Source organism: Streptosporangium canum, assembly GCF_900113865.1.
In the GTDB taxonomy this organism is placed as follows: Bacteria; Actinomycetota; Actinomycetes; order Streptosporangiales; family Streptosporangiaceae; genus Streptosporangium; species Streptosporangium canum.
In genome coordinates, this window is the sequence record NZ_FOQY01000016.1 from 57,672 (window position 1) to 114,577 (window position 56,906).

The 56,906-nt window shown below is 71.3% G+C and carries 51 protein-coding genes (2 of these 51 cut by a window edge); 26 read left to right on the forward strand and 25 right to left on the reverse strand.

Going from position 1 to position 56,906, the window contains the following annotated elements:
- From fbaA to BM085_RS23180, 4 genes are all read left to right on the forward strand, one after another.
- Positions 1-778 carry the 3' portion of a class II fructose-bisphosphate aldolase gene (fbaA, locus tag BM085_RS23165; RefSeq protein ID WP_093889033.1) on the forward strand. Its footprint begins 245 nt before the window's first position, so 778 of the gene's 1,023 nt are visible here — the last part of the coding sequence; its start codon lies off the left edge, out of view; its stop codon occupies positions 776-778.
- A 247-nt stretch (positions 779-1,025) separates the two neighbouring features.
- Entirely contained in the window at positions 1,026-1,448 is a 423-nt protein-coding gene (locus BM085_RS23170) for a DUF3151 domain-containing protein (RefSeq protein ID WP_093889034.1), read from the forward strand.
- A 126-nt stretch (positions 1,449-1,574) separates the two neighbouring features.
- Positions 1,575-2,858: an adenylosuccinate synthase gene (locus BM085_RS23175; RefSeq protein ID WP_093889035.1), complete on the forward strand. Its 1,284-nt coding sequence runs from the start codon at positions 1,575-1,577 to the stop codon at positions 2,856-2,858.
- 87 nt (positions 2,859-2,945) lie between these two features.
- Complete coding sequence (locus BM085_RS23180; RefSeq protein ID WP_093889036.1) at positions 2,946-3,872, forward strand: glycerophosphodiester phosphodiesterase family protein; 927 nt, start codon at positions 2,946-2,948, stop codon at positions 3,870-3,872.
- Between the two features lie 91 nt (positions 3,873-3,963).
- On the opposite strand, the gene corA is transcribed toward BM085_RS23180, so the two are convergent.
- Positions 3,964-4,995: a magnesium/cobalt transporter CorA gene (gene corA, locus BM085_RS23185; protein WP_245789593.1), complete on the reverse strand. Its 1,032-nt coding sequence runs from the start codon at positions 4,993-4,995 to the stop codon at positions 3,964-3,966.
- Positions 4,996-5,536: 541 nt separating this feature from the next.
- Between corA and purD the strand changes: the two genes are divergently transcribed.
- The 5 genes from purD (at position 5,537) to BM085_RS23210 (ending at position 12,169) form a co-directional block, all read left to right on the forward strand.
- Positions 5,537-6,769 (forward strand): phosphoribosylamine--glycine ligase, encoded by a 1,233-nt coding sequence (purD, locus tag BM085_RS23190; protein WP_093889038.1) that lies wholly within the window; start codon positions 5,537-5,539, stop codon positions 6,767-6,769.
- Positions 6,770-6,871: 102 nt separating this feature from the next.
- Positions 6,872-7,909, forward strand: coding sequence for a hypothetical protein (locus tag BM085_RS23195; protein ID WP_093889039.1), 1,038 nt, complete (start codon positions 6,872-6,874; stop codon positions 7,907-7,909).
- 400 nt (positions 7,910-8,309) lie between these two features.
- Entirely contained in the window at positions 8,310-9,578 is a 1,269-nt protein-coding gene (gene murA / locus BM085_RS23200; protein ID WP_031163763.1) for a UDP-N-acetylglucosamine 1-carboxyvinyltransferase, read from the forward strand.
- A gap of 225 nt (positions 9,579-9,803) precedes the next feature.
- Positions 9,804-11,093: a GTP cyclohydrolase IIa gene (locus tag BM085_RS23205; RefSeq protein WP_093889040.1), complete on the forward strand. Its 1,290-nt coding sequence runs from the start codon at positions 9,804-9,806 to the stop codon at positions 11,091-11,093.
- A 137-nt stretch (positions 11,094-11,230) separates the two neighbouring features.
- Positions 11,231-12,169 (forward strand): EamA family transporter, encoded by a 939-nt coding sequence (locus BM085_RS23210; RefSeq protein WP_093889041.1) that lies wholly within the window; start codon positions 11,231-11,233, stop codon positions 12,167-12,169.
- A gap of 75 nt (positions 12,170-12,244) precedes the next feature.
- Here BM085_RS23210 and hisC read toward each other — a convergent pair whose 3' ends face one another.
- The gene (hisC, locus tag BM085_RS23215) at positions 12,245-13,306 is read right to left on the reverse strand and encodes a histidinol-phosphate transaminase (RefSeq protein WP_177245227.1); all 1,062 of its coding nucleotides are present in this window, start codon (positions 13,304-13,306) and stop codon (positions 12,245-12,247) included.
- Positions 13,307-13,428: 122 nt separating this feature from the next.
- On the opposite strand from hisC, the gene BM085_RS23220 reads away from it, so the two are divergent.
- On the forward strand, positions 13,429-14,043 hold the full coding sequence (locus tag BM085_RS23220; protein ID WP_093889129.1) for a Uma2 family endonuclease: 615 nt from the start codon (positions 13,429-13,431) through the stop codon (positions 14,041-14,043).
- A 7-nt stretch (positions 14,044-14,050) separates the two neighbouring features.
- Here BM085_RS23220 and BM085_RS23225 read toward each other — a convergent pair whose 3' ends face one another.
- The 5 genes from BM085_RS23225 to BM085_RS23245 all read right to left on the reverse strand — a co-directional run bounded on the left by BM085_RS23225 (position 14,051) and on the right by BM085_RS23245 (position 20,877).
- Complete coding sequence (locus tag BM085_RS23225) at positions 14,051-14,716, reverse strand: NUDIX hydrolase (RefSeq protein WP_093889042.1); 666 nt, start codon at positions 14,714-14,716, stop codon at positions 14,051-14,053.
- A 19-nt stretch (positions 14,717-14,735) separates the two neighbouring features.
- Positions 14,736-16,580: a DUF4434 domain-containing protein gene (locus BM085_RS23230; protein ID WP_093889043.1), complete on the reverse strand. Its 1,845-nt coding sequence runs from the start codon at positions 16,578-16,580 to the stop codon at positions 14,736-14,738.
- 60 nt (positions 16,581-16,640) lie between these two features.
- Positions 16,641-17,729, reverse strand: a complete 1,089-nt coding sequence (locus tag BM085_RS23235) for a glycosyltransferase (protein ID WP_086574235.1) — start codon at positions 17,727-17,729, stop codon at positions 16,641-16,643.
- A gap of 19 nt (positions 17,730-17,748) precedes the next feature.
- On the reverse strand, positions 17,749-19,011 hold the full coding sequence (locus BM085_RS23240; RefSeq protein ID WP_093889044.1) for a nucleotide sugar dehydrogenase: 1,263 nt from the start codon (positions 19,009-19,011) through the stop codon (positions 17,749-17,751).
- A gap of 198 nt (positions 19,012-19,209) precedes the next feature.
- Positions 19,210-20,877, reverse strand: coding sequence for a glycosyltransferase family 4 protein (locus tag BM085_RS23245; RefSeq protein ID WP_245789595.1), 1,668 nt, complete (start codon positions 20,875-20,877; stop codon positions 19,210-19,212).
- 56 nt (positions 20,878-20,933) lie between these two features.
- Between BM085_RS23245 and wecB the strand changes: the two genes are divergently transcribed.
- The 3 genes from wecB to BM085_RS23260 all read left to right on the forward strand — a co-directional run bounded on the left by wecB (position 20,934) and on the right by BM085_RS23260 (position 26,357).
- On the forward strand, positions 20,934-22,103 hold the full coding sequence (gene wecB / locus BM085_RS23250; RefSeq protein WP_093889046.1) for a non-hydrolyzing UDP-N-acetylglucosamine 2-epimerase: 1,170 nt from the start codon (positions 20,934-20,936) through the stop codon (positions 22,101-22,103).
- Positions 22,104-22,177: 74 nt separating this feature from the next.
- A complete protein-coding gene (locus tag BM085_RS23255; RefSeq protein ID WP_093889047.1) occupies positions 22,178-24,235 on the forward strand; it encodes a glycosyltransferase family protein in 2,058 nt (685 codons plus the stop codon).
- A 436-nt stretch (positions 24,236-24,671) separates the two neighbouring features.
- Positions 24,672-26,357 carry a DEAD/DEAH box helicase gene (locus BM085_RS23260; RefSeq protein WP_093889048.1) on the forward strand — a complete coding sequence of 562 codons (1,686 nt, stop codon included), beginning with the start codon at positions 24,672-24,674 and terminating at the stop codon, positions 26,355-26,357.
- A 36-nt stretch (positions 26,358-26,393) separates the two neighbouring features.
- Here BM085_RS23260 and BM085_RS23265 read toward each other — a convergent pair whose 3' ends face one another.
- Positions 26,394-27,893, reverse strand: a complete 1,500-nt coding sequence (locus BM085_RS23265; RefSeq protein ID WP_093889049.1) for an SPFH domain-containing protein — start codon at positions 27,891-27,893, stop codon at positions 26,394-26,396.
- 48 nt (positions 27,894-27,941) lie between these two features.
- A complete protein-coding gene (locus tag BM085_RS23270) occupies positions 27,942-28,142 on the reverse strand; it encodes a hypothetical protein (RefSeq protein ID WP_093889050.1) in 201 nt (66 codons plus the stop codon).
- A 476-nt stretch (positions 28,143-28,618) separates the two neighbouring features.
- On the opposite strand from BM085_RS23270, the gene BM085_RS23275 reads away from it, so the two are divergent.
- Positions 28,619-30,601 (forward strand): NAD(P)-binding protein, encoded by a 1,983-nt coding sequence (locus tag BM085_RS23275; RefSeq protein WP_245789597.1) that lies wholly within the window; start codon positions 28,619-28,621, stop codon positions 30,599-30,601.
- 78 nt (positions 30,602-30,679) lie between these two features.
- On the opposite strand, the gene BM085_RS23280 is transcribed toward BM085_RS23275, so the two are convergent.
- The 3 genes from BM085_RS23280 to BM085_RS23290 all read right to left on the reverse strand — a co-directional run bounded on the left by BM085_RS23280 (position 30,680) and on the right by BM085_RS23290 (position 33,885).
- On the reverse strand, positions 30,680-31,708 hold the full coding sequence (locus BM085_RS23280; protein ID WP_093889051.1) for an acyltransferase family protein: 1,029 nt from the start codon (positions 31,706-31,708) through the stop codon (positions 30,680-30,682).
- A 179-nt stretch (positions 31,709-31,887) separates the two neighbouring features.
- Positions 31,888-32,844 (reverse strand): phosphotransferase family protein, encoded by a 957-nt coding sequence (locus BM085_RS23285; protein ID WP_093889052.1) that lies wholly within the window; start codon positions 32,842-32,844, stop codon positions 31,888-31,890.
- A gap of 219 nt (positions 32,845-33,063) precedes the next feature.
- Positions 33,064-33,885: an SDR family NAD(P)-dependent oxidoreductase gene (locus tag BM085_RS23290; protein ID WP_093889131.1), complete on the reverse strand. Its 822-nt coding sequence runs from the start codon at positions 33,883-33,885 to the stop codon at positions 33,064-33,066.
- A 117-nt stretch (positions 33,886-34,002) separates the two neighbouring features.
- Here BM085_RS23290 and BM085_RS23295 point away from each other — a divergent pair, with 117 nt between their 5' ends.
- From BM085_RS23295 to BM085_RS23310, 4 genes are all read left to right on the forward strand, one after another.
- Complete coding sequence (locus BM085_RS23295) at positions 34,003-36,408, forward strand: sensor histidine kinase (RefSeq protein ID WP_143121034.1); 2,406 nt, start codon at positions 34,003-34,005, stop codon at positions 36,406-36,408.
- The gene (locus BM085_RS23300) at positions 36,408-36,815 is read left to right on the forward strand and encodes a roadblock/LC7 domain-containing protein (RefSeq protein WP_012887139.1); all 408 of its coding nucleotides are present in this window, start codon (positions 36,408-36,410) and stop codon (positions 36,813-36,815) included. The genes BM085_RS23295 and BM085_RS23300 overlap by 1 nt, the downstream gene beginning before the upstream one ends.
- A 64-nt stretch (positions 36,816-36,879) precedes the next feature.
- Positions 36,880-37,227, forward strand: a complete 348-nt coding sequence (locus tag BM085_RS23305) for a DUF742 domain-containing protein (protein ID WP_031163731.1) — start codon at positions 36,880-36,882, stop codon at positions 37,225-37,227.
- Positions 37,208-37,783, forward strand: coding sequence for a GTP-binding protein (locus tag BM085_RS23310; RefSeq protein ID WP_031163729.1), 576 nt, complete (start codon positions 37,208-37,210; stop codon positions 37,781-37,783). Before BM085_RS23305 ends, BM085_RS23310 begins: the two co-directional genes overlap by 20 nt.
- 72 nt (positions 37,784-37,855) lie before the next feature.
- Here the strand turns inward: BM085_RS23310 and BM085_RS23315 are convergent, their stop codons facing one another.
- The 6 genes from BM085_RS23315 to xylA form a co-directional block, all read right to left on the reverse strand.
- Positions 37,856-38,227: a DUF742 domain-containing protein gene (locus BM085_RS23315; RefSeq protein WP_031163727.1), complete on the reverse strand. Its 372-nt coding sequence runs from the start codon at positions 38,225-38,227 to the stop codon at positions 37,856-37,858.
- Complete coding sequence (locus BM085_RS23320; protein ID WP_012887135.1) at positions 38,224-38,613, reverse strand: roadblock/LC7 domain-containing protein; 390 nt, start codon at positions 38,611-38,613, stop codon at positions 38,224-38,226. The genes BM085_RS23315 and BM085_RS23320 overlap by 4 nt, the downstream gene beginning before the upstream one ends.
- Before the next feature lie 100 nt (positions 38,614-38,713).
- Complete coding sequence (locus tag BM085_RS23325) at positions 38,714-40,900, reverse strand: sensor histidine kinase (protein WP_093889054.1); 2,187 nt, start codon at positions 40,898-40,900, stop codon at positions 38,714-38,716.
- A gap of 143 nt (positions 40,901-41,043) precedes the next feature.
- On the reverse strand, positions 41,044-41,694 hold the full coding sequence (locus BM085_RS23330) for a DUF998 domain-containing protein (RefSeq protein WP_093889055.1): 651 nt from the start codon (positions 41,692-41,694) through the stop codon (positions 41,044-41,046).
- A 212-nt stretch (positions 41,695-41,906) separates the two neighbouring features.
- A complete protein-coding gene (gene xylB / locus BM085_RS23335) occupies positions 41,907-43,286 on the reverse strand; it encodes a xylulokinase (protein WP_093889056.1) in 1,380 nt (459 codons plus the stop codon).
- Positions 43,283-44,434 carry a xylose isomerase gene (xylA, locus tag BM085_RS23340; RefSeq protein ID WP_093889057.1) on the reverse strand — a complete coding sequence of 384 codons (1,152 nt, stop codon included), beginning with the start codon at positions 44,432-44,434 and terminating at the stop codon, positions 43,283-43,285. Before xylA ends, xylB begins: the two co-directional genes overlap by 4 nt.
- A 78-nt stretch (positions 44,435-44,512) precedes the next feature.
- Here xylA and BM085_RS23345 point away from each other — a divergent pair, with 78 nt between their 5' ends.
- Positions 44,513-45,688: an ROK family transcriptional regulator gene (locus BM085_RS23345; protein WP_093889058.1), complete on the forward strand. Its 1,176-nt coding sequence runs from the start codon at positions 44,513-44,515 to the stop codon at positions 45,686-45,688.
- 17 nt (positions 45,689-45,705) lie between these two features.
- Here the strand turns inward: BM085_RS23345 and BM085_RS23350 are convergent, their stop codons facing one another.
- Together BM085_RS23350 and BM085_RS23355 are read right to left on the reverse strand one after the other, a co-directional pair.
- Positions 45,706-45,927 (reverse strand): hypothetical protein, encoded by a 222-nt coding sequence (locus tag BM085_RS23350; protein WP_093889059.1) that lies wholly within the window; start codon positions 45,925-45,927, stop codon positions 45,706-45,708.
- A 77-nt stretch (positions 45,928-46,004) separates the two neighbouring features.
- Entirely contained in the window at positions 46,005-46,454 is a 450-nt protein-coding gene (locus tag BM085_RS23355) for a MarR family winged helix-turn-helix transcriptional regulator (RefSeq protein WP_093889132.1), read from the reverse strand.
- Between the two features lie 73 nt (positions 46,455-46,527).
- Here BM085_RS23355 and BM085_RS23360 point away from each other — a divergent pair, with 73 nt between their 5' ends.
- On the forward strand, positions 46,528-47,037 hold the full coding sequence (locus tag BM085_RS23360) for a VOC family protein (protein WP_093889060.1): 510 nt from the start codon (positions 46,528-46,530) through the stop codon (positions 47,035-47,037).
- Positions 47,038-47,088: 51 nt separating this feature from the next.
- Here the strand turns inward: BM085_RS23360 and BM085_RS23365 are convergent, their stop codons facing one another.
- Genes BM085_RS23365 through BM085_RS23370 form a run of 3 tightly spaced genes read right to left on the reverse strand, consistent with a single transcriptional unit; the run spans position 47,089 to position 48,463 of the window.
- On the reverse strand, positions 47,089-47,370 hold the full coding sequence (locus BM085_RS23365) for a hypothetical protein (protein WP_425443276.1): 282 nt from the start codon (positions 47,368-47,370) through the stop codon (positions 47,089-47,091).
- Positions 47,334-47,486, reverse strand: a complete 153-nt coding sequence (locus tag BM085_RS43305; protein ID WP_218158804.1) for a cyclodeaminase/cyclohydrolase family protein — start codon at positions 47,484-47,486, stop codon at positions 47,334-47,336. Before BM085_RS43305 ends, BM085_RS23365 begins: the two co-directional genes overlap by 37 nt.
- A gap of 53 nt (positions 47,487-47,539) precedes the next feature.
- Positions 47,540-48,463, reverse strand: a complete 924-nt coding sequence (locus tag BM085_RS23370) for a DMT family transporter (protein WP_177245228.1) — start codon at positions 48,461-48,463, stop codon at positions 47,540-47,542.
- A gap of 232 nt (positions 48,464-48,695) precedes the next feature.
- Here BM085_RS23370 and BM085_RS23375 point away from each other — a divergent pair, with 232 nt between their 5' ends.
- Positions 48,696-49,703, forward strand: coding sequence for a YihY/virulence factor BrkB family protein (locus BM085_RS23375; RefSeq protein ID WP_093889061.1), 1,008 nt, complete (start codon positions 48,696-48,698; stop codon positions 49,701-49,703).
- 41 nt (positions 49,704-49,744) lie between these two features.
- Here the strand turns inward: BM085_RS23375 and BM085_RS23380 are convergent, their stop codons facing one another.
- Complete coding sequence (locus BM085_RS23380) at positions 49,745-50,590, reverse strand: NAD(P)H-binding protein (protein ID WP_093889062.1); 846 nt, start codon at positions 50,588-50,590, stop codon at positions 49,745-49,747.
- A gap of 296 nt (positions 50,591-50,886) precedes the next feature.
- Between BM085_RS23380 and BM085_RS23385 the strand changes: the two genes are divergently transcribed.
- Positions 50,887-51,216, forward strand: coding sequence for a DUF3140 domain-containing protein (locus BM085_RS23385; RefSeq protein WP_093889063.1), 330 nt, complete (start codon positions 50,887-50,889; stop codon positions 51,214-51,216).
- 131 nt (positions 51,217-51,347) lie between these two features.
- Here the strand turns inward: BM085_RS23385 and BM085_RS23390 are convergent, their stop codons facing one another.
- A complete protein-coding gene (locus tag BM085_RS23390) occupies positions 51,348-52,490 on the reverse strand; it encodes a sensor histidine kinase (RefSeq protein WP_177245229.1) in 1,143 nt (380 codons plus the stop codon).
- Positions 52,491-52,674: 184 nt separating this feature from the next.
- Here BM085_RS23390 and BM085_RS23395 point away from each other — a divergent pair, with 184 nt between their 5' ends.
- From BM085_RS23395 to BM085_RS23410, 4 genes are all read left to right on the forward strand, one after another.
- On the forward strand, positions 52,675-53,391 hold the full coding sequence (locus BM085_RS23395) for a response regulator (protein ID WP_093889065.1): 717 nt from the start codon (positions 52,675-52,677) through the stop codon (positions 53,389-53,391).
- Between the two features lie 108 nt (positions 53,392-53,499).
- The gene (locus BM085_RS23400; RefSeq protein WP_093889066.1) at positions 53,500-54,528 is read left to right on the forward strand and encodes a glycerophosphodiester phosphodiesterase family protein; all 1,029 of its coding nucleotides are present in this window, start codon (positions 53,500-53,502) and stop codon (positions 54,526-54,528) included.
- 401 nt (positions 54,529-54,929) lie between these two features.
- Positions 54,930-56,399 carry an MFS transporter gene (locus tag BM085_RS23405; protein WP_093889067.1) on the forward strand — a complete coding sequence of 490 codons (1,470 nt, stop codon included), beginning with the start codon at positions 54,930-54,932 and terminating at the stop codon, positions 56,397-56,399.
- 316 nt (positions 56,400-56,715) lie between these two features.
- On the forward strand, positions 56,716-56,906 hold the beginning of the coding sequence (locus BM085_RS23410) for an RNA polymerase sigma factor (RefSeq protein ID WP_037934604.1). It continues 460 nt past the right edge of the window; 191 of the gene's 651 nt are visible here — the first part of the coding sequence; the start codon lies at positions 56,716-56,718; its stop codon lies off the right edge, out of view.

The following is a 56,906-nucleotide window of genomic DNA, read 5'->3' on the forward strand; positions in this document are numbered from 1 at the left end:
CGCGGCGAAATACCCCGTGACGATCGCGCTGCACACCGACCACTGTCCGAAGGACAAGCTGGACACCTTCGTCCGCCCCCTGATCGACATCTCCCTTGAGCGGGTGGCGCGCGGCCAGGACCCGCTGTTCCAGTCGCACATGTGGGACGGCTCCGCCGTACCGCTGGAGGAGAACCTGGAGATCGCCCAGGAGCTCCTGGAGAAGACCGCCCGCGCGAAGATCATCCTGGAGGCGGAGATCGGGGTGGTCGGCGGCGAGGAGGACGGCGTCGTCGGCGAGATGAACGAGAAGCTCTACACCACCGCCGAGGACGCCCTCGCGACCGCCGAGGCGCTGGGCCTCGGGGAGCGGGGCCGCTACCTGCTCGCCGCGACCTTCGGCAACGTGCACGGCGTCTACAAGCCGGGCCACGTCAAGCTCCGCCCGAGCGTGCTGAAGGAGATCCAGGAGGCCGTCGGCGCCAAGTACGGCAAGGAGAAGCCCTTCGACCTGGTCTTCCATGGCGGCTCCGGCTCGCTGCTGGAGGAGATCCACGAGGCCATCTCCTACGGCGTGGTCAAGATGAACATCGACACCGACACGCAGTACGCCTTCACCCGCCCGATCGCCGACCACATGTTCAAGAACTACGACGGCGTGCTCAAGGTGGACGGGGACGTCGGCAACAAGAAGGCCTACGACCCCCGCTCGTACGGCAAGGCCGCCGAGACGTCGATGGCGGCCCGCGTGGCCGAGGCGTGCCGGCACCTGAAGTCCGCCGGCACCAGGCTCTCCTGAGGTACCGGATCCCGCTGAGGTCCGGCCGTCGCCTCCGGACGGCCGTCCGGAGGCGACGGCGGCCGGACCGGAGGCGGCAGCCGGCCGGGAGGGCGGCCGTCGTGGATCTTCCGTTCGCCGAGGAGATCCGAGGAGAGCGGTCTCTCGCCGGCTCCGGCGAGGGCGGGGACGGCCGTTTCGAAGAGCGGGACAATAACAGGGAAGCGACTCCCCCGCCGGGCAAAGGCAGCAAGTACTCTCGCTAGGCATGACGGAATCGCACGAGAATCTTCTCGCCGGGCCGCCGCCCACCCGGCTGCCGGACCTGCCCGAGGCCCGAGAGGCGCTGGAATCCGGCGCCCAAGCATCAGACGTCGCCGCGCGTTTCCCCGCCTACCCGGGTGCCTGGGCCGCGCTCGCGGACGAGTATTTCGCGGGTGGGCACGCCGTGACGTCGTACGCCTTCGCCCGTACCGGCTATCACCGCGGCCTCGACCAGCTGCGCCGGGCAGGCTGGAAGGGGCACGGCCCGATCCCCTGGGAGCACGGGCCCAACCGCGGTTTCCTGCGCTGTCTGCACGCCCTGGCCCGCGCGGCCCAGGCCATCGGCGAGAAGGAGGAGGCCGAGCGCTGCTTCCAGTTCCTGAAGGACTCCAGCTCCCAGGCCGCTGAGGAACTGACCGGCCGCTGAGGTCCCGGATCTCCCGCCGGAGGGTGGGAGATCCCCCAAATGCGACTCGGTCGGGTATTCTCTCCACGCAAGAGCCCCTGTCGCGATTGCGTCAGGGGTTTTCGTTTTTGTGGTAGGAGATTAGCGATGCCGGCTGTCGTTCTCGTGGGCGCCCAGTGGGGCGATGAGGGCAAGGGGAAGGCGACCGACCTGCTCGGCGACAAGGTCGATTACGTCGTCAGATACCAGGGCGGAAACAACGCGGGGCACACGGTCGTCATCGGCGACCAGAAGTACGCCCTGCATCTGCTGCCCACGGGAGTGCTCTCCCCGAACGTCATCCCGGTGATCGGCAACGGCGTCGTCATCGACCCGGGCGTGCTGCTGAGCGAGATCGACGGGCTGGAGGCCCGCGGGGTCTCCTCCGAGCGGCTGCTGATCTCGGCCAACGCGCACCTGATCATGCCCCACCACAAGGCCCTCGACAAGGTCACCGAGCGCTACCTGGGCAAGGCGAAGATCGGCACCACCGGCCGGGGCATCGGCCCCGCCTACGGCGACAAGATCTACCGGATGGGCGTGCGGGTCCAGGACCTGCTCGACCCGGGCATCCTGCAGAAGAAGATCGAGGTCGCCCTCGGCGAGAAGAACCAGATCCTCACCAAGATCTACAACCGCCGGGCGATCGACGCCACCAAGGTCCTGGAGGAGTACCTCGGCTACGCCGAGCGCCTCAAGCCCCACATCGCCGACACCTCGCTGATCCTGAACAAGGCCCTGGACGAGGACAAGGTCGTGCTGCTGGAGGGCGGCCAGGGCAACCTGCTCGACATCGACCACGGCACCTACCCGTTCGTCACCTCCTCCTCCCCGACGAGCGGCGGCGCCTGCTCCGGCTCCGGCATCCCGCCGACCCGGCTCACCCGCGTGATCGGCATCCTCAAGGCCTACACCACCCGCGTCGGCTCCGGCCCGTTCCCGACCGAGCTGGAAGACGAGATGGGCGAGTGGCTGCGCACCACCGGCGGCGAGTACGGCGTGACCACCGGCCGTAACCGCCGCTGCGGCTGGTTCGACGCGGTGATCGCGCGCTATGCCAGCCGGATCAACGGCGTCACCGACTTCTTCCTCACCAAGCTCGACGTGCTGTCCGGCCTGGAGAGGATCCCGGTCTGCGTCGCCTACGAGGTGGACGGCGTCCGCTACGACGAGATCCCGATGACCCAGACCGACTTCCACCACGCCAAGCCGGTGTACGAGGAGTTCCCGGGCTGGCAGGAGGACATCACCGGCGCCAAGTCCTTCGAGGACCTGCCGGCCAACGCGCAGGCCTACGTCAAGGCCCTGGAGCGGATGAGCGGCGCCCGGATCTCCGCCGTCGGCGTCGGTCCGGGCCGCACCGAGACGATCCAGATCCACTCGTTGGTCTAGTCTCCTCCGGGTAAGGTTCGCGCCTGGCGACCGCCAGGCGCGAGCCATATCGAGAGAACGGCGCACGAGGTCGGTAGGGTCCCCTCTGTGCATGCCGAGATTCATGGTCACCGCGGAGCCCGCGGACTCCGCCCGGAGAACACGCTGCCCGGGTTCGCCTGCGCCCTGGAGCTGGGCGTCGACGCGCTGGAGCTCGATGTCGCGCTGACGGCCGACCGGCGACTGGTGCTCACCCACGACCTCACCGTGTCGGCGGTGACCAGTGCCGACACCCGGCCGGCCTGCTACGGCGACCCGCTCTTCCCGTACGTGGGCAGACCCGTCGGGGAGCTCACGCTGGCGCAGCTGCGCACCCTCGACTGCGGGGTACGGCTGCCGCGCCACCCCGAGGACCGTTTCGTCCGGACCCAGGCGCCGGTGCCGGACACCCGGATGCCGACGCTCGGGGCCGTGCTGGGGCTGGTGGACGCCTACGGCGCCGACGGCGTGCGGCTGCACGTGGAGCTCAAGTCCGATCCGACGAGACCGGAGCTGAGCGCCGATCCCCGCGAGTTCACCGAGATGGTGGTCGCCGAGCTCGACCGGCACCACCGGCTCGACGGGGCGGCGATCCTCAGCTTCGACTGGCGGATCCTGGAGATCGCCCGCTCACTGGCCCCCGCGACCCGGCGGTACGCCCTGATCGAGCGCGCCACCATGGACAGCGTCTGGCTCAACGGCCTGCGGCTTGAGGACTTCGACGGCGACATCCCGGCCGCCGCCGTGGCGGCCGGAGGCACCACGCTGTCTCCCGAGCACGTGCTGGTCGACCAGGAGCTGGCGCGTCTGGCCGAGAAGGCCGAGCTGCCGCTGGTGCCCTGGACCGTCAACGAGCCCGGCCGGGCCGCCGAGCTGCTCGACCTCGGGGCGGCCGGGCTGGTCACCGACTACCCGGACCGGATGCGCGCCCTGTGGGCCGACCGGGGCATGCCCGTCCCCGCGCCCGTCACCCCCGTGCGCCGCGCGGACAGGTAGGGAGCGCGCCCGGACCGCCGCCGGTCCGCGCCCGCGCGGACGCGTGGGGCCGGGAACGCCGCCCTCCCCGCTCCCGCGCGGGCGCGGAGAGTCACATCCAGCCGTTGCGCCGGAAACCCCGGTAGAGCAGCGAGCAGGCGACCACCATCACGCCGATCACGATCGGATAGCCGAAGACGGACTTGAGCTCGGGCATGTGCTCGAAGTTCATGCCGTAGATCCCGGCGATCATCGTGGGCACGGCCATTATGGCGACCCACGAGGAGATCTTCCGCATGTCCTCGTTGGCGAGCGCGTTGGAGCGGGCGAGCGCCGCCTGCAGGATGGAGTTGCACAGCTCGTTGGACGACTCGACCTGCTCGCACACACGGGCCAGGTGGTCGACGACGTCACGGAAGTATTCGCGCATCTCCGAGGGGATCATCCGACGCTGCGCCAGCGTCGACATGGGCGACTGAAGCGGGGTGACGGAGCGCTTCATCTCGATCATCTCGCGCTTGAGGTTGTAGATCCGGCCGATGTCGCGGGCGCTGACGTCGGCGAAGACCATGGCCTCGACGTCCTCCAGCTCGGCCTGCATCAGGTCGGCCACGCTGAGGTACTTGTCCACGACGTGGTCGGCGATCGCGTGCAGCACGCCGGTCGGGCCGCGGTTGAGGAGCTTGGGCTTGTCCTCCAGGCGCTCGCGGACCTCCGACAGCGGGCAGTGCTTGCCGTGCCGTACGGTCACCACGAAGTCGGGCCCGACGAACACCATGATCTCGCCGGTGCCGATGATCTCGCTGGTGGCGGTCAGCACGTCGTGGTCGAGGTAGGCGACGGTCTTGAGGACCACGAACAGCGAGTCGCCGTAGCGCTCGACCTTGGGGCGCTGATGAGCCTTGACGGCGTCCTCGACGGCGAGCGGGTGCAGGGCGAAGACCTCCGCCAGCCACTCGACCTCGGGGGCGTCGGGTTCATGCAGGCCGACCCAGACGAAGGCGTTGCCCTTCTCCTCGGCCGCGTTGTGCGTGCGGACGAGCTCCAGGGCGTCCGGGATTCCCAGGGCGTCGATCTTCTTGCCGCCGATGTAGGCGGCGTATTCGACGAGGGAGTCGCTCGGCGGGACGCAGAGGCCGTTCATCCGGTTACGGACCGGGACGGCGGGTGCGTGCGGGGCGCGGACGGCGCGTGCGTGCTTGATACGGGGAAAAAGGAGCGAGGAACGCATGGCATGCCTTTCCCGCCCGATCTGGCACCGTTCCACGCGCGACGCGATGTCACCTCAGTTCGAACGGGAATGCGCGCGGAAGCCAGTCGGGCACTGATGCGGAGTGGTGGGAGGGTGCGCACAGAAGGCGTGCGCGGCACGTACTGCTGGGATCGCCAGAGGACATCCCCAACCACCTCCAATCACCAATAGACAGACAAAGCCGCCCAAATTTAGCACAGATCTGGGCACGCCCTCCAAGCGTACTCCCGGCCGCAACAAGCGATCATCCATAGGCCGGCGAAATTCCCGCATGATTTACGGCGCATTCACCATGTCGCCCCGGCCCTCTCGCGCGAGACTTCTGTCGCCGCCCCGGCCGGGAGAGATCGGCATGAGCCCCGCGCCTCCCGCACGGACCTCTGTCCACAGCCTGTGGACGGCCGGCGGCCCGGGGGCCGATAGGCTCTCGCGAGTGCGCGTTCTTGTGATTGGATCCGGCGGGCGTGAGCATGCCCTGTGCCGGTCGCTGGCAGCAGATCCCCAGGTCACCGAGGTCCACTGTGCTCCCGGCAACGCGGGTGTCGCACAGGTCGCGACCCTGCATCCGGTGACCCCGACCGACCCCGCGGCGGTCACCCGGCTCGCCTCGGAGCTCGGGGCAGACCTGGTCGTGGTCGGCCCCGAGGCCCCGCTGGTCGCCGGGGTCGCGGACGCGGTCAGGGAGGCGGGCATCCCCTGCTTCGGACCGTCCCGGGAGGCCGCCCGGATCGAGGGCTCCAAGGCGTTCGCCAAGGACGTCATGGTCGCGGCGGGCGTGCCCACCGCGCGCTCCCGCACGTGCGTCACGCCCGAGGAGGCCGCCGCGGCGCTGGACGAGTTCGGCACGCCGTACGTGGTCAAGGACGACGGCCTCGCGGCCGGCAAGGGCGTGGTGGTCACCGACGACCGGGACGAGGCGCTCAGGCACGCCGCGGCGTGCGGGCGGGTCGTCATCGAGGAGTTCCTCGACGGTCCCGAGGTGTCGCTGTTCGCGCTCTGCGACGGTTCCACGGCCGTGCCGCTCCAGCCCGCCCAGGACCACAAGCGCGCCTACGACGGGGACAAGGGCCCCAACACCGGCGGCATGGGCGCCTACACGCCGCTGCCGTGGGCGCCCGGCGACCTCACCGACCGGGTGATGGCCGAGACCGTCATCCCGACCGTGACCGAGCTGGCCAGGCGCGGCACACCGTACACCGGGGTGCTCTTCGTGGGGCTGGCCCTCACGGCGGAGGGGCCGAAGGTGATCGAGTTCAACGCGCGGTTCGGCGACCCGGAGACCCAGGTCGTGCTGGACCGGCTGGAGACGCCGCTCGCCGGCCTCCTGCTGGCCTGCGCGGACGGGACGCTCGGCGGGTTCGGGCCGCTGTCCTACCGCGACGGCGCCGCGGTGACCGTGGTGATCGCGGCGGAGGACTACCCGGCCGACCCCGTCAAGGGCGACGTCATCGAGGGGCTGTCCGACACCGTCGAGAACGCCTACGTGCTGCACTCCGGGACCGCGCTCGACGGCGACCGGGTCGTCTCCAACGGCGGGCGGGTGCTCAGCGTGGTCGGCACCGGCCCCGACGTGGCCGCCGCGCGCGCGGCCGCCTACGAGGCGGTCGGCCGCATCCGGATGCGCGGCTCGCACCACCGCACGGACATCGCCGGACACAGTGCGTGATCAGGACATCACTCCGGCCGTGACGTAGCGCTCGGCAGGCATGCCGCGATAAGCCAGGGGCAGTCTCTGCCCGTCCCCGGCCGCTCCGCCCACGGAGGAACGATGGCGCTCGACCAGGCAGCATCCCCGGAACGGATCGGCGACACCGGCGTCCTGCGCTGGCCGGGCACCTGGCGGGTCTACGTCGCCACGCGGAGCGAGGAGATCCGGGCCGACGCCGAGCGCGCCCTGACCATACGCGACGGGGCGGGCCAGCTGGTGTCGGTGGGCGAGGGCATCGGCAGGCACCTGGAGCGCGGGGAGTCCTACGCGCGCTCCAAGCACGGCCTGCGGCGCTGGCTGACCGGTCAGGCCATCGAGGGCGCCTGGTCCAACGTCAACAGCGCGACCGTGCTGCTGTACGGCGTGCTGCCGACGGTGGAGCTGTGCGGCCGGGCCCCCGAGGTGGTGGCGATCGGCCGGGCCTACCTGCCCGGCGACGATCCCCGGCTGACGCACCTGCAGGCCCGGCTGGCCGCCGGAGACCTGGGAGAGGACGACAGGCCGCTGATGCAGTCGGTGCTGCGGGCCGCCTACACCGCGCAGGCGATGGAGACCGGCCGGGTCCGCAGCTTCCGCAACCTCCTGCTCGGCGGGGTGGTCATGCTGAGCCTGATCGTGCTGAGCGTGGTGGCCATCGGCGCGATCTGGCCGGACGCCGTCCCGATGTGCGGCAACCAGTCGGTGGTGCAGGCCCAGGGGCTCATGCCCGCGCAGATCTGCCCCACCGGCTCCCTGCGGCCCAGCCGGGGCGACGTCCCCCTGGTGGCCCTGATCGGGATGCTGGGCGCGGCGCTGGCCACGGCGGCCTCGCTCTCCACCCGCTCGGAGCTGTCCACGCGCTACTCGCTGGCGGTGGTCCAGAACATGCTCAAGGCCCCCGCCGGAGTGGCCACCTCCGTGCTGGGCCTGCTGATCCTGAACTCCGGCTTCGTCCCCGGCTTCGCGGGACTCGGCTCCCAGCCCGCCATCCTGGTCTGGGCCATGGCGTTCGGGTACGGCCAGCAGGTCGTCACCCGCTTCGTCGACCAGCGAGCCGACAACCTTCTCATGGCCGCCTCGCCGCTCACCCCGGCGGGCAAGGGGACCCGGGTCGCGTGACCACCCCGGAGACCGGGGACGCCTGAGCACGCCGCCGGACGCCCGGCCGTGCGAACACCGGAGGACGCCCGGCCGCGCGAACACCGGAGGACGCCCGAGCACTCCGGACGGGCGCGAACACGTCGGGCGGTCGCCGGGACGCCCGGCGCGGGGGAATTTCCTGGGGGTCCGATCGCCTGGAACCCCGCTGTCGCGGGCGGATCCGCCGTGTGGATGCGGGACCATTGCGTGGAGACACACGAGCGATCGAGTGATCAGAGGCTCGACGGGTAGTTGCCATCCGAAGTGGCCGGTTCAGGGGTACCCAGCGGCTACTGTTGGCCGATAACCCCCGGCTGCCGCCACTCGTTCTCGCATCATCCCCAATCCCCAGCTTCCCCTTCCCCAAGGAGCATGACGTATGGTCCGTTACCGCGTGCGCGGTGGCAACCCCCTCCGTGGAACCGCCTTCATCCAGGGCGCCAAGAACGCCGTGCTGCCCATGATCGGTGCGGCGCTCCTGGCTGCCAAGGGCCGTACGGTGCTGCGCAACGTCCCCATCATCGAGGACGTGCGCCGGGCGGTCGAGCTGGCCGAGGCGATCGGCGCCAAGGTCGAGCTCCACGAGGCGGAACGCACCCTGGTCATCGACGCCTCCCGGCTGAAGAGCCCGGTGCTGCCCGCGGAGATCGCCCGCCGCTTCCGCGGCTCCGTGCTGTTCGTTCCCGCGCTGCTGCACCGCCTCGGCGAGGCGATCATCGAGGGCGTGGGCGGCTGCAACCTGGGCAGCCGCAACCTCGACTTCCACTACCTGGGCTACAAGCGCCTGGGCGCGATCGTGGACGAGGGCGACTCCGTCATCCACGTCAAGACGGCCGGCTTCACCGGCGCCACGCTGTATCTGGACACCCCCTCGCACACCGGCACCGAGAACCTGATCATGGCGGCCGCCCTCGGGCGCGGCACCACCGTGATCGAGAACGCGGCGCTGGAGCCCGAGGTCCTCGACGTGATCGAGATGCTGACCCGGATGGGCGCCAGGATCAGCGGCGGCGGCACCGGGTTCATCACGGTGGAGGGCGTGGAGGAGCTCCAGGCCGTCGAGCACACCGTGATGCCCGACCGCCTCGACGCGGGTGTGTTCGCCATGGCCGCGGCCATCACCGGCGGCGAGGTCAACCTGGTCGGCGCCGACCTGGACCACCTCGGCGTGGTCCGCTACAAGCTGGAGCAGATGGGGGTGGAGTTCTCCGACCACGGCGCGGTGCTCCACGTGCGCCGGGACCGCCCGCTGCGCCCGATCAACGTGATCACCGACACCTACCCCGGCTTCGCCACCGACCTGCAGTCGCCGATCATGACGGTCGCCTGCCTCGCCGACGGCGCCAGCTACATCCACGAGCGCATCTTCGACGGCCGGTTCGCCCTGGCCTCCGAGCTGAACAAGATGGGCGCCGACATCGAGGTCAAGGAGAACGGCGCCGTCGTCCGTGGCGCGACCCCGCTGACGGGAACCGAGGTGACCGCGCACGACCTGCGTTCCGGAATCGCCCTCGTTCTCGCCGGTCTCGCCGCCGAAGGGGAGACCGTGATCGAATCGGGTTATCTCATCGACCGCGGCCACTCATATCTGGCCGAGCGTATGCAGGCCCTGGGCGCAGATGTGAGGCGAGAGATTTCTTCCTCATAATCAGCGGGTTTCAGTCTCTCAAAAATCGCTCTGACCTGTGTAAACAGTTACAGTTAGGGGTTTAGCCGGGAGGTTCCTCCCGGAATTGACGTCAAATCGGGCGTGACATTACGGCCCCCGCAAGCGATCGTTCCAAAAGAGAGCCGAAAACAAACGGACAGCAGGATGGGACGAACATTGGTCGAGCGGGCCGAAGAAACTCCACGAGTGTCACGCCCGGGTGCCATGACACCGGACCTCACTATCGGTGTGGTGGGCCCCCATGACCTCGTCGAGCGAGTGATGCTCATGGGACACGCGGCGGCGCCCCTGCCTTGCCGCCTGGTAGCCGCTGCCTACCGGGACGAGCAGGAGGCCGCCGACAAGGTCACACGTCTGGGGGCGGGGGTGGACGCCTGCCTGTTCGCCAGCCCGGTCCCCTATGACCTGGCCAGGCGTTCGGGGGTGCTGACGATGCCGGCGACCTACGTCCAGCTCGGCGGCGCCGCGTTGATCGCCGCCCTGGCCCGGGCGGCGCTGGACGAACGGATCGACCCGCGCAGGGTCAGCGTCGACGTGCTGAGCCGGGCCGACGTCGAGGAGGCCTACACCGATCTGAGCCTGCCGGTGGCGGACGTGCACAGCCGTGACGAGCCGGGCGCCACCGGCACGATCGCGGCCTTCCACGAACGCCTGGCCCGCCAGGGCAGCACCAGCGGGGCGCTGACGTGCCTGCCCGCCGTCGCCGACCGCCTGCAGACGGCCGGGGTCCCGGTGGTCAGGATCCGGCCGACGTCCGCGGCGGTCCGTACGGCGCTGCACACGGCCGCCCTGCTCGGCGCGCACCACCGGCTGGAGGAGTCACAGCTCACCGTCGTCCTGGTGGAGGTGCCGACGCTCCGCGAACCGGTCCGCCGGGCCGCGCCGCGCTACTGGCGCGACGAGCTCCGGCTGTCCCTGCACCGGCTGCTGGTGCAGGAGGCGAACCGGATCAACGCGTCGGTGACCTCGGTCGACGACCACAGCTACATGGTCACCGCGACCCGCGGCTCGGTGGCCACGGCCACGGAGGGCTTCCGGGTGCTGCCGTTCGCGGCGCGGGTCCGTGACGAGCTGGGCCTGGCGGTCGAGGTGGGCGTCGGCATGGGCCGTACCGCCCACGACGCCGAGTCCCACGCGCGGGCGGCGCTGGCGCGCACGCAGGCGGGCAAGCAGGCGCAGGGCTTCGCGGTGGACCGCGAGGGCCGGGCGCTCATCCCCGCGCCCAGGATGCCTCCGCAGGGCGGCGGGCCGCTGAAGCCGAAGGGCGTGGAGGTGCTGGCCCGGCTGGCGGCCAAGCTGGAGGGGGGAGACACGGTGGTGGACGCGGAGGGCGCGGGCAAGATGCTCGGCGTCACACCGCGTACGGCACGGCGGCTGCTGCGCACGTTGGTCGACGAGGGACTCGCGTGGCCGCTTCCGCCCAACCGCACCCCGCAGCCGGGCCGTCCCCGCCAGCTCTACCGGCTGATCGTGGAGAAGCTCGGCAGCCGCTGAGCCCCTCCCGTCATCCCCGTGATCCGGGGTCCGCTCCGCTCCGCGCGGCGGGCCCCGGATCACGGCGGTCCGGGCCGCGTCTCACGGTCCGGACCTCGCGGGCGTTCTGTCGGACATGAAGGCTATTGTCATGAGCTATGGGTCATGACACTACTGACAGCCGCAGATCGCTGCTCGTCTGGGGAGCGCTGGGGATCGTCTACGTGGTGTGGGGATCGACCTACCTCGCGATCCGGATCGCCATCGAGACCGTCCCTCCGCTGCTCAGCGGAGCCATGCGCTTCAGCGCGGCCGCGCTGGTCCTCGGCGCCGCGCTGCTCCTGCTCCGGGGATGGCGGGCCTTCCGGATGACCTGGAAGGAGCTGGGCGGAGCGGCCCTGGTCGGGTTGCTGCTGCTGAACGCCGGCAACGGCCTCGTCGCGGTGGCCGAGCAGCACATCTCCAGCGGGCTGGCGGCGCTGCTGGTGGCCTCGGTGCCACTCTGGCTGGTGATCTTCAGGATCGTCGCCAGGGACATGCCTCAGGTGCTGACGCTGGCCGGGGTGCTCATCGGGTTCGGCGGGGTGGCGGTGCTGTCGCTGACCGGCGGGGGCAGCGCGGCGGACAGCACCGGGATCACGATCATCCTGCTGGCGTCGATGTCGTGGTCGGCGGGCTCGTTCCTGTCCGCCCGGATCCCGATGCCCGCCAACCCCTTCGTCGCCAGCACGGTCGAGATGGCCGCGGGCGGGATCGGGCTCGCGCTGACCAGCACGGTCATGGGCGAGCACCTCGACCTCGGCGCGGTCTCCGGGCGTTCCTGGGCCGCGCTGGCCTACCTGGTCGTGATGGGCTCCCTGGTCGCCTTCACCGCCTACGTCTGGCTGCTGGGCACCGCCCCGATCTCCCTGGTCTCCACCTACGCCTACGTCAACCCCGTCGTGGCGGTCGCCCTCGGCGCGCTCGTCCTGAGCGAGCCGGTCACGACCTCGATGGTCGCCGCGGGCCTGGTGATCGTCCTCGGCGTGGCCCTGGTGGTCTCCACCGAGCGCCGCAGGAACGCCCCGATCGAGGCGAAGGAACCCGCGTCCGTGTAGGACGCGGGCCCGCCGGGATCCCTCGGTCCGCCCCCCGGAGCGCCGGGAGGCGGGTCTCCGATCCCGGAAGGGCCGTCAGGCGGCCCTGAAGGCCGCCGCGGCGGCGAGGAAGGTGTCGTTGGCCTCGGGGGAGCCGATGGAGATCCTGGCCCCCTCTCCGGCGAAGGGACGGACCGCGACCCCCTCGGCCGCGCAGGCCTCGGCGAACTCCGTCGTGCGCTCGTCCAGCCGGAGCCAGACGAAATTGGCCTCGGTGATGGGCACCGTCCAGCCCTGGGCGATCAGTGCCTCACGGACCCGGGTGCGCTCCTTGACCACGGTTTCCACCCGCTCCAGCAGCTCGTCCTCGGCCGCCAGGGAGGCGACGGCGGCGGCCTGGGCCAGGTGGTTGACCGCGAAGGGCACGATCGTCTTCCGTACGGCGGCCGCCACCGGCTCGTCGGCGATCAGGTAGCCCACCCGGAGCCCGGCCAGGCCGTACGCCTTGGAGAACGTCCGCAGCACGGCCACGTTCGGCCGGTCGCGGTAGACGGTGAGCCCGTCGGTGACGTCGGCGTCCCTGACGTACTCGCGGTAGGCCTCGTCGAGGACGACGAGCACGTCCTCCGGGACCCGGTCGAGGAAGGCCGCCAGCTCGGCCGCGTGGACGACCGTGCCGGTGGGGTTGTTCGGGTTGCAGACGAAGATCATGCGCGTCTGCGGGGTGATCGCCTCGGCCATGGCGTCCAGGTGGTGCGTCTCGCCCAGGAGCGGCACCCGGACCGAGGTCGCCCCCGCCAGATCGGCCAGGAGCGGGTAGGCCTCGAACGACCGCCAGGCGTAGATCACCTCGGCGCCCGGCTCGCTCACGGTCTCGAAGAGCTGCTGGGCCACCGTCACCGAGCCGGGGCCGAGCGCGACGTGCTCGGGCGGCACGCCGTACCGTTCGGCGAGGGCCTCGGTCAGGCCGGTCGCCGCCGGGTCGGGATAGCGGTGGATCTCCGAGGCGGCCTTCGCGATCGCCTCGACCACGGAGGGCAGCGGGCCGTAGGGGGATTCGTTCGAAGACAGCTTGTAGGACCGGCCGTCGGCCGACACCACGGCCTTGCCCGCCTTGTAGGGGGGCATTGTGTCCAGGATCGCGCGGAAACGAGGCATGGCCTTACTTTATGAGGAGCGGGCGGATGGGGCATCATCCTGGAAGACTGGAGGTGAGAGGCATGCCTGACCGGGAGGACGACATGAGCATCGCACCGCTGACCGAGACCGAGCGGCCCGACATGGAGCCCGACACGGAGACGGCCGGGGCGGAGTCTCCCAGGGTGGAGCCCGTCCCCGACTGGATCATCCCGTCATCGGATGGTTTCACCGCAGAGGACCTCGACCGGCTGCGGGGGATTCCCTCTCACACCGAGCTGATCGATGGCACTCTCGTCTTCGTGAGCCCCCAGACCCGCTTCCACTCACTCGTCATGTTTCTCCTGGAGCGAGAGCTCCGCCACACTGCTCCGGCGGAGCTGCGGGTGCGCAGGGAGATGACCGTGACGCTCGGAGAACGCCAGCGTCCCGAACCCGATCTCATCGTGGTCCGCGCCGACGGCGACCTGAGCCTGAAGCAGACGACCTACCGACCCGCCGACGTCGTCCTGGCCGTCGAGGTGGTCTCCGCCGAGTCCGAGATCCGCGACCGGGAGCGCAAGCCCCAGCTCTACGCGGCGGCGGGCATCCCCCACTTCTGGCGGATCGAGAACGCCGAAGGCCGTCCGACGGTCTACGTCTACGAGCTGGACCCGGCGACCAAGGCCTACGTCGCCACGGGTATCCACCACGACCGGCTGAAGCTCACCGTCCCCTTCGACGTCGACATCGACCTGGCGGAGATCGACGACCTCTGAGCCCCGGCTACTCCTTGAGGGAGCGGAGCATCGGCGGGTGCAGCAGCACGGCCGGTCCACGGCGGTAGAGCTTGGCGGGACGGCCGCCGTCGCGGGTGGTGGTGCGGCCGGTGGGCACCAGGAAGCCCTCGGCCTTGGTGACCTTGCGGTGGAAGTTGCGCGGGTCCAGGGTGCGGCCCCAGACGATCTCGTAGACCCGGCGCAGGTCGGCGACGGTGAACTCCGGGGGGCAGAAGGCAGCGCCCAGCGGGGTGTATTCCAGCTTGCCCCGGGCGCGCTCGATCCCGTCGACCATGATGCGCCGGTGGTCGAAGGCCATCTCCAGGAGCGAGGAGACCGGCTGCCAGCTCATGTGCGCCTCGGTGGAGGCCGGCAGGTCGGGGGCGAGGCCGAGGTAGGCGACGCTCAGGACGCGCTGGCGCGGGTCGCGGTCGGGATAGCCGTAGGTCTGGAGCTGCTCCAGATGGACCGGGGCGCCGGGCAGGCCGGCCCGTTCGGCGAGGACCCGGGCCGCGGCGGCGGGCAGATCCTCGTCGAGCTGGATGAAGCCGCCTGAGAGGGCCCAGCGTCCCTCGTAGGGCGAGTTGTCCCGCCGCCAGACGAGCGCGCTCAGCGCCTGGCAGCGCACCGTGAGGACGACCAGATCCACGCTGACGGGAATGCGCGGAACCATGCCAGGCACGTTACACCGGTCAGGCGTTTATACGGACGTGCAGCGGCTCGGCGGCCGCCCGTCCGTCGGCGGCGGCGACCTCGATCCGGACCCAGGCGCCGTCGGGCACCTGGGTCCAGTCGAAGGGGATCCACGCCGTCCGCATCCCGGTGGGCAGGTCGGGCAGCGGCTCCGACAGGTCCACTCCGGCCACCTCGACGACCTTGGGGGTCTCCTGGCCGTCCCAGGTGATCGTCACCTGGGAGCCCATGGGCATGTTGTATCCCCGGATCTCCATGCCGTCCTGGATGTCGCGCTCCTTGCGGACGGCGTCCACCGGGATCGGCCGGTCCGCGTCGCGGGCGATGTCCTCGGCCAGCGACGGCGAGCCGCAGGTGAAGAAGTCGCTCCACATGTAGGAGACGACCTTGGAGACGTACCGGCCGACCTGGGTCACGGCCGTGTCGAGCCGTTTCTTGTCGGTGCGGCCCCGGGTGCCCGTCCTGGCGGCGCAGGGCTCTTCGGCGGACGGCTCGAAGGCCTCCACGTTGGCCCACAGCTGCACGTTGTAGCCCTGCGCGACCATCCTGTCCCGCGCCGCGGACATCTCCCGGTAGTAGTCGCGGGTCGAGCCGTGGTAGGCGGTGCCGTTGGTCGTCTCGCCGACGACCGGGCGGAGCCGTTCGTCGACCTGCTCGTCGCGCTGGTCCGGCCAGAACAGTCCGACCTTGCCCGTGCCCCGGCTGTCCTGCGGCGCGATGATGCCGACCCCGGTCCTGACCATGGCCTCGAAGCCCTTGGCCACCTGCTTGGGACTGGCGCTGAACTTCAGCCGCTTGCGCGCGTCGATGTAGGGGCTGACCAGGATGGGCTTGCCCGGCATCTCCTGCTCCACGATCTGGTGCTGGGAGGCGTAGACCTTGAGCGTCGAGTGGTCGCCGTCCGGGTCCCCGCCCGTGTAGCTCATCTCCCGCATCTGCAGCTCGAACGGCTGGTAGAAGCCGCCGAGCGACTCCCGGCCCTGGAAGCGGGCGCCGTAGTCCTGCAGGATGCGCCGGGTGAGCGTGGTGAGCGTGTCGGTGCCGTCCTTGTAGGCCCGGGTGAGCTGCGCCGGGTCGCGGGGGGCCAGCGGCAGCGCGGGGAAGACCCGCACCCCGAACTGGTCGCCGAGGTCGAGCAGCTCGGTGAGGCTGTCCTGCTTGTCCTGCTCCGCGCCGGCGATCAGGATCACGTGGTAGCCGCGCCCCTTGTTCGTGATGTTCGCGCAGCTCGGGTCGTCGCTTCCGTCGTCCGGCGCGACGATCCGGTAGAAGACGGACTCGCCTACAGTGATCTTCCGCTCGAACTCGGGGCAGCGGAACAGGTCGGGCCCGAACGCCTCGTCGGTCCGGTAGACGAACGTCCAGCTCACCCGGTTTCCCGGGTTGGCCGCCCGGAGGTCCCTTTCGGCCGCCGCCACGCACGGCAGCCCGTCCTCGACGCACGGCTCGTAGCGGGGGTCGATCTCCTCGCCCTTGTTGTCCATGATCCGGTCGTCCTCGTCGACGCGGCGGGCCTGCAGGCCCCAGCCGATCCGGATCACCGTGTCGCCGCCCACCTCGTGGATCGCGCGGAACTGCCGCCGCCAGGTGCAGTGGTCGGCGGTGGGGATGAGCCAGTAGCCGGTCACCGCGTAGGGCGAGGCCACCTTGGTGTCGAACGTTCCACACGGGTCGGTGAAGGCGCTGGCCTCGGGGGTCAGCGCGGCGGAGGAGGTGGCGGAGGGCGACGACGTGGCCGGTGTCCTGTCGCTCACCGGAGCGTCCGTGTCCTTGGGCAGGACGAGCACGATCGCCGCCACCACCGCAAGGATCGCCACGCCGAGAAAAGCGGTGAGCCAGCGCATGATCAGGACACTACCGTTCTTGTGATCAGGCGGACATAAACAACATCGCCATACAAGAAATCAGCTCTTGACCCCGGCCCACGCCTCAAGCTGGGACACGAAACGGCGGGCCGAGTTCGGCCAGTGATGGTTCGCACGGGCCGCCGCATACCCTCGGGCGCCCTGGGCATGCCGCTCCCTGACGTCGTCCCGCAGGGAGAGCACGGCCTGCGCCACGGCCTTGGGATCCTCCCACGGCACGACCATGCCGCTGTTGTAGCGCTCGACCAGCTCCACCGCGCGCGGCGACGGAGTGGTGATCACCGGGATCCCGTGGGCCATGTACTCCACGATCTTCGTGGGCATGGAGTGGCGGTAGTTGGGCTCGTCGTGCAGCAGCGACAGTCCGGCCAGCGCCCCGTCGAGCCGCTTGAGCGCCTCGTCGTTCGGCATGAAGTCGCGCCACTCCAGCACGCCCTCGGCCACCGCCTCGTTCAGCGTCGGGCGCGACTGCGGGTCGGCGTAGCCGATCAGCTCGACCGCCACCCGGTACGGCCGGAGCAGCCGGGCGACCTCGATGGCGTCGCGCACCCCGCGCGCCTCCGACAGCCAGCCGAGGTAGACGATCCGGTCGTCTCCCGGCGGGGTCACGTCGTCGGGCACCCAGGTCTCGTTCGGGACCACCAGGTGGGCCCGGTGGAACCGGCCGGCGTAGGCGGTCTCGGCGAGGAGCAGATGCAGGTGGCGCTCCGCGGTGCCTTCGAGCATGCGGGCCAGGAACCGCACCGGCGGCCGCAGGAACGCGGGCAGCCAGGGCTTCAGCGACAGGGTCGCCGGAGTGTCCTCGTGCACGTCCCAGACCACCGGGGGCCGCTTGCGCACGCCGACGACCGCGAGCAGCAGCTCGGGGTCGTGGATGACCACCAGATCAACCTGGTCGCGCATGCGCTTGAACACCTTGCGGGCGGCGCGCACGGCCGAAAGCCGCTTGCGCTCAGCCGCCCGGGGGAGGTCGACGCCGTTCACCCACGACCGGGCCATGACGCCCCGCGCGGTGTACGGCGCGGCATACGTGACCTCATGACCGGCATCCACGAGCGCGCGGATCTGCCGGTGCAGGATCCGGGCGTCCTCGGGGTGATGCACCACCGTCATGACGAGCACGTGCACTGCGCGCAGCCCTTCGTCGCTAGAGCCGCTCGACGCGTTCACCCTCGGCGAGGACGCCTCGGGTGTCGAGCACGAGCCTGCCGTGGTCCTCGACGATCGACAGGTCGAAGGCGGCGTGCTGCTGCAGCAGCAGCGTCACATCCGCTTCGGCGACCGCCCTGGCGAGGTCTTCCTCACGTGGTACGGAGGTGCCGTCCACGTGCCATGTCCTGACGTACGGGTCGGCGAAGACCAGCTCCGCGCCCAGCTCCAGCAGCGCCCGCGCGACCGGCAGCGCCGGAGTCTCGCGCTCGTCGGCGATGTCGGGTTTGTAGGTGACGCCGAGCAGCAGCACCTTGGAGCCGTTGACGGCCTTCTTGTGCCGGTTGAGCAACCGCTGGACGCGGGCCACCACGTAGGACGGCATCCGCTCGTTGATCTCCTGCGCCAGCTCCACGAACCGGAACGGGTAGCCGAGCTTGCGCACCGTGTAGGACAGGTAGGAGGGGTCGACCGGGATGCAGTGCCCGCCGACGCCGGGGCCGGGCAGGAACTTCTGGAAGCCGAACGGCTTGGTGGCCGCGGCCTCGATGGCCTCCCAGAGGTCGACCCCGAGCTCGTCGCAGAAGATCGCCATCTCGTTGACGAGGGCGATGTTGACGTGCCGGTAGGTGTTCTCCAGCAGCTTGGCCATCTCGGCCTCGCGGGTGCCGCTGACCGGCACGACCTGCTCGACGAACTGGGAGTAGAACCCGACCGCCCGGTCCTTGCAGGCGGCCGTGTAGCCGCCGACGACCTTGGGGGTGTTGCGCATGCCGTACTTGGGGTTGCCCGGGTCGATGCGCTCGGGCGAGAAGGCGAGGTGGAAGTCGGTGCCCGCGACGAGGCCGGAGGCCTCGAGGATGGGGCGGGCGACCTCGTCGGTGGTGCCCGGCCAGGTCGTGGACTCCAGGACGACCAGGGTGCCGGAGGACAGGTTCCGGGCGACGGTGTGGGTGGCGCCCTCCACCGCGGACAGGTCGGGGCGGTGGTCCTCGTCCAGCGGGGTCGGCACGCAGATGACGATGGTGCGGCTGTCGGCCAGCACGGACTCGTCCAGGGTGGCGCTGAAGCCGCCGGCCAGCATGTGCTCGAGGTCGGCGTCGGTCAGGTCGTCGATGTAGGACTGTCCCGCGTTGAGGGCGTCCACCTTGCGGGGGTCGACCTCGAAGCCGACGACCCGCAGGCCTGCCGCCGCGGCCTCCTTGGCCAGTGGCATGCCGACGTACCCGAGACCGATCACGGCCAGGTCATAGGCGCTCACGCGGCCCCCTTCCTCGGCCGCGTTCGCGATGGCACCGAGCCCAACGGCCGGTTGGCTGCGCTCGCTCACGGGGTGACCCTGGAAAGACGGAAACAACACTTCATGGTGGCAAAGGCTATCTCAACTCCGCGCAAGCCACGCCTAATGCGATTGAACGCATCACAAACGACTGGGTCACCCACCACCTGCACGGGGCCGTCAACCAGCAAGCGATCGGTAAATGTCACGGTACGTTTCCGCGACGCGGCTCCACGTGCGCTTCGCGGCCACCTCCGCGCGTCCGGCCTCGCCCATCGCCGCCCGCCGCGCCGGGTCGTCGCGCAGTGCGGCGAGCGCCTCCGCCAGGGCTTCCGGGTCGCCCGCGGGGACCAGGAGCCCGGCGCCGTCGGAGCCGACGAGCTCCGAAAGGGCGGGCAGATCGCTCAGCACGACCGGCTTGCCGAGGGCCATCGCCTCGACGGGTTTCAACGGCGTGACGAGCCGGCAGACCCGCAGGTCCTCGCGGGGGCAGACGAAGATGTCGATGGCCGACTGGGCCTGCAGCGCCTCGTCCGGGCCGACCCGGCCGGGCAGGATCGCGACGTCCCCGAGCCCCAGCTCCTCGACCTGCTCCAGCAGTGCCGGGCGCTCGGCGCCGTCGCCGACGAGGAGCAGCCTGATCGGGGCGCCCCGGTCCCGCAGAAGGGCAGCCGCGCTGATCATGGTCGCGAAGCCCTCGTAGGCCACGATGCTCGACACCGAGCCCATGACGATCTCACCGGGCTCGATGCCGTAGGCGGAGCGGAACGCCGCCCCGTCGTACTCCGCGGTCAGCAGCGAGTCGTCCACCGCGTTGGGCGCCAGGAAGATCCGCTCCCTCGGCACGCCCCGCTCGACGATCTCGGTGGCCATGGTCTCCGCGAGGGTGACCACGGCGTCGGCGGAGCGCATGATGAACGCCTCGCGGTCGCGCTGGAGCACGTGCCGCTGGCTGCCGACGCGCTTGGGGTCGCGGGAGGCCCAGGTCTCCTCCAGGAAGCCCCGGACCTCGTAGACCATCGGCGTGCCGGTCCGCTCGCGCACCGCCAGCGCCACCGAGCCGTTGCGGTGGTCGGTCGCGGCGTGCAGCACCTGCGGCCGGAGCGTCCTGACCAGCTCGGTCACCTCGCCGGCGCCCCGGATCATGCGGCCGTGGCTCTCGAACGGCACGTCGCCGCTCGGCAGCAGCCGGTGGTAGGGGATCTCGTCGATCTCCTCGTACGGCGTGGCGTCGACGTGGCCCTGCATCATCGGCCAGCCCCAGCTGGTCACGACGTGCGGATCCAGCCCGGCGGCCTTCTGCGCGGTGACGATCCGGTGCGTGCGCACGGTGTATCCGGCCTGCGTGTACGGCAGGGCGTTGGTGACGCAGTGCAGCACCCGGCCCTCCACCCGCTCGCCCACGATCACCTTGGACTTGGGCGGGATCGGGTTGGGCTGGATGGAGGCCAGCTCGCCGGTGTAGTAGGTGGCCCGGCGGTTGATGAAGGGGTATTTGGTGTAGGGCTGGAGCACCGCCGCGGCCTCGGTCATCCGCCCGGCGTCGAAGTGCGCCTTCGCCTCGTCCCACGGTCCCCTGACCAGGCGCATGCCGAGCTTGCGGACGACGATCCTGGCACGGCGCGCGGCGGGCCAGGCGACCCTGCCCACGACGGGGCGCAGCCGTGGCGGGAGGGTCTCCGCGGCTGCCTGCGCCACACGCACGGGGTCGGACTTGACCTTGGTCGCCACGACTCGGGAGACGATCACAGGGTGCTGGACGAACCCCTTGAGAAGCCCGCGCAGTCCGGCACGGGCCGACTTCGCGGAAACCTTGGGGGAGTCTGGCCTGCTGGCATCGGATACCACGCCGTGACCGTACCATAGGCAACGTTTGCCACACTCCCGCATGAAAGGCGAGGTCAATGAGGGACAACGCCCCCCCGGGGACGACCCCGGACCCCGACAATCCCCTCGTCCTGCACGTGCTCGGCGCGCGGCCCAACTTCGTGAAGGCCGCTCCGGTCGTGCGCGGTCTCGCCGCCCTCGGGGTGCGGCAGGGCATCGTTCACACCGGTCAGCACTACGACGCGCTGATGTCGGACGTGTTCTTCGCCGATCTCGGACTCCCGGAGCCGATCGCCAATCTGGGCGTCGGCTCGGGCTCGCACGCGCGCCAGACGGCGGCGCTGCTGACCGGCCTGGAGGACGTCGTCCTGGCGCACGGGCCCGCGCTGGTCGTCGTCTACGGCGACGTCAACTCGACGCTGGCCGCGATCCTCGTCTGCGCCAAGCTCCACATCCCGACCGCGCACGTCGAGGCGGGCCTGCGCTCCTTCGACCGGGAGATGCCCGAGGAGGTCAACCGGGTCGTCACCGACGCCCTGTCCGACATCCTCTTCGCCACCTCGCCGGACGCGCTCTCGCACCTGGCCGATGAGGGCGTGGACCCGGCGCGCGTCCACCTCGTCGGCAACCCGATGATCGACAGCCTGTTCTCGGCGCTGGACCACCTCGACCCGGCCCCGGTCCGCTCCCGGCTCGGGCTCCCGGAGCGCTACGGCGTGGCGACCCTGCACCGGCCGGGCAACGTGGACGACCCCGCCTCCGCCAAGGAGCTGGTCGACGCCGTCCTCGCGGTGAGCGAGCGCCTCCCCATCGCGGTGCCGCTGCACCCGCGCGGCCGGGCCCGCCTGGCCGAGGCCGGTCTCGTGAACGGCGAGAACCTCCTCATCATCGATCCGCTGGGCTACGTGGACTTCCTCTCCCTGGTGCGGGGCGCCTGCCTGGTCGTCACCGACTCCGGCGGCGTGCAGGAGGAGACGACCATGCTCGGCGTCCCCTGCCTGACCGTCCGGCCCAACACCGAGCGGCCGATCACCGTCACCCACGGCACCAACCGCCTGGTCACCCCGGCGCTGCTGCCGGCCGCCGCCGACCGGGCCCTGGCCGACGGCGCGGCGACCCCCTCGGGTGAGCTGCCCCCGCTCTGGGACGGCAAGGCCGGGCCCCGGATCGCCCGGGTGATCGAGGCCTGGCTGGCGGGCCGCAACCTCTCCCCGGCGGCGCAAGCCGTACCGCCCAAATCCCTGTAAAACGGCTATTTCGTCACGGCCGAAGCCGTACGCTGGCACGACCCCGGATTAAGGCGATACCCATGAGTTCCCCCATGAGTGAGCAGACCCCCGAAGAGCCGAAGTACCAGCGTCTCGGGCCGATCAACTGGCTGCCCGAGGAGCGCAAGGTCGTCGAGCGCTTCGAGGAGCGCGTCCGGGACCTGGAGCGGCGGCTGGCCATCGCCGAGGCCCGCGCGGACTACGCGCAGTGGAAGCTGGAGTCCACCAAGGTCCAGCGGCCCTACCGGGTGGCGGAGGCCATCACGGGCGCCAAGGGGTCGGGGGTCGTGCGGCTGCCGGGCAAGCTGCGCATGGCACTGCGGCCCCGCAAGGGGCCCGAGGCGCCCCGGCCGGTGGCCGAGGTGATCGAGGAGCTGGACCACCAGGGGCCCGTCGTGGACGTGCCGCAGGTCAAGTGGCCGGCCGGGCCGATCAACCGGCCGGACATGAAGGTCGCGGTCATCCTGGACGACTTCTCCCGGATGGCGTTCAAGTACGAGTGGGACCAGATCGAGTTCGGGCTCCGCGACTGGCCGGAGATCTTCGCCGAGCGGCGGCCCGAGCTGCTGTTCGTGGAGTCGGCCTGGCACGGCAACCAGGGCCGCTGGCGCTACCAGATGACCGGCTCCAACGCCCCCAAGCCGGAGCTGCGCGCCCTGATCGACTGGTGCCGCGAAGAGGGGATCCCGACGGTCTTCTGGAACAAGGAGGACCCGCCGAACTTCGACTTCTTCATCGACACGGCCAAGCTGTTCGACTACGTCTTCACCTGCGACGGCGACATGGTGCCCCGCTACCGGGAGGTGCTGGGCCACGACCGGGTCGACGTCCTGCAGTTCGCCGCCCAGCCACGGGTGCACAACCCGATCCAGGAGCGGCGCGGCCGGCTGCACGACGTGGTCTTCGCGGGCATGTACTTCCGGGACAAGCACCCCGAGCGCCGCGAGCAGATGGAGACCGTCCTCGCCCCGATCCGCGAGCTCGGCCTGCACATCTTCGCCCGCAACGGCACAGTCGACGAGAAGTACGCCTGGCCCGAGGAGTACGTCCCGCACATCGTGGGCGAGCTCCCCTACGACCGGATGCTGGCCGCGTACAAGATGTACAAGGTCTTCCTCAACGTGAACTCGGTGCTCGACTCGCCGACCATGTGCGCCCGCCGGGTCTTCGAGCTGTCGGCCTGCTCGACCACGGTCGTCTCCGGCTGGTCCCGGGCCGTCCAGGAGACCTTCGGCCCGCTGATCCCGATCGCCCACGACGAGCTGGAGTCCTACAACCAGGTCCTGCACCTGATCAACAGCCCCGAGCTCCGCGCCCGCCAGGGCCACCTGGCCATGCGCGAGGTCTTCGACAAGCATCTGTTCACGCACCGCGTCGACCAGATCCTCGGGTTCCTCGGCAGGCCGGTCGAGCAGCGGTCGAGGTCCGTCTCGGTGGTGCTTCCCACCAACCGCGCCTCGCAGATCGAGCACGCCATCTCCTCGGTGGCCAAGCAGATCCACCGGCCGCTCCAGCTCGTGATGGTCCTGCACGGCCTGGACATCGACCCGGTCGTGGTCGCCGACAAGGCCCGGATGGCCGGGATCTCCGACGTCGTGGTGCTGCCCGCCGACCCGTCGCTGTCCCTGGGCGCCTGCATGAACCTGGGCATCGCCGCCGCCGAGGGCGACCTGATCGCCAAGATGGACGACGACAACCTCTACGGCGAGCACTACCTGTCCGACCTGGTCCGCGCCTTCGACTACTCCGACGCCGAACTCGTCGGCAAGGGCGCCCACTACGCCTACTTCGAGGGCCGCAACACCACGATGCTCCGCATGCCCGGCCTGGAGCACCGCTACAGCTGGCTGGTCCAGGGCGGCACCTTCCTCGGCAAGGCCGACATGTTCCGTCACTACGGCTTCGAGGACGTCACCCGCGGCGAGGACACCCGCCTGGTCCGGAGGCTGAAGGAGGACCGCGTCAAGATCTACTCCGCCGACCGGTTCAACTTCGTCTACTGGCGCAGCGGCGACCCCTCGATGCACACCTGGCAGCCCGACGACCACAAGCTCACCCGGGGCGCCCAGTTCTCCTTCGTCGGTCATCCCGACGCCCACGTGATGATCTGAGCCGGGCGCCTCGCCTTCCCCGGGGGGGGCTGCCCGCGGCCGGTGTGACCACGACCGATCCGTCCGAATATGATCATTGCTGTCGTGTCGTCGCCGGTCGCGCGGCCGGCAGGCGTCGGTGTTCTCAGGCGGCCCGCCGGCGGGGGACTGTTCGTTTACCCCTTAGCGGGGCATGTCATGGAATAAGCACCTTGGCCTGCCCCGTCGCCGCCCGGTCGACGTCGCCCGGCTCCCCGCCGGTAGGGTCGGTCGGTCACCCCATCCGCACCCGTGCGGGAGGCCGTTCGCCATGGCCGCCGCGCTGAAGAGGTGCACCATACTGGGCCGGCGGAGCCGGCGGCCCGGGTCCGCCGCACGGATGGGACACGCGGCAGGGACGGAACGTGTGGTCAGCGTGAGTCCCGTACACGTCCGTCCCGGAACGAGGAGCCCGACCATGACGCTGAACACGACCGACGACACGAGCAGCTTCGCCGACCTGACGCTGCGGCCCGAGCTCCTGCACGCGCTCTCCGGTCTCGGCTACGAGGAGCCCACGCCGATCCAGCGCGAGGCGATCCCCCCTCTGCTCGAAGGGCGCGACCTCCTCGGACAGGCCGCGACGGGGACGGGCAAGACGGCCGCGTTCGCGCTGCCGGTGCTCCAGCGGATGACCAAGGACAGCGGGGGCGGGGAGCCGATGGCACTCGTGCTCGTGCCCACGCGCGAGCTGGCCGTCCAGGTCTCGGAGGCGTTTCACCGCTACGGCCGCGAGCTGGGCGCGCGCGTCCTGCCGATCTACGGCGGGCAGCCGATCGGCCGGCAGTTGCGGGCGCTGCAGCAGGGCGTCGACATCGTGGTCGCGACGCCCGGTCGCGCGCTCGACCACATCGGCCGCGGGACGCTCCGTCTGGACGACCTCGAAATGGTCGTCCTGGACGAGGCGGACGAGATGCTCGACATGGGATTCGCCGAGGACATCGAGGCGATCCTGCAGGAGACCCCCGACAACCGCCAGACGGTGCTCTTCTCCGCGACGATGCCGCCGCGCATCAACGGGATAGCCCGCCGCCACCTGAACGACCCGGTCCGGATCGAGATGGGCCGCGAGACGACGGCCCCGGGCGAGGCCCCGCTGGTACGGCAGACCGCGTACGTCGTCCCGCGGGCGCACAAGCCCGCGGCGCTCGGGCGGGTGCTGGACGTGGAGGCCCCCGCCGCCGCGATCGTCTTCTGCCGCACGCGCGACGAGGTCGACCAGCTCACCGAGACCCTGAACGGACGCGGTTACCGCGCCGAGGCGCTGCACGGCGGCATGGGCCAGGAGCAGCGCGACCGCGTGATGGGACGGCTGCGCAACGGGACGGCGGATCTGCTCGTCGCGACCGACGTGGCCGCGCGGGGGCTCGACATCGAACAGCTCACCCACGTGGTCAACTACGACGTCCCCTCCGCGCCGGAGTCCTACGTGCACCGGATCGGCCGGGTCGGCCGGGCGGGCCGCGAGGGCGTGGCCATCACCCTGGCGGAGCCGCGGGAGCACCGGCTGCTCAAGGCCATCGAGCGGGTGACCAAACACCGGATCCCGGTCGAGAAGGTGCCGACAATCGCCGACCTGCGCGCCCGGCGGCTGGAGCTGACACGCGCCGCGCTCCACGAAAGCCTCCTGGAGGACGACCTGGAGCGCTTCCGCGTCGTGGTCGAGACGCTCACCGACGAGTTCGACATCATGGAGGTGGCGCTCGCCGCGGTGAAGCTGGCGCACGAGGCCAGCGGGGCGGCGGACGACGAGCACGAGATCCCCGAGGTCGCGCTGCGGACCGAGCGGGAGGACCGCGGCCGCCGCGAGCCCGCCGGCCGCCAGGAGCGGCGTGGACGCCCGGCGGCGGGCGGGAGCGGGATGACGCGCCTGTTCGTCGGCGCCGGCCGCAGCTCCGGGATCCGGCCGCAGGACCTGGTCGGCGCGATAGCCGGCGAGTCGCGCCTCACCGGGCGCGACATCGGGGCGATCGAGATCGCCGACCGCTTCTCGCTCGTGGAGGTCCCGGACGCCGCGGCCGACGAGGTGATCGCGGTCCTGCGGGGGAGCACCATCAAGGGCAAGAAGGCCACGGTCCGCCGGGAACGCTACAACGCGCGGTAGCCGCGCCGCACCGCCCCGGCAGCCCGTGCTCCGGGCTCAGGGCGCCGGGTCGACGGCCTTGCCGTTGGTCTCGGGGCCGGTGCCGTTGGAGGTGACGCCGTTGGGGGTGGCGCCGTTCAGGAGGGAGCGGGCGAGGCCGAGGCCGGTGCCGCCGAGGGTGAGCGCCTTGGCGAGCATCTCCTCGATGCCCTGGGCGCCGTTGAGGACGACCATGTGGTCGACGTTGCCGAAGGCCTTCGCCCCGGATTCGACGATCTGGGGCCAGTTCTCGGCGAGTTGCTGGGCGATGACCGCCTCCTGGTTCTCGGCCAGGGCCTGCGCGCGGGCCCGGATCGCCTCCGCCTCCGCCAGGCCCTTCGCCCTGGCGGCCTCCGCCTCGGCCAGGCCCTGGGCCTGCGCGGCCTCGGCGGCGGCCAGACCGCGCGCCTTGGCCGCCTCCGCCTCGCCGAGACCGGTGGCCTTGGTGGCCTCCGCCGCGGCGAGACCGCGCAGCCGTACGGACTCCGCCTCGGCCGCGGCGGCCTGCTTGACCTGGGAGGCCTGAGCGGCGGCGCGGAGCTCGGTCTCGCGGGCCTCGGCCTCGGCCTGGGCGATGCGGGCGTCGCGCTCGGCCTGGGAGAGCGTCACGGTCTCGTACGCCCTCGCGTCGGCGGGCTTGCGGACCTGGGCCTGGAGCCGCTGCTCGGCCAGTGCCGCCTCCAGCTCGGCGGCTCGGGTCTCCTGGACCACGACCTCCTGGCGTGCCGAGGCCTCCGACAGCGGACCGGCCTGGCGGGACCGGGCCTGCGCCTCGTCGATCTCGGCCTGGTAGGCGGCCTGCTTGATCTGGGCGTCGCGCCAGGCGGAGGCCTTGTTGGCCGCGGCGATCTGCTCGGCCTCGGTGGCCTCCTGGTCGCGCTGCGCCTCGGCGATGCGGGCCGAGGCGGCGATCCTGGCGGCGTGCGGCTTGCCGAGGTTGGTGATGTAGCCGGTCTCGTCCTCGATCTCCTGGATCTGCAGGGAGTCGACGATCAGGCCGAGCTTGATCATCTCATCGGCGGCCGAGGCGCGGGTCTCACCGGTCAGCCGTTCGCGGTTGAGGATGAGGTCCTCGACGGTCAGGTTGCCGATGATCGAGCGCAGGTGACCGGTGAACAGCTCGTGGATGGCGCCGTTCATCGAGTCCTGCTGGTCGAGGAAGCGGCGGGCGGCGTTGGCGATGGAGTGCAGGTCGTCGCCGACCTTGTAGATGACCACGCCCTTCACGACCACCGGGATGCCCTGCTGGGTGACGCAGGAGACCTGGAGGTTGGCCGCGCGGCTGTCCAGGCGCAGGCGGCGGGCGGTCTGGAAGCCGGGGAGCACGGAGGTGCCCTTACCTGTGATGATCTTGAATCCGAGACTGTCGGCGAGCTCGCTCTTACCCCGGGCGCCGAGTCCGGAGATGATCAGCGCCTCGTTGGGTTCGGCGACCCGCCAGACGGCCTTGAACAGCATGATGAGGACGAGAAGGGCGACAAGGACGGCGCCCCCGATGAGGAAGTACTCCGTAGGCATCGCAGTCTCCGCGGTGGAGGGAGAGAAAAAGGGAGGGAGAGGGAGGGGTCAGACGAGCGCGCGGGCGACGTAGACCGTGCGCGGCGGGAAGTAGTCGACCACGACGACGATCGAGCCGGCGGGGATCTCCTCGTCGGGGAGCGTGGCGTGCGCGTAGAACGCCTCGACACCCCCTCGGACCTCCACCATCACCTCCCCGACCAGGCCGGGGCCGATCTTGCCGGTCACCCTGCCCTGTTTACCGACCACGCGAGGCTCCTCGTCACGTCATTAACCAAAACCCCAAATACGGACGCTACCGCGACATGTCCCGCTTCACCACCCGCTATGGCGCTGGATAGGCGTTACCGGATCGTCAGTGCAAATCCATATGCTTCATCTTCTTACCGACAACGAGCGCTATCGACATAACGTTCCTGTGCCGGACGGCAATCCATCCGGCCCTCCGCCCCGCCCCCCGGTACCGTGTCCGTGCGGACGGGCGGGCGCGTCGGGACGGATGTGGGCGCGTTCCGGAGCGACGAGGACCGGCATTCTCCGCCAAGCCATTAATATGATTACGAACGCCACCTGTTCTCCCCTCCCGTACGGCGCGTTCCCGGCTCGCGCACCATGACGCCCATTCGGTGAATATCGTGAATGGCGTTCCAATACGGCGGGCAAAAAGTTGCCGGAAACCGCGCGTGACGACCACCGCCTTTCCTCCTGATCGTGATGATCGCCCCATGACCGATCCCCAGGAGATCACTCCACGCAAGGCCCGCGAACTGGGCATGGACCGGCCCATCTCCCGCCGTGACTTCTTCGACGGCGTGGCCACGGTGGCGGGGGTCGCGGCGCTGGGCTCGCTGACGGGGTGCGCCGGCCCCGGCGCGGGCCGGCCGAACACCATCGGCACGAAGCGCCTGAAGGTCCCCTCTGAGATCGACTACCCGCCGGTCCTCACCGGGATGCAGGGCAACACCTCCCACGCGCTGAGCGTGCCCCACGCCCTCCGCGACAACCGGTTCTGGGACCAGGCGGGCGCGCCCGAACCCACCGGCGAGCGCTACGACCTGGTCGTGGTCGGCGCGGGGATCAGCGGCGTCACCGCGGCCCACCGCTGGCTGGAGCGCGCCCCGGACGCGCGGATCCTGATCCTGGACAACCACGACGAGGTCGGCGGGCATGCCCGGCGCAACGAGTTCCACCCGGCCGGCCGCAAGGGGCCGCTGATCGGGTACGGCGGATCGCAGTCCATTGAGGCGCCCTCGGTGTGGACTCCCGAGGGAAAGGACCTGCTCGACAAGATCGGGGTGCGGGTCCGCAGGTTCGAGGAGTACTTCGACCAGGCGCTCTACACCGGCCTGAAGATGTACGACAGCGTCTTCTGCGACCGGGAGACCTTCCCTCAGGAGAAGCTCGTCGTCTTCACCCCGGGCAGGAAGGCCCCGCAGTGGATCGCCGAACTGCCCGTCGCCGAGCAGGCCAGGAAGGACCTGCTCATGCTCTACGGGCATCCGCCGGACTGGTTCCCCGGCCTGTCGGACGACCGGAAGAAGGAACGCCTGGCCGGGCTGACCTACGCGGAGTTCCTCAGGGACGTCTGCAAGGTCCATCCCGACGTGCTGCGATACGTCCAGACCATGCCGAACGACGAGTGGGGCTACGGCTCCGACGCCTTCGGCGCGATCGACGCCTGGGGCAGCGCCGGCGAGTACGACTACCCCGGATTCCAGGGGCTGGGGCTCGACCGCTCCAAGCCGTCCAAGTACAACTCGCCGAGCATGATCAAGGGGTGGGGCGCGGACGACCCCTACGTCTACCACTTCCCCGAGGGCAACCAGGCGATCGTCCGGATGATGATCGGCCGGATGATCCCGGGCTTCGCCACGGCCACCGAGATGGAGGAGATCAGCACCGCGACGTTCGACTACGGCAGGCTCGACCTGCCGCGCAACCAGATCCGGGTCCGCCTGTCCTGCCCGGTGGTCTCGGCCGCCAACGACGGCGACCCCGCCACGGCCACCACCGCCACGGTGGGCTACTTCGACGGGGAGAGGGTCAGGACCGTCCGGGCGGCCAACGTGATCATGGCCTGCTGGAACATGGTGATCCCCTACCTGGTCGACGAGCTCCCGGCCGACCAGAAGGACGCGCTGAGCAAGGCGGTCAAGGTGCCCCTGCTGTACTCGATGGTCCAGCTCCGCGGCTGGGAGGCCTGGAGGCGGGCGGGCATCAGCCGTACCCGCTTCACCGGCGCCTACTGGTGCGTGGCCGAGCTCGACCACCCGGTGAGCATCGGGGAGTACGTGCGCCCGAGGACCCCGGACCAGCCGATCAACGTGCACATGATCTCCACCCCCGCGGTGCCGGGCATGTCGCCCGCCAGCGGTTCGGTCGCCGGGCGGCACGAGCTGATCAAGACGCCCTACGACTACCTGGAGTACAGCATCCGCGACCAGCTCACCAGGCTGCTCGGCCCGAGCGGATTCGACCCGGCCCGCGACATCCAGGCGATCACGGTCAACCGGTGGGGTCACGGCTACGCGCCCGAGTACGCCACCCCGTGGAACCTCGACTTCTACCCCCAGGGGCCGTTCCCCGCGGCCGTGGCCCGCCGTCGGGCCGGCCGGATCGCGATCGCCAACTCCGACTCGGTGCCGGCCGCCTACGCCGACGCGGCGATCACCGCCGCCTACCGCGCGGTCGGAGAGCTCCAGGTGTGAGCTCGGGTGGGGGAGCTCCAGGTGTGAGCTCGGGAAGGGGAACTCCCGGCGTGAGCGGGGAGCTGTGGGCGCGCCGGCTCAGCCGGGCCTCCTCAGCCGGGTGAAGGCCCAGCCCATCCTGGGCTCGACCGCCCAGCGGGTCACCCGCCGCACCGGCTCGGTGCACAGCAGCGCGGCGAGCCCGGCCCCGGAGGCGGCGACGGCGGCCACGCCCGCCGGGGTCGCGGCCCAGTCCCCGTAGAACCGCTCGGCGACCTTCACCACCAGGCCGTGAAGAAGGTAGGCGTACATGGTCGCCGTGCCCAGTCCCGAGTACCAGGTCCGCCGGGACGGCGTGACCGCCAGGAACGCGGCGACCAGCAGCGCTCCCACGGCCAGCATGGCCAGCCGGATCAGGCTGCCGGTCAGGTCGTCCACCCCGATCGCGTCGTTGGCGTGCCGCCAGCGGATCCACTCGGTCCTGACCTCGGTGTGCACGGCCAGCGCCACGGCCGCTCCGGCGACCAGCGTGACCGCCCCGGCGATCCGGACCCGTCGCCGCCTGAGCCACGCGAAGTGCTCCGGCCGGAGCATGAGCCCGAGCACGTAGAACGGCAGCAGCCCGAGCGTGCGGTTCATCGACAGCTCGTCGGGCAGCCTGCTCGTCCCCGACAGCAGCGACAGCGCGACGGCGATCACCAGCGGCCGTCTGAGCTGCTGCCAGACCGGGGTGGACAGCCGCCACAGGAACAGCGACATCAGGAACCAGGTCAGGTAGTACGGGTCGAGCAGGCTGACGTCCAGCCTGCCGTACAGGACCAGGCGGGGCAGCGCGTAGAGCAGTTCGAAGATCACGTACGGCACGGCGAGCGTGCCGATCAGCTTGCGCGCCTTCCCCGAGGAGAAGGTGAAGTTCCGCGAAAGGTAGCCGCTGAGCACGATGAACAGCGGCATGTGGAACAGGTAGACGTAGAAGTAGGCCGCGTGCGCGACGGGCACGTCCCGCAGGTCCTCGACCAGGTGCCCGGAGACCACCAGGGTGATGGCCAGGAACTTGGCGTTGTCGAAGAAGGGGTCCCTGCCGGCCGAGGGGCGGAAGGACACCCGGAGCGGGGTTGCGACACTCACAGGCCCGGGACGTTAACGGGCCCCGCCCAACGCCCGGCGAACCGCCGATGACCGACCGGGGAACTTCCCCGCCCCGGACGGCCCACCCGGCGTCGCCGCGCCACCGGCGGCCCCCCTACACCACCTCCGTGGACGTGACCGTCGAACCGGCCGCGGGAAAGGAGCGATCACGGCATGCTTCAGGCCCAACCCGTGCGGGTGCGCAGCCACTCCAGGGCGGCTACGCCCTGGGCTCCCTGAAAGGCACGCAGGGTGGGCAGACCCGGCGGATCGGGCTGGCGGGACGCCTGGACGAAATACCCGGTGAGCGCGGCCAGCACGGTGGTCACCGCCACCGGGTCGGCGTCCCGTCCGACCGGGTGGGCGGCGAAGAGCTCCTCGGACGGCGGGCCGCCCTGCATCCGCACGCTGGGCAGCATCTGCAGCACGTCGAACCAGGCGGCTCCGACGAACGCCCACGGCCAGTCGACGACCATCACCTCGTCGGCCGTGAGCAGCAGGTTGTCCGCCCGGATGTCACCGTGGACCAGGCTGTCTCCCTTGATCGCCGCCGGCCACCGCGTCTCCAGATCCGCCAGCGCGTCCAGGTGGCGCACCGCCCACGGGTCGAGCCCGGCCAGGTCGTCCGCGCCTGTCTCACGGGCCGCGACCAGGCGCCGCCACCCCCGGAACTGCTCATCGAACCGCTGCTCCGCGGACGGCGCGAGGATCGGGGACGGGCTCAGCGCGACGGCCAGCCGGTCCAGAGCGCCCAGTACTCGCGCCAGTTCGTCGGCCCGCCACGGGTCGGCGGGCGAGTGCCCCGCCACGTCCTCGAACAGCAGCGCGACCCAGCCTCCGGAGTCGAACGAGGCCAGCAGCCTCGGGGCGGGCACCCCGGCGGGAAGCGCGGCGGCGATGCGGGCCTCGGCCCGGTAGATGTCGGCGCTGAACGGGTTCGGCTCGGGACCGACGGCTTTGGCGAACGCACGCCGCCCGTCGGCCAGCGTGAGCCGTACGGCGGCGCCCGGTGAGAACCCTCCGGTCTGGGTCACCGCGCCGGTGACGGGTCCCCCCAGCCGGGTCTCGACAGCCTGGCGGATCTGCTCGGGCACGACATGCCAGGGCAGGCGCGTTCCGGTCGCGGGAGCGTTCATCGCGCCATCTTTCCGCAAAGACCATGCTCCGTGCACCCGTGAACACGGCACTTTCCGCAGAGACCATGCTCCGTGCACCCGTGAACACGGCGGATGTCAGCGCGCCGCGCCTGCTCCGGTGGTGCTTCTCGGCCCGGCCGAGGGCGTGGCGCTCTCGAACTGCGCGGCCGAGGCCGCCCCGATCCGCCGGCGCCGCCTCGGCGCATGGTGTGAGCGGCGCTACGCCCCGGTGGGGACGGCGACGGCCGCGGCGCTGGCGTCCCAGAGGGACCGGGCCAGCGCCGGGTCGGACATCCCCCTGGGGACGGCCGCGGGGGCGCTCGCGGCGAAGTAGCGGCCCGGATGGGCGGCGCCGTCCGGGTGGGTGGCGAGGTGGACCATGGTGCTCGCGCCCTGCTCGGCGGTCTGGCCCATGCCGGGGATGTTCTTCACCATCCACATCATGAACGTCCTGGCGGCGAACTCCGTCTTGATCACGCCCGGGTGGAAGCAGGTGGCGCTCACCCCCGTCCCGGAGAGCCGCCGGGCCAGTTCCACCGTGAACAGCGCGTTGGCCTGCTTGGAGTCGCCGTACTGCAGCCAGCCGCTCCACCGCCGCCGGTCCCGGTTCAGGTCGGCCGGATCCAGGCGCCCGGTCTTGCCCGCGCGGGACGAGGTGGTGATCACCCGGCCGGTCACCCGGTCCAGCAGCAGGCTGGTCAGGAGAAAGGGCGCCAGGTGGTTCACCTGGATCATCGTCTCGTGACCGTCGCGCGTGAGCGTCCGGTCGGTGGTCATGACACCCGCGTTGTTGATCAGAACGTCGATCCGCCCGTATCGGGAGAGCAGCTCCGCGCCGAGCCGGCGCACGTCTTCGAGCGAGGTGTAGTCGCAGGTGAACGTATCCGGGAGCGTTCCCGACACGGCCTTCACCCGGTCGGCCGTCCGGGCTGTCTTGGCGGGGTCGCGGCCGACCAGGACAACCTGCTGCCCGCGCCTGGCGAGCTCCACGGCGGCGGCCGCGCCAATTCCGGCACTAGCCCCGGTAATCACACTAATCATCAGATCCTCCACTGCGCAAAAACCTTATCGGTGCTAGTCTCCTGTGCGATCTTCCGGAGGCGTATCAATCCCAAGCAGCGCGAGCCTCCGCACACTCAGAGGTTGGGACCAGTGGGCATGGGCTCTGGAAACCGGTCGATTCGGTTCAAGATCTTCTTGCTGCTGCTCTTACCCCTGCTCTCCCTGAGCGCGCTGTGGGGTTTCGTCCTCAATCTGACCGTCGGTGACGGAGCCGCCCTGCTCCAGGCGAACAGTGTCTACCAGACCATCGGCGTCACCTCCACCGATCTGGGGCTCCAGCTCCAGGCCGAGCGTGCGCAGTCCTCGGTGGCGATCACCTCCCGGGTTCTCACCAGCGGGGTCGGCCAGCAGCGCGGCCGCACCGACCGATCGGTCGAGAAGTTCCGCGACGCCGCCCTCGCCGACGACTCCCACGGCCCGGAGCTGCGCTCCTCGCTGGAATCGCTGCTCCACCAGCTCGACCGGCTCCCGGCCATCCGCGCCGGCATCGACAGCGGCCAGAACACCCGGCTGGAGGTGCTGTCGAACTACAACCGGATCCTGGACTCGGTCTTCCTGCTCTACGACCAGCTCGCCGCGGTCCCCGACCTGTCGATCTTCCAGCAGGCCGCGGCCATGAAGTCGATGGGCAACGCCCACGAGATGATCGCCCGGGAGAACGCGCTGATCAGCGGGGCTCTGATCGACTACCGGATGACCCAGGAGGAGCGCACCGCCTTCGCCGAGTACGCCTCCACCCGGCGCTTCCTGCACGCACGCGGGCTGTCCGCCCTGGACTCCGAGCTGGGCGGCCCCTACCGGGACACCTTCGGCTCCACGGCCTTCGAGAAGTTCGTCGCGCTGGAGAAGGTCGTCGCCGAGGCCACGGGGGATGTCCTTCCCGCCGAGGCGCGCAGCTGGAAGGCGACCACGAACGGGGTCGCGACCTGGCTCGACCAGATCAACATCGCCTCCTCCAACATGCTGGCCGACCGGACCCAGTCGGTGGCCATTGGCATCATGGCCCGGATCGCGGTCGCCGGCGGGATCGGCCTGATCGCGGTGATCGCCTCGATCATCATCTCGGTCCGCTTCGGCCGCCGCCTGGCCGCCGAGTTGGCCGGGCTCCGCTCGGCGGCGCTGGACCTGGCGGACGTACGGCTCCCCCACGTCGTGGAGCGGCTGCGGCGCGGCGAGGAGGTGGACGTGCTGGCCGAGGCCCCGCCGATCGTCGCGGGCGGCTCGATCGAGGTCCGCGACGTGGCCCACGCGTTCGGCTCGGTGCAGCACACCGCCGTCGAGGCCGCCGTCGGGCAGGCCAACCTCCGCCGCGGCGTCAGCCAGGTCTTCGTGAACCTGGCCCGGCGCAAGCAGAGCCTGCTCCACCGCCAGCTCACCCTGCTGGACAGCATGCAGCGCCGCGCGACCGACCCCGACAGCCTTGAGGACCTGTTCCGGCTGGACCACCTGACCACCCGCATGCGGCGGCACGCGGAGGGCCTGATCATCCTGTCCGGCGCCGCGCCCGGCCGGGCCTGGCGCAAGCCGGTGGCCGTCGTCGACATCGTCAGGGCCGCGATCGCCGAGGTGGAGGACTACACCCGGGTCAACGTGCCGCCGATGCCGGACGCCTCGCTCGACGGGACGGCCGTCGCCGACATCACCCACCTGATCGCCGAGCTCATCGAGAACGCCACGATCTACTCACCGCCGCAGACCACGGTGACCGTGCGCGGTGACGTCGTGGCCAACGGATTCGCCATCGAGGTGGAGGACCGGGGCCTGGGCCTGAGCGCCATGGAGTACGCGGCGATCAACGAACGGCTGGCCAGCCCGCCGGAGTTCGACCTCGCCGACAGCGACAGGCTGGGCCTGTTCGTGGTGGGCCAGCTCGCCGCCCGGCACGGCATCCAGGTCCTCCTGCGCGGCTCGCCGTTCGGCGGCACCACCGCCATCGTGCTCATCCCCCGCACGGTGCTCGCCGAGACCGCCTCGCCGCTCACCCTCACCGCCGAGCGGCTCACCGAACGGCCCGCGGAGTTCTTCCAGCCCGCGCCCGCCGCGTTGAACCCCGCCCGTCCCGAACCCGAGCGCGCCGAGTCGGGCCTGCCCCGCCGGACGCGGACGGCGCCTCCCGCCCCGCGGCCCTCCATGCCTCTCGCCGCCCCGACCCTCGCCGTGGTGACCGATCTGCCGGACCGCGAGAGCGCCGGTGGCCCCGCCCGCGAGGCGACCGGCAGGCCCGCCGGGGCAGCGGCCCACGAGCCCGCCCGTGAGACCACCGGGCCGGGGAGCCTGCCCCGCCGGGTACGGCAGGCGAACCTGGCCCCGCAGCTCCGGGAGCCTCCGGCGCCTGTCGAGCCGGAGCGGGCGCCAGAGCCCCCTGAGCCCCCCGAGCGCGCCGAGCGCTCACCGGACGAGGTCCGCGCGCTGTTCTCCGCCTTCCAGGCGGGCGCGCGGCGCGGACGCGAGGAGCACGGGAATGACTTCGCACACCAGACGACAGGCGACAAGGGGGACTAATGACCGGAAAAGTGACTAACACCGGCGAGCTGAACTGGCTCCTCGACGACCTGACCACCAGGGTGGGCGCGGTACGCCAGGCGGTGATCCTGTCCACCGACGGGCTCGCCGTGGGCTTCTCCAAGGGCCTCAGCCGAGAGGACGCCGAGCACCTGTCCGCGGTCGCGGCCGGGTTCCAGAGCCTGGCGCGCGGAGCCGGACGCCACTTCGGCGGCGGCGAGGTCCGTCAGACCATCGTGGAGATGGAGTCGGCGTTCCTGTTCGTCACGGCCGCCGGGCAGGGAACCTGCCTGGCCGTGCTGAGCAGTTCCGACGCCGACGTCGGCCACATCGCCTACGAGATGGCGATGCTGGTCAAGCGGGTCGGCCAGCACATCTCCACCCTTCCGCGCCAAGGCCTCTCGTGAGTGAGGCGTGCGCACACGGAGTACACACGCCGTCCGTCCTCCCAGCCGAAGGCGCGGGGATCGGATGACACAGTGGATGGACGAGGAAGCCGGACCGGTCGTCCGGCCCTACGCGCTCATCGGAGGCCGCACCCGCTCCTCCGGTGACGAACTGGACCTGATCGCGATGGTCACCGCGACCGGCGCGGTCACGTCCAGCGGGTTCGTGCCGGGTCCGGAGCAGGAACGCATCCTCTCCCTGGTCACCACCGCGACATCGGTGGCCGACGTGGCCTCGGAGCTCGACCTGCCGTTGGGCGTGGTCCGCGTCCTCCTCGGCGACCTACAGGATCACCAGCTCATCTCGATCGGGCGCGCTTCGGCGAGCGAGCGCATTCTCAAGGAAGTGATCAATGGACTTCGGGCCCTCTGACGAACCCGTCGCGCTCAAGATTCTCATCGCGGGCGGCTTCGGGGTGGGCAAGACCACGCTCGTCGGCGCGATCAGCGAGATCCGTCCGCTCCGCACCGAGGAGGTGCTCTCCGACCGCGGCATCGGCATCGACGACGTCGAGGGCGTGGAGGGCAAGACCACCACCACCGTCGCGATGGACTTCGGCCGCATCACGATCCGGGAGGGCCTGGTCGTGTACCTGTTCGGCACCCCCGGGCAGGAGCGGTTCTGGTTCATGTGGGACGAGCTGTCCTACGGCGCGCTGGGCGCGGTCGTGCTGGCCGACACCCGGCGGCTGACCGACTGCTTCCCCTCGATCGACTACTTCGAGCAGCGCGGGACGCCGTTCATCGTGGCGGTCAACTGCTTCGACGGCGCCGAGCAGTACGAGGCCGAGGACGTGCGCATCGCCCTCGACCTGGACCCGGACGTGCCGGTGCTGCTGTGCGACGTACGGCGCCGCGCGTCGGCCAAGAACGTGCTGGTGACGCTCGTGGAGCACTCCCTCAAGGTGCTCACGGCGAGCCAGCGCTGACCGGACCCGGCAGTCCGCGAGCTTCGCCGCGGACCGCCGGCCTGTCGTCCTCTCCCCGCCGGCCTCCGGGAGTCACAGCGCCCGGAGGCCGCTGATCACTTCCTTCAGCAGGCTCTCCGCGGGCGACGTGGCCGCCGGGAGCGGCGAGCGCACCAGGATCAGGCCCTGGTCCAGCAGGTCCCCGAGCAGCACCTTGATCACCCCGATCGGCAGGCCGACGTCAGAGGCGATCTCCACGATCGGCCGGGTCCGCCTCATCAGGCCGAGCAGCCGCCGGTGCTCCGAGCCCAGATGCGAACTGGCGGAGACCGCCGACCCGGTCGCCACCACCATCGACAGCAGGTCGAACGCGGCGGAGGACGTCGAGGTCCGCCCGCCGGTGAGCGCGTAGGGACGGACGACCGGTCCCGCCTCCTCGTCGACCCACTCGACGTCGTCGCTCATTGACCGGCCACCCGGGGACCAGTGGCGAGATGCTGGCCCACGCGGGTGACCAGGCGGGCCATCTCGTAGGCGATCAGGCCCACGTCGGCGGCGCCGGTGGTCATGACCGACAGGCAGCTCCCCTGGCCCGCGGAGGTGACGAAGAGGAACGCGGAGTCCATCTCCACCATCGTCTGGCGTACGGCTCCGCCTCCGAACTGCAGGCTGGTCCCCTTGGCCAGACTCTGGAACCCGGAGGCGACGGCCGACAGGTGATCGGCGTCCTCCTTGCTCAGCCCTCGGGACGAGGCCACCATCAGCCCGTCGTTGGACAGGATCAACGCGTGCGAGACATCCGCCACACTCGTGACGAAGTCATCCAGAAGCCAATAAAGCTCGCCCGGCACGTGGTAAAACCCCTTCCCCTCTGATGGTCACGCTCGTTGTGGGCCCTCGCAGGTCGCGCGGTCCCGGCCTGGCGGCCGCGCTCCCGTTGCCGGGCCCGGTTCACTGCTCAATACCGCTGTCGTCGTCGCTGTCCTCGCCGGCCGACCGCCCGCGCCTCCACCCTGCTTGGAGCGAGTTCAGCAACGCCCGCGCCTCCTCCGGCGATCGCTCCTCCGCCTCGGCCACCGGGGCGGACTCCTGCCGCAGCTGCGGCGAGATGTTCGTCTGGCGCACCCGGCGGGGCAGCCCGCCGTTGCCGCGCCGCAGCGGCGTCTTCCACAGGCCCGCCGGGACCGGGACCACCGGCTCGGCGGGCTCGACGGGCTTGGTGATCTCCCGCAGCGCCGGCTCCGGCGGCTCGACCGGCTCCGGATCGCCCAGCAGCGACTCCGGCAGCAGGATGACCACCCCGGTCCCGCCGTACGGCGAGGTCCGCAGCGTCACCCCCACCCCGTAGCGCGCGGCCAGCAGGCCGACCACCGCGAAACCCAGCCGATCGGTCTCGGCCGGGTCGAACTCCGGCGGGCTGGCCAGGCGCTCGTTGATCGCGGCACGCTTCTCCGCGGTCAGGCCCAGTCCCCTGTCCTCGATCTCGATCGTGAAACCACGGCCCACGAGCTCACCCCGGACCGACACCTCGCCGCCGGGCGGGGAGAAGACGGTGGCGTTCTCGATGATCTCGGCGAACAGGTGCATCATGTCCGCCACCGCGCTGCCGACCAGGGTGGTGCCGGGCATCGGGTAGATCCGCACCCGCGCGTAGTCCTCGACCTGGGCGGCGGCGCCGCGCAGCACGTCCTCCATCAGGACCGACGAGCGCCACTTGCGGCCGGCGGCGCCGCCGGAGAGGATCACCAGGCCCTCGGCGTGGCGGCGCATGCGGGTGGTGAGGTGGTCGAGCCGGAACAGGTTCTCCAGCGCCTCGGGGTCCTCTGCCTGCTTCTGCATCCCGTCGAGCAGCTTGAGCTGGCGCTGCAGCAGGGACTGGCTCCGCCGGGCGAGGTTACGGAAGGACTGGGCGACCGCCTCACGCAGTCTGGCCTGCTCGACCGCGGAGTCCACGGCGCGGTGCTGGACGCTGTCGAAGGCGGCGGCGACGTCGTGGACCTCGGCCGTGCTGCCCAGCGGTTCCAGCGGGGGCGCCTCGGCCTCCACGTCCACCTTCTCGCCCCGGCGCAGCTTCCCCATGACCCGGGGCAGCCGTGTCTCCGCGAGGTCCGTGGCGGCCCGCCGCAGGTCGGCGAGCTCCCGGGTGAGCCCGCGGCCCACCCGGTAGGAGACCAGCAGCGACACGACGATCGCGACGAGCCCGAGCACGCCGGCGATCGCGGCTCTGGAGAAGACCTCCACCGCCGACGGCGTCGCCCGGTCGTAGAGGGCGACGCCGGTCGCCGTCACGGACCGCTGGTAGGCGGCCTCCAGATCGTCGGTGGCGGCCCGCCAGTCGGTGGGCGACACGGTGGCGCCGGACAGCAGGCGCTCTTCGAGATCGGCGAACCTGGCGTACAGCCGGGAGGCGGCCAGCTCGGTGAAGGGCTTGCGCAGCCCCTGCTCCAGCTCCGGCAGCCCCTGCTCCATGAGGAAGACCCGCTTGGTGGAGAGCTGGGTGAACAGGCGCAGCTCGCTCTGTGTCATCCGGCGCCCGAACGCCAGCGCCCCGGCCGCGAGCGCCCGCTCGCGGCTGAGGAAGTCCTTGGCATAGATGATCACGGTGAGGCCGCGTGTCTGCCGGTAGAGCGGCAGGTCGTTGTTGAGGCTCATGCTGTTGAAGAGCCGGTGCAGGGCGTCGGGCACCAGGGCGAACTCGTTGGTGAGCGTGACCGGCGCGATCCGGTTGTTGTCGATCTTGGACCGGAGCGTGTCGAGCGCGTTCACGCGGTGCATCAGCTCGTCGAAGCGGGCCCGCATCTCCGGGGTCATGGCCGACTGGGCCGAATCGGCGACGGTGGCCTGGCGGAAGCGGGCGCGGGCCTGGTCGGTCACGGTGCGCTGCCCGGCGAGGGTGGCGCGGTCGGCCTCCGAGCGGCCGGCCAGATACTCGGCGGACAGCAGGTGCTCGCGCTGCAGGGCATTGCTCAGGTCGTCACCCGGGCCGCCGAAGGAGTCGTACAGCGTGGCGACGGCGAGCAGGCTCATGGAGTCACCGACGGCGACGGTCCCCGCGAAGCCCCAGAGGGCGACCAGCGAGGTCAGGGGGATGGCCACCAGTACCGAGATCTTGAACCGGATGGACCTGCTCGATGCCATGTCACCTCTGCGGTTCGGTCTCGGAGCGCCGGGGCGGGAGACCTCCGGACGATCTCTAGATCGCCGACGAGGATAGCACTGACTGGTAGCAGTATTCGTATCCTATTTGTGACCTGTCATGAACAGTCATGAGAACTGACAAGTCAGCCAAGAGCTGCGCGTGAGGCGCGGGCCGCGCTCCGGACCCAGGTCAGCTGCGCCAGCCGTACGGCCAGCACCCCGATCAGGGCGACCTCGGCGCCCAGCAGGAGCCGCTCGACGAGGCCGATCAGCACCCGGTCGCCGGGGAGCGCCACGTAGGTGATCGCCAGCAGCCCGAACCCGCCGGCCAGCGCCAGCCACTCCACCGGCCGAGCCACCGCCCGCCACCGCTCGTCCTCCCGCAGCCGCGTCACCATCAGCGCGCCGGCCACGGGCATGGCGACGAACGCGGCGATCGACGCGTAGCGGTGCACCTGGGCGGTCAGGTCCAGCGCCAGCCCCGGGGCGGTGGTCGGCACGATCGCGATGACGACCAGCGCCGCGCTCCATGCCAGCATCAGCCGCTCCGCCGCCACGCCGATCGGCGCCCTGGCCGCCCGCAGCCCCGCGACCAGCGCGAGGGAGGCGACCCCCAGGGTGGCCATGGCGAACTCGGTCGCGCCCCCGCGGTCCAGGGCGGCGTACTCGCTGATCGTCAGATTGAGCGGGTCCAGGTACGGATCCGGATCGATCTGACCGATGACGGTGGCCACGGCGGCCATCACGATCCCGGCGCAGGCGACCAGCGGGTAGAGCCTCTTCAACGCGAGCATGCGCCAAGACTGTCCCGGGGCGCCCCCTTCACACATCCGGCGGCACCCCTGACCCGACCCTGACCCACCCCTGAGACGCCGCGACCGCGGCGGGAGGGGCGGGGACGGGTCCACGAGCCTCGGCGTAGCGGGCCCCACGGCCGGGGGGCAGGCCGTCAGCGCCCGTCACGGACCTCGGCACAGCCGGACCCCACGGCCAGGAGGACCGGCCGTCAGCGCCCGTCACGGGCCTCGGCGTAGCGGGCCCTCACGTCCGGCGTGGCGTCGGCCTCGAAGCGCTCGGTCCCGCCCCTCTCCCAGACCGGGGGCTCGGCGCCGCCGCCGAGCAGCCAGGCGGCCTGCCGCGCCGCGCCGTCGGCGACGTACTCCCCCGGTTCGGGCACGACCACGGGCCGCCCGAAGATCGCCGGGGCGATCCGCCGTACGGCCTCCGACCGGGCGCCGCCCCCGATGAGCAGCACCCGGGCCGGGTCCAGCCCCAGGGCGTCGAAGGCGTCGGCCATGTGGCAGAGCAGGCCCTCCACCGCCGCCCTGGCCAGGTGGGCGGGGGTGGAGGTGCCCAGGGTCAGACCGTGCAGCGACCCCGTGGCGTCGGGCAGGTTCGGGGTCCGCTCCCCCTCCAGGTAGGGCACGCAGACCAGCCCACCCGCCCCCGCGGGGGCTTCGAGGGCGAGCCGCCCCAGCCTGTCGAGGTCGACCCCGAGCAGCCGGGCGGCGGCGTCGAGCACCCGGGTCGCGTTGAGCGTGCACACCAGCGGCAGGAACCGCTCGGTGGCGTCCGCGAACCCGGCCACGGCGCCGCTGGGGTCGGCGCTCGGGACGTCGGCGACCGCGAACGCCGTCCCCGACGTCCCGAGCGACACGACCACGTCTCCCGGCACTGCCCCGACCCCGAGGGCCGCGGCCATGTTGTCCCCCGTCCCGGGCGCGAGCCGGACCGGCCCCCGACCGCCGCGGGGGACGTCCAGCTCGCCCGCCTGGTCGCGGGGGCCCAGCACGCGGGGCAGCCCGGGGACGGCTCCGAAGGCCGCCTTCAGGATGTCGGTCCGGTAGGAGCCGGTCGCGGGCGACCAGTATCCGGTCCCGGAGGCGTCGCCCCGGTCCGTGACGAACTCCCCGCCCAGGCGCCACGTGAGCCAGTCGTGCGGCAGGCACACCCGCGCCGTACGGCGGGCGTTGCCGGGCTCGTGCTCGGCCAGCCAGCGGAGCTTGGTCACCGTGAACGACGCGACCGGCACGCTGCCGACCGCCTCGGCCCACCTCAGCGGGCCGCCCAGCTCCTCGACCAGGTCCCGGGCGGCCCCGGCGGAGCGGGTGTCGTTCCACAGCAGCGCGTCCCGCACGACGGCGCCGGACTCGTCCAGGCAGACCATGCCGTGCTGCTGGGCGCCGACGCTCATGGCCTCGACGCCGTCCAGCCCGCCCGCGCGCGCGAGCGCCTCCTGGAGCGCCGTCCACCAGGCGGCCGGGTCGACCTCGGTCCCGTCCGGGTGGGCCGCGCGCCCCTGCCGCACCAGGGCGCCCGTCTCGGCGTCCCTGATCACCACCTTGCAGCTCTGGGTCGACGAGTCGACCCCGGCCACGAGGGTCATCCGCGGACCCCGAGGAGGTGCTCCAGGGCGAGCTGGTTCAGGCGGGAGAAGTGGAAGCCGCGCGCGGCGGCCCGGTCGACGTCGAAGTCGTCGCGGTGCAGGTCCTCCAGCGTCTCGCCGGGGGCCAGCGTGGGCTCGGACAGCTCGGCGACCCTGCTGGCGGCCAGGGCCTCGACGACCTCGGGGTCGGCGCGGTAGGCCTTCGCCTTCTCCCTGAGGATCAGGTAGGTGCGCATGTTGGCCGCGGCCGAGACCCAGACGTCCTCGGTGTCCTCGGTGCGCAGCGGCTTGTAGTCGAAGTGCCGGGGGCCGTCGTAGCCGCCGTTCTCCAGCAGGTCCACCAGGAAGAACGCGTTCTTCACGTCGCCGTGGCCGAAGACGAGGTCCTGGTCGAACCGGGGGCCGTGCTGGCCGTTGAGGTCGATGTGGAAGAGCTTGCCGTGCCAGAGCGCCTGCGCGATGCCGTGCGCGAAGTTGAGCCCGGCCATCTCCTCGTGGCCGACCTCGGGGTTGAGGCCGACCCGCTCGGAGTGCTCCAGCTCGTTGATGAAGGCGAGCGCGTGGCCGACGGTCGGGAGCAGGATGTCGCCGCGCGGCTCGTTCGGCTTGGGCTCGATGGCGAACCTGATGTCGTAGCCCCGGTCGATCACGTAGGAGGTCAGCAGGTCCATGCTCTCCTTGTAACGGCTGAGCGCGGCCCTGATGTCCTTGGCGGCCCCGGACTCGGCGCCCTCGCGGCCGCCCCAGCAGACGTAGGTGGTCGCGCCGAGCTCGGCGGCCAGGTCGACGTTGCGTATCACCTTGCGCAGGGCGTGGCGGCGCACGTCGCGGTCGTTGCTGGTGAACCCGCCGTCCTTGAAGACCGGGTGGGTGAACAGGTTCGTGGTGGCCATGGGGACCTTGAGGCCGGTCTCGGCCAGGGCCTTCTTGAAACGCTCGACGGCCTTGTCCCGGTCCGGCTCGACGGCCAGCAGGTCGTCGTCGTGGAAGGTGACGCCGTACGCGCCGAGCTCGGCGAGGCGGTGGACGCTCTCCACCGGGTCGAGCGGGGCCCGGCTCGCGTCTCCGAACTGGTCACGGGCCTGCCAGCCGACGGTCCACAGCCCGAAGGTGAAGCGGTCCTCAGGCTTGGGCGTGTAGTCACTCATGGATGACCCTCCGATTTAATCCATTTTATGGACTTAATATGGGGCGAGGTGGTGGGATCGTCAAGAGGTGGGTGTTCCATGACGCAGGCCGTACGCCATGACTCGATGCGTGCCCGCAACCTCGGCGTGGTCCTCGGCGAGGTCCGGCGGAGCGGGCCGATCACCCGCGCGGCACTGGCCGAGATCACCGGGCTGACCAAGACCACGGTGTCCAAGATGGTCGGCGACCTGCTCGGCGCGGGCATGGTCACCGAGTCGGGCGCGCTGAGGGACGGCGAGCGGGGACGGCCGGGTACGGCGGTCGGCCTCAGCGGGCACCGGGTCGCGGCACTCGGCCTGGAGATCAACGTCGACTATCTGTCCGTGTGCGTCGTGGACCTCACGCTCTCGGTCCGGCTGCGCCGTACACAGGCTGTGGACAACCGGGCCGCCCTGCCTGTGGAAACTCTTGCTCACCTGCAAGAACTTGCCCACAGGGTTGTGGACGAAGCCCGTTCCGAGGGGCTGGCCGTCGCCGGTTCCACCCTCGCCGTCCCCGGCCCCGTGGACGACGGGCTGCTCCACGCCGCCCCGAACCTCGGCTGGCACGACGTGCGCGTCGGCGACCTGCTGGACTTCCCCGTGGCCGTGGAGAACGAGGCCAACCTGGCCGCGCTGGGCGAGCTCTGGTTCGGCTCGGGCCCGAGCGACTTCCTCCACGTGTCCGGGGAGATAGGCGTCGGCGCCGGCCTGGTGGTCGGCGGCGCCCTGTTCCGCGGCGCCCGCGGCCTCGCCGGAGAGCTGGGCCACGTGATCGTCTCCCCCGACGGCCCCGCCTGCCGCTGCGGCGGACGGGGCTGCCTGGAGCAGTACGCGGGCCAGGAGGCCCTCCTGCGGGCGGCCGGACTGGACGGGGTGCCCGAGCTCGTGGCGGCCCTCCAGGCGGGCGAGAGCGGCGCGCTGCGCGCCTGCGAGCGCGCCGGGCGGGCGCTCGGCGTCGCCCTGACCTCCGCGGTCCACCTGATGGACCCCGGGACGGTCGTGCTGGGCGGCGTCTTCGCCCCGCTGTTCCCGTGGATCCACGGTCCCGCCGTCGAGACGATGACCGCCCGGCTGGCCCGGATGCGCCACGCCGTCCCCGAGCTCACCGTCTCCCGGCTCGGCGGCGACGCCGCGTCCCTGGGCGCCGCCGGACAGGTCATCCACCGGATCATCGCCGACCCCGGCGCCCATCTGGCCGCGACCACGGCCCGGCCGGCCTCCGAGCCGCGCTGATCCCCCAGGAGATCTGACTACAGCCCGGACGGATCCCGGCCCACGCTGATCTCCTCGGCGATCCGCCGGAGCCCGTGGCCGTCCAGGCCCGGCACATTGACCAGCCGCCGGCGGAGCACGGCGACCACCTGGGACACGTCCGCTCCGGCGTGTCCCACCGCGACCTCGTGGACGATCCTGAAGAGCAGGCGGTTCGCCTCGCGCTCGACGTCCGTACTGGTCAGAGAAGCCTCCGCCATGTTGCGCGTCCTCCTGTTGAGCCGAATGGTCGGGAGCAACCGTACGACGAGGGGCCGACAGGAGGCGGGAGGCCCGCTCAGGGGGCCGTCCTCTTCAGCAGCACCGCGCAGATCTCGGTGAGCCGGTGGAGCTGCTCGGGGTCGAGCAGGTCGAAGAAGCTCTGCCGTACCGCCTCGACGTGACCGGGAGCGGCGGCGGCGAGCGCCGCGAACCCCTCATCGGTGAGGACCGCCCAGCTCACGCGCTTGTCGGCGGCACACCGCTCGCGCCGCACCCAGCCGCGCTCCTCCAGCCGGGCCACGGCGTGGGACAGCCGGCTCTGCGAGGAGTTGACCTCCGCCGCGAGCTCGCTCATCCGCAGCATGCGGTCCGGCGCCTCCGACAGCTTCACCAGCACCGCGTAGTAGGCGTGCGGCATGCCGGAATCCCGCTGCAGCTGCCGGTCCAGCTCCTCCTGAACGAGCTGCGAAGCCGTCAGGAAGGCACGCCAGGCGCGCTGCTCGTCATCGTCCAGCCATCGCGTCACGATCACAGCTTACTTGAACTCTCAAGTATCTGGAGGTAATCTACTTGAGAGTTCAACTTTTAGGGGAGGAACCATGCCGGTCCAGCGGCTCAACCACGCCGTCCTGTACGTACGCGACGTCGAGCGCAGTGTCGCCTTCTACCAGGAGGCCCTCGGTTTCAGGGTCGTCATGGGCATGCGGGGCGCCGCCTTCCTGCAGGCCTCCGGCTCAAGCAACGACCACGACCTCGGCCTGTTCGAGCTCGGCCCGCACGCCGGGGCGTCCGGCGCCGGCCGCTCCACCGTCGGCCTCTACCACCTGGCCTGGGAGGTGGACACCCTGGCGGAGCTGGAGCGGATCGCGGTCAAGCTCGGCGAGATGGACGCGCTGGTCGGCGCCTCGGACCACTCCACCACCAAGGCCCTGTACGCCAAGGACCCCGACGGCCTGGAGTTCGAGGTGTCCTGGCTGGTCCCGGCCGACCTGCTCACCGAGGAGGTGCTGAACGGGCGCAGCGGCATCAAGCCCCTCGACCTCGCCAGGGAGAAGGAGCGCTACGGCGCGCAGACCCGCGGCGGCCTCGGCGTCTCGATCCCCGTCTGACCGGCCCGGTCCCAGCACCCCCTCTGCGGACGCGACCGGCCTCCGGGCGACCTACTCCCGTACGGCCTGCACGGTGTGCCACAGCAGGAGAGCGGTGGTCACCGGCCCCACGCCCCCGGGCACCGGCGTCAACGCCCCGGCCCGCTCCGCCACGGCCGGATCGACGTCGCCGACGAGGCCGCCGTCGTCGGTGGGGTTCGTGCCCACGTCCACCACCACGGCACCCGGCTTGACGTGCTCGGCGGTGATGAGCCCGGCCCGGCCGACGGCCGCGACCAGGATGTCGCCCGCCGAGGTCACGGCGGGCAGGTCGGCCGTACGCGAGTGGCACACCGTGACGGTGGCGTGGCGGCCTGGGCGGCGTGCAGGGCGGCCGACGCGCCCCCGCCGGGCGCGGGCACCCGGCCGGCCAACCGTTCCAGGAAGTCACTGATCGTCTGGTCCCGCATCCACGTCTCCCCGAGCCGTCCAAGAGATCGGGGTGGACCCGATCTCTTGTTGATCACGTCGTGGAGGTCACGTTACCGGGCTCGTGCGCCTTCCCTCCTCCCCGGGAGACGGCCACACCGGCGAGGCACAGCAGGCCGCCGGCGAGGGTCAGCCAGCCGGGGACCTCTCCGAGGACCGCCCAGGCCATCAGGACCACCAGGGCGGGGACCACGTAGGTCGTGGCGCCCATCTTGCCGGCGGTGGTGCGGGCGAGCGCGTAGGCCCAGGTGGTGAACGCCAGAGCCGTCGGGAAGACGCCCAGGTAGACGACGTTCAGCGTGGCCGGCAGCGGCGCGGTTGCGATCTCCGTGACGAGTGGGCCCGCGAACGGCAGGCAGGCGGCCGTCCCGACGAAGCAGCCGAACGTGGTGACCTGCAGGGCCGAGGCGTGCTTCAGCGCGGGTTTCTGGCAGACGACGCCACCGGCGTACGTCACCGCCGCGAGCAGGCACAGCAGGACGCCGACGATCGACGCGCGGCCGCCGTCGGACATCGAGATCCCCACCACGACGGCGCCGGCGAACGACACCGCCATCCCCGCCAGCAGGCGAGGCGGGAACCCCTCCCTGAGCAGCCAGCCGCCGAGGAGGGCGATCAGCATCGGGCCGACGTTGACGACCATCGCCGCCGTCCCCGCGTCCACCTCCTGCTCGCCCCAGTTCAGGACGACCATGTAGAGGCCGAACCACAGGAGCCCCGAGCCCAGGATGCCGGGCCACGCGGCGCGCGGCGGCAGTCCCTCGCGTCGTGCCAGCCAGATGACGCCGAGCACCACCGAACCCGCCAGCAGCCGGCCCAGGGCCAGGGCGCCGGGGGAGAAATACTGCGCGGCACTGCGGATGGCGACGAAGGCCGAGGCCCACAGCACTACGGTGATGCCCGCCGCCAAGAGCGCCCGGCGGTCCACATGGGTCTCCGGCGCGATGATTTGCTCCATATGTCGAACTTTAGGGGCCAGACACTTCGCCCCCCGCCGAACTGTCGGCCGGCGGGCGGGCCGACAGGTCCGCAGGGGGTGGCAGGGGACAGCGGACCGACAGGAACGGATGGCTTTTTCTGCATTTTTGACTGATTCATGAATGGTGATGACCGGCCAGGGTAACGCCGTATTCCATCGAAGACGCCCCCGTTGCGGACAGGGGCGGCGGCTCCCCTCAGAGACGGTGCGCATGGCACATCACGACATCGAACAGCCGGCGAACGACGGACCCCCGGCAGGCGGGCCCGACCTGGGGCCGGAGAGCGAGACCGCGCCCGGCAGCCCGGCGGAGCTGCCCAAGAGGTCGTGGTGGGGCGTCCTCAGACGCACCGTCAAGGAGTTCCAGGAGGACAACCTCACCGACTGGGCCGCCGCGCTCACCTACTACGCGGTGCTGTCGATCTTCCCCGCGCTGCTGGCCGTGATATCCGTCCTCGGGCTGTTCGGCCAGTCGGCCACCCAGTCGCTCGTCGACAACCTGGGCGCCCTGGCCCCCGGCCCCGCCCGGCAGACCATCGACACCGTGCTCCAGGCCCTGCAGAGCAGCCAGCGTGCCGCCGGGATCGCCGCGATCATGGGTATCGCCGTCGCGCTCTGGTCCGCCTCAAGCTACGTGGGGGCGTTCATGCGGGCCGCCAACGTCATGTACGAGATGCCCGAGGGCCGGCCCGTCTGGAAGACCCTGCCGCTGCGCCTGGGCATCACCGCCGTCCTGGTGATCCTGATGGCGGTCGGCTCGGTCGCGGTCGTCTTCACCGGCGGGCTCGCCGAACAGGCCGGAAAGGTCCTCGGGATCGGCGAGACCGGGCTCGCGATCTGGGGAGTCGCCAAGTGGCCGGTCCTGGTGATCATCGTGGCGCTGGTCCTGGCCCTGCTGTACTGGGCCGCGCCCAACGTCCAGCACCCCGGGTTCCGCTGGATCACCCCCGGCAGCATGATCGCCGTCGTGCTGTGGATCGCCGCGTCCGCCGCGTTCGGGTTCTACGTGGCCAACTTCGGCTCCTACAGCAAGACCTACGCCGCCCTCGCCGGCGTCATCGTCTTCCTGATCTGGCTGTGGATCACCAACGTCGCCGTGCTGCTCGGCGTCGAGTTCGACGCCGAGCTCGCCCGCGAACGCGCCATCGAGGCGGGCCTGCCCGCCGACGAGGAACCCTACGCCGAGCCCCGCGACACCCGGAAGTTCGACGACGAGTGACCGGCGGGCCCTCCCCGACGCGGGCGGGTGCGGAAGCGGGGTCAGCGGAAGTCGCCGGCGTGGTCGGCCGCCCACTGCCGGAACGTGCGGGCCGGCACCCCGGTGATCTCCTCCACCGTGGATGTGATCCGCTCCGGCTCCGCCACCATCCCCGCGTGGGCGTCGAAGATGCCGTCCACGACCGAGGCCGGCCAGCCCGAGGCGAGCATCTGCCGGCGCGCCTCCTCGACCGGGATCTCCTCGAAGCGCGCCGGGCGGCCGGCGGCCTCGCCGACGGCGCGCACCTGCTCGACCGTCGACAGCAGCTCGGGCCCGGTCAGGTGATGCTTCGCCCCGCCGTGCCCGTCGCCGGTCAGCACGCGGACCGCCACGGCCGCGATGTCCCGCTCGTGGATCAGCGACCTGGTCGCCGCGCCGAAGGGAGCGCGGACGACACCGCCCTCGCGGATCTCCGGCGCCCACGCCAGGGCGTTGGTCGCGAACCCGCCGGCCCGCAGGAAGGTCCACTCCAGCCCGGACCGCTCGATCAGCCGCTCGACGTCGGCGTGGAACTGGTTGATCGGGTCGCCCTGCCTCTCGACGTCCTCGCGCACGCCCGCCGAGGAGAGGTAGACGATGCGGCGCGCGTGCCGCCCGACCGCGTCCAGGACCGCGGGAGCGCCGTCGGCGGTGAAGAACGGCCACACCAGGAACACGGACTCGACCCCGTCCAGCGCCGCCTCCAGCGTGTCCGGCGCGGACAGGTCGCCGCGCACGACGTCGACCTCCTCGGGCAGGCCGGCGGACGAGGGATCGCGGACCAGCGCCCGGACGGCGGCGCCCGCGTCCCGGAGCTGGGACACGACCTGCCGGCCGACATTGCCGGTCGCCCCGGTGACAAGAATCATCAGATATCCCTTTCATCGCCGATGGAGATCCCTCGGCCGTCACCGGCGGGGATCTGCGACCAGCCTGCGACGTGAACCTTGGTTTAAGTCAAGCCGCCTCCGATCCCGCGCAGCCGTACGGGGAGACCGCGGGCGCAGCCGTACGGGGAGGCGGGGGCGTCAACATACGGAGAGAGTGGATGCGTCAAGGAGGTACGTCCCCGGATGACCGATTCGATAAAGGGGGTAGGACGAGCGTATGAGCGACAACCGGAGCAAGGACGCACCGGCCGCCGGCGGCGCGGAGGAAAACCGAGATGACCGAGGACAGGGAGCAGATCGCCACGGATTTTCACCAGGCGGTCAACATGACGGCCGGCGAGCTGGAGAGCTGGCTGGACACGCGGGAGTCCAAGGCCGTCGGGGACAAGTCCGGCCGCGGTGAGTCGATAGGCCACGAGTCCGGCCGCCGGATCATGGGGATCCTCCGGAAGGGCGCGGACGACCTGTCCGAGGAGGACTACGCCCACATGCGGGAGGTCACCGGTTACGTCCGCCGCCACCTCGCGCAGCGCCCGTCAGGCGACGTCCATGACACCCCGTGGAGATACTCCCTGATGAACTGGGGACACGACCCGCTCAAGTAGGCGTCAACGATCTTCGGGGGCGTCTCGATCGTCTCCGTCCGCGGGGTCGCCCACAGCAGTCGCCTCTATTTACAACCCATCCATACCCCCAATGGGGTTACTTATCGATGATCGCCACTGCCCGGTACGGCTCAGGCGGAGCCGAGCAGCGGGAACGTGGCGACCACGCTCCAGCCCCGGCCCTCCGATGGCCCGTAGACCAGGGTGCCGCCGAACGTCTCCACGTCCCGGGCCAGGCTGCGCAGCCCGTAGCCCGCCCCGGCCCGCGCCCCGCCCGCCCCCCGCCCCCGGTCGCTGACCATGCTGACGGTGACCCGGCCGGTGTCCTGCTCCACCCGCAGATCCAGTCGGGTACCCGGTCCACCGTGCCGCAGGGCGTTGGTGGCCGCCTCACCGATCAGCCGGTGCACGACCGCGAGCACCGGGGCGGGCAGGCCGGCCAGACCTTCGGGCAGCGCCGCCGACAGGTCGAGACCCGCGGCACGGAGCTGGTCGAGGCGTTCGGCGAGGTCGTCCGCGGACGCCGACGTCTCCCGGCTGTCCAGCTCGGCGATGGCGCCACGGACCTCGGCGAGCGCGTCGCGGCCGGCGCCGAGGACGCGGTCGACGCGGTCGACGTCCACGGGCTCCAGGCGTGCGGTGGATCGCAGCGCCTCCGTCTGTATGAGCATGACCGTGACAGTGTGGGCCAGCGTGTCGTGCAGTCGGCGGGCCAGGCGCTCCCGGTCAGCCGCCGCCGCCAGCTCCGCGTCGGCGATCCGCTGTTCGAGACGGAGCCGGGTGCTCTCCGCGACGAGCGCCGTACGCTCCCGCAGGTGGCGGCTGCGCTCGGCGCCCGCCAGCCAGGCGACCGCGGACGCGGCGACGGCCGGCAGCACGCCCTCGACCAGGTCGCGATGGAGCGTGCCCGCGGCGGCGACGACGACGGCGGTCAGGCCGCACAGGCCCCACCGGACCACCGCCGACCGGCTCGCCGCCGCCGTGTAAATCGCCAGTAGGACCGGCATGTAGCCGGCCGTACGCGACATTCCCATCGACATGTGCGCCGCGGTGGCCAGGCCGACCACGCCCAGCACCGCGCCGGGTGCGCGTCGCCGCCAGGCCAGCGGCAGGGTCTGGGCGACGGCGAGCAGCGGCGAGACCGTCATCCCGCCGAAGACGAACAGTCCGGCGAGAGAGACGCCCAGCGCCGCGTCCACCACGTACTGCCAGCGGACCCTGACCCATCGCACCGCGTCCATCGCGTACTGCCGGCGGACCCGCGCCCGTCGCACCGCACCGATATGCCGGCGGACCCGCGCCCATCGCACCGCACCGATATGCCGGCGGACCCGCGCCCATCGCACCGCACCGATATGCCGGCGGACCCGCGCCCGTCGCACCGCACCGCACCGATATGTCGGCAACTTCGCCTTGCTCCCCGCCATCATGGCCCCGCCTCGACATAGCATCGGGCAGATGATCCGGTTAGTCATCGTCGACGATCACGCGCTGGTCCGGGAGGGTCTGTCCCTCATCCTCGGCGGCGAGCCGGACATCGACGTGGTCGGGCAGTTACCGGACGGGCCGGCGCTGCTCGATTTCCTCGATCGCACGCAGGATCCCATCGACGTCGTCCTGCTGGATCTGTACCTGCCCGGGACAGACGGTACGCGAGTGCTGTCCATGCTCCGCGGCCGGTTTCCGGAACTCCGTACACGAGTGCTGATACTGACCGCGGTGGGCCGCGTGGCGGACATCCAGCGGGCGCTCGCCGCGGGGGCGGACGGCTTCGTGCTCAAGGACGCCACCGGTGCCGAGGTGGCCGCCGCGGTGCGGGGAGCGCACGGCGGGGTCACCACCCTCAGCGCCACGGCGGCCGAGGTGCTGTGGCCCCGGGGGCGGAGCGGGACCGGCCCCGGCCGTCCGGCCGCGCCCGCCGGTCCTCCCCGGACCCCCGACACCGGCGCCGGATCCGCGGCCGGCGGGGCCGGAGCGCTGACCAGGAGGGAGCGGGAGATCCTCGACCTGCTCGGGCGGGGAATGGCGAACCAGGACATCGCCCGCACCCTCGACCTCGCCGAGCGCACGGTGAAGACGCACGTCAGCAACGTGCTGGCGAAGCTGCAGGTGTCCAGCCGCACTCAGGCGGCCCTGCTCGCCCGCGACCTGCCCCGAATCATCGACCTGCCCTGAAGACCTGCCCTAAAGACGTACCGCGGCTACGTCCTTCGCCGCTTCCCCGGCCCCGCCCGCACGACGATCCTGGCAGTCCTGTCACTGCCATCGGGAAGACCCTCGTCCATGCCCCTGCCCGTCCTCCGCCCGCCCCGGCGGCCCCTCAGATCCGTCAGACGCCGACACGTCCTCGCCGTCCTGCTGGCGGGCCTGATCGTCGCCGTCTACGTCGGCAACAGCTCATGGCTCGCCGGCACCGACAGCGGCAGGCCGCTCCTCCTGGCCCACCGGGGCCTGGCGCAGACCTTCGACTTCGCCGGCATCACCAACGACACCTGTACGGCGGAGCGCATCCACCGGCCGGAGCACCCTTACCTGGAGAACACCCTCGACTCGATGCGGGCTGCCTTCGACGCGGGCGCCGACGTCGTCGAGTTCGACGTCCAGATGACCCGGGACGGCCGGATAGCCGTGTTCCACGACGCCACGCTCGAATGCCGGACCGACGGGACGGGCACCGTACGCGAGCACACGCTCGCCGAGCTGCGCCGCCTCGACGCCGGGTTCCGCTACACCTCCGACGGAGGCGCCAGCCACCCGTTCCGGGGCAAGGGCGTGGGCCTCATCCCCGCCATCGAGGATGTCATGGCCGCGTTCGGCGGGCGGGAGCTGCTCATCCACATCAAGAGCAACGAGCCGGCCGACGGCGAGCGGCTCGCCGGCTACCTCGCCACGCTGCCCGGCTCCTGGCTCCCCACGCTCACCGTGTACGGCGGCGACGCACCGGTGGCCGCGCTGGCCGGACGGCTGCCCCGGGTCCGGGTGATGTCGAAGGCCATCATGAAGAGCTGCCTGATCCACTACCTCGCGACGGGCTGGACCGGCCACGTGCCAGGCGCCTGTGACAACCGGGAGCTCCATATCCCCGAGGGGTACGGGCCGTGGCTGTGGGGATGGCCGCACACGTTCGTCGGCCGTATGCGCGACCACGGCACCCGGGTGATCGTCGTCGCGGGTTCCGGCGACTTCTCGGAGGGCTTCGACAGTGCCGGTGACCTGAACCGGCTGCCCGGCGGCTACTCCGGCGGCGTCTGGACCAACCGGATCGACGTCGTCGCCCCCCTCCTCAAGGGTCCCGGTCCCCGGGTCCGCTGACCGTCAAGGGCCGTTGCCTTCTCGGACCGCCCCCGCTCCTCCCGCCCCCTCATCCCCTCATCCCCCGGCGATCGTCCGGAGCCGCCCCTCCACTCCACGGACCGCCGGACGGGGACACCCGGGCCCCGTCACGATTCACGGCCGCGACCCGAGTTCCGTTACGGCGGGCGGCCGCAGTCCGGGTTCCGTTACGGTTTGGGGCGCGGCAACGGTTCCGTCACGGCCTCTGCGACGCAACCGTGGCCGCCCTCGGTATCCGGGCGGTGAGTCGGTGACTTCAAAGTGCCGTCTTCCACCGCCACTCGCGGGTGTCGCATGATGCGTCTACTTACAAGAGGGAACCGACAGGTCGTAAGAGAACCGGCCCGGCCCCTCCTGCTATCGCATCAAGGAGCCATCCCGTGTCCACACCGCAGTCCCCGGCACTCGACGGCGGCACCGGCCGTATGAGCGGCCGCGCCTGGGCCGTGCTGTTCGTGCTGTGCGGCGCCATTTTCCTGGAAGGCATCGACGTGGCGATGCTGAACGTGGCCCTGCCGTCGATCCGATCCGACCTGGGCATGACCACCGGCGCGGTGAGCTGGGTGATGAGTGCCTACGTGCTCGGCTACGGCGGTTTCATGCTCCTGGGAGGGCGGACCGCCGACCTGCTGGGCCGGCGGCGGATGTTCCTGTTCTGGCTCGTCGTCTTCCTCGCCTTCTCCGGCCTGGGCGGGGTGGCGAGCGAGGGATGGGTCCTGATCGTCGCCCGTTTCGTGACAGGCGTGGCCGCCGCGTTCATGGCGCCCGCCGGTCTGGCCATCATCACGACGGGCTTCGCCGAAGGCCGGCAGCGCAACAAGGCCCTGCTGGTCTACGCGGGGACGGCCGCGGCCGGCTTCTCGCTCGGGCTCGTCGTCGGAGGGCTGCTGACCGCGATCAACTGGCGATGGGTGTTCTTCGCCCCGGTCATCATGGCGTCCGTCATCCTCCTGGCCGCCCTCTTCCTCATCCCGGCCGAGAGCCGTCCGGCGCGCTCCTCCCAGGGCTTCGACCTGGCCGGGGCCGCCAGCGTGACGGGAGCGATGCTCCTGCTCGTCTTCGCGGTCGTCAGCCTTGAGGATCCCGGTGCCGGATGGGGCCGGGCGGCCGCCGCCCTCGCCGGCGGCCTGGCGCTGCTGGCCGCCTTCGTGGCGATCGAGCGGCGGTCGGCCGCACCGCTGGTGCGCCTGGGCATGCTGCGTTCGGGCCCGCTCGTGCGCGCCAACCTCGGCGCGATGCTGTTCGCCGGCTCGTTCTTCGGCTTCCAGTTCATCGCCGTGTTCTACCTGCAGGAGCTCCGGGGCTGGTCGTCGCTGGAGACGAGCCTCGCCCTCCTGGCCGTCGGCGTCGACGCCGTGCTCGCGCCCACCGTCACGCCGCGGCTCGTGAGCCGTTTCGGTAACGTCCGGGTGATCTTCGGCGGCATGCTCCTCGCCGCCGCGGCCTACGCCCTGTTCCTGCCGATGGGGCTCGACTGGACCTACGCGGCCATGTTCCCCACCATGATCATGCTTGGCCTCGCCTTCGCCCTGGCCTACGGGCCGCTCACCATCGCCGCCACGGACGGCGTCGCGGAAGAGGAGCAGGGGCTCGCCGGCGGCCTGCTGTACACGTCGTTCCAGTTCGGCTCGGCGCTCGGCCTGTCGGCGGTGACCGCCGTCAACGCCGCGGCGGCCGGCGCCGGCGGCTCGCCCGAGGCTGGGCTTGACGGCTTCCGCGCGGCACTGATCGTGCCGCTTGTCGCGGTCGTCCTCGGCGCGGCCGTCACCGCGTCCGGCCTGGGCAGACGGCGCACGACGGCCGCCGGCGCCCCTCGCGAGGCGCTGGAGGTCGCCGAGGCGTCGCGTTAGGGCCCGCCTCCGGCGTCCGGGATCTCCCGTGACCGGCCTTCCCGACGTCCGGGACCTCCCATGACCGGCCTTCCCGACGTCCGAGATTCCGGCGACCGACCTGCCCGTACGGCGTAACGAACGGGCACGGTCCCGGAACTGTGCAGGGAGGAGAGCGAGGTCAGCCGGCGGCCCGGACCGGGAGGAGAAGGTGTCGGCCCAGTTCAGGGCGGGAATCCTCTATCTCCTGGACCGGTCGCGCTCGGGAGCGCTTCAGCGGAGAGGACGCGCCACGACGTCATGAATGTCCCAGATGTCCTATCAGGAGGAGACAATCGTGGAGTCCTTCACCGGCGGTAGGCTGCCGCCGGACGATGTCGTCGTGGCGGCCCTGCGCGCCGGCGACGAAGCGATGTTCGCGACGCTGCTGGACACCTGGTCACGAGGGATGCTGTGGCTGGCCCGCACGCACGTGTCCACCAACGACTCGGCGGAAGAGATCGTGCAGGACACCTGGCTGGCGGTCGT

Bases quoted from the DNA above. Each gene is read 5' to 3' on its own strand.
- BM085_RS23170 (WP_093889034.1), top strand. From the start codon at position 1,026: ATGACGGAATCGCACGAGAATCTTCTCGCCGGGCCGCCGCCCACCCGG.
- BM085_RS23175 (WP_093889035.1), top strand. From the start codon at position 1,575: ATGCCGGCTGTCGTTCTCGTGGGCGCCCAGTGGGGCGATGAGGGCAAG.
- corA (WP_245789593.1), bottom strand. From the start codon at position 4,995: ATGAACGGCCTCTGCGTCCCGCCGAGCGACTCCCTCGTCGAATACGCC.
- BM085_RS23195 (WP_093889039.1), top strand. From the start codon at position 6,872: ATGGCGCTCGACCAGGCAGCATCCCCGGAACGGATCGGCGACACCGGC.
- murA (WP_031163763.1), top strand. From the start codon at position 8,310: ATGGTCCGTTACCGCGTGCGCGGTGGCAACCCCCTCCGTGGAACCGCC.
- BM085_RS23205 (WP_093889040.1), top strand. From the start codon at position 9,804: ATGACACCGGACCTCACTATCGGTGTGGTGGGCCCCCATGACCTCGTC.
- BM085_RS23210 (WP_093889041.1), top strand. From the start codon at position 11,231: ATGGGTCATGACACTACTGACAGCCGCAGATCGCTGCTCGTCTGGGGA.
- hisC (WP_177245227.1), bottom strand. From the start codon at position 13,306: ATGCCTCGTTTCCGCGCGATCCTGGACACAATGCCCCCCTACAAGGCG.
- BM085_RS23220 (WP_093889129.1), top strand. From the start codon at position 13,429: ATGGAGCCCGACACGGAGACGGCCGGGGCGGAGTCTCCCAGGGTGGAG.
- BM085_RS23225 (WP_093889042.1), bottom strand. From the start codon at position 14,716: ATGGTTCCGCGCATTCCCGTCAGCGTGGATCTGGTCGTCCTCACGGTG.
- BM085_RS23230 (WP_093889043.1), bottom strand. From the start codon at position 16,580: ATGCGCTGGCTCACCGCTTTTCTCGGCGTGGCGATCCTTGCGGTGGTG.
- wecB (WP_093889046.1), top strand. From the start codon at position 20,934: ATGAGGGACAACGCCCCCCCGGGGACGACCCCGGACCCCGACAATCCC.
- BM085_RS23255 (WP_093889047.1), top strand. From the start codon at position 22,178: ATGAGTGAGCAGACCCCCGAAGAGCCGAAGTACCAGCGTCTCGGGCCG.
- BM085_RS23260 (WP_093889048.1), top strand. From the start codon at position 24,672: ATGACGCTGAACACGACCGACGACACGAGCAGCTTCGCCGACCTGACG.
- BM085_RS23265 (WP_093889049.1), bottom strand. From the start codon at position 27,893: ATGCCTACGGAGTACTTCCTCATCGGGGGCGCCGTCCTTGTCGCCCTT.
- BM085_RS23275 (WP_245789597.1), top strand. From the start codon at position 28,619: ATGACCGATCCCCAGGAGATCACTCCACGCAAGGCCCGCGAACTGGGC.
- BM085_RS23285 (WP_093889052.1), bottom strand. From the start codon at position 32,844: ATGAACGCTCCCGCGACCGGAACGCGCCTGCCCTGGCATGTCGTGCCC.
- BM085_RS23290 (WP_093889131.1), bottom strand. From the start codon at position 33,885: ATGATTAGTGTGATTACCGGGGCTAGTGCCGGAATTGGCGCGGCCGCC.
- BM085_RS23295 (WP_143121034.1), top strand. From the start codon at position 34,003: ATGGGCTCTGGAAACCGGTCGATTCGGTTCAAGATCTTCTTGCTGCTG.
- BM085_RS23300 (WP_012887139.1), top strand. From the start codon at position 36,408: ATGACCGGAAAAGTGACTAACACCGGCGAGCTGAACTGGCTCCTCGAC.
- BM085_RS23305 (WP_031163731.1), top strand. From the start codon at position 36,880: ATGACACAGTGGATGGACGAGGAAGCCGGACCGGTCGTCCGGCCCTAC.
- BM085_RS23310 (WP_031163729.1), top strand. From the start codon at position 37,208: ATGGACTTCGGGCCCTCTGACGAACCCGTCGCGCTCAAGATTCTCATC.
- BM085_RS23315 (WP_031163727.1), bottom strand. From the start codon at position 38,227: ATGAGCGACGACGTCGAGTGGGTCGACGAGGAGGCGGGACCGGTCGTC.
- BM085_RS23325 (WP_093889054.1), bottom strand. From the start codon at position 40,900: ATGGCATCGAGCAGGTCCATCCGGTTCAAGATCTCGGTACTGGTGGCC.
- BM085_RS23330 (WP_093889055.1), bottom strand. From the start codon at position 41,694: ATGCTCGCGTTGAAGAGGCTCTACCCGCTGGTCGCCTGCGCCGGGATC.
- xylB (WP_093889056.1), bottom strand. From the start codon at position 43,286: ATGACCCTCGTGGCCGGGGTCGACTCGTCGACCCAGAGCTGCAAGGTG.
- xylA (WP_093889057.1), bottom strand. From the start codon at position 44,434: ATGAGTGACTACACGCCCAAGCCTGAGGACCGCTTCACCTTCGGGCTG.
- BM085_RS23345 (WP_093889058.1), top strand. From the start codon at position 44,513: ATGACGCAGGCCGTACGCCATGACTCGATGCGTGCCCGCAACCTCGGC.
- BM085_RS23350 (WP_093889059.1), bottom strand. From the start codon at position 45,927: ATGGCGGAGGCTTCTCTGACCAGTACGGACGTCGAGCGCGAGGCGAAC.
- BM085_RS23360 (WP_093889060.1), top strand. From the start codon at position 46,528: ATGCCGGTCCAGCGGCTCAACCACGCCGTCCTGTACGTACGCGACGTC.
- BM085_RS43305 (WP_218158804.1), bottom strand. From the start codon at position 47,486: ATGCGGGACCAGACGATCAGTGACTTCCTGGAACGGTTGGCCGGCCGG.
- BM085_RS23370 (WP_177245228.1), bottom strand. From the start codon at position 48,463: ATGGAGCAAATCATCGCGCCGGAGACCCATGTGGACCGCCGGGCGCTC.
- BM085_RS23375 (WP_093889061.1), top strand. From the start codon at position 48,696: ATGGCACATCACGACATCGAACAGCCGGCGAACGACGGACCCCCGGCA.
- BM085_RS23380 (WP_093889062.1), bottom strand. From the start codon at position 50,590: ATGATTCTTGTCACCGGGGCGACCGGCAATGTCGGCCGGCAGGTCGTG.
- BM085_RS23385 (WP_093889063.1), top strand. From the start codon at position 50,887: ATGACCGAGGACAGGGAGCAGATCGCCACGGATTTTCACCAGGCGGTC.
- BM085_RS23395 (WP_093889065.1), top strand. From the start codon at position 52,675: ATGATCCGGTTAGTCATCGTCGACGATCACGCGCTGGTCCGGGAGGGT.
- BM085_RS23400 (WP_093889066.1), top strand. From the start codon at position 53,500: ATGCCCCTGCCCGTCCTCCGCCCGCCCCGGCGGCCCCTCAGATCCGTC.